Origin of the sequence: Lactobacillus ultunensis DSM 16047 (genome assembly GCF_001436305.1) — a bacterium.
In the GTDB taxonomy this organism is placed as follows: domain Bacteria; phylum Bacillota; class Bacilli; order Lactobacillales; family Lactobacillaceae; genus Lactobacillus; species Lactobacillus ultunensis.
Genome location: NZ_AZFO01000017.1, coordinates 1 through 43,691, shown reverse-complemented (window position 1 = coordinate 43,691; position 43,691 = coordinate 1). Strand labels below are relative to the sequence as shown.

Sequence of the window (43,691 nt, the reverse complement as noted above, 5' to 3'; positions counted from 1 at the left end):
CCACTTTAGTGGGATTGTATCATTTGAGACGGCTTTTATGTATTAAGATAACAAAAAAGCAACGCTTTTAAGCGTTGCTATTCTAGTGATCCGGGTGAGATTCGAACCCACGACCCACAGTTTAGAAGACTGTTGCTCTATCCAGCTGAGCTACCAGACCATCTGTATGTTTGTATGTCCTCAACAGAACATAAATTATTATAGGGAATTTAGATTTAAAATGCAAGGGTATTTTTGAAAAAAATTGTTTTTTAGTTGAAAATTGCTTTTTCAATTATAATTAATATTGAAAAGTATGGTTAGAAAAGAGAAAAATTATGGAACTTACCGATAAGATTAGAAAGTACGTAACTGAATTTCGCGAAGGTGCTAAGCAAAATGATGATGCGCGTGATAGCGGACTTCCACATGATATTCCAGAAGTTGAACGTATTAATGATTTACAATATGGTCCAAATGAAAAGTGGAATACTTTAGATGTTTACTTACCTAAAAAAGAAGATAAACCATTTCCTGTAATTATTAATATTCATGGCGGTGGCTGGGTATATGGCACTAAAGAAGTTTATCAATATTATGGTATGGGTCTGGCTAAACGCGGTTTTGCTTTTATCAATCCTAATTATCGTTTAGCTCCAGAGAATGCGGAATTTCCTGATGAATTAGATGATGTTGATCGGTATATGCACTGGGTTGATGACCATGCCGAAGAATACCGACTGGATCGTAATAATGTATTTATTATTGGTGATAGTGCTGGCGGTCAAATGGCAGAGCAATATGTAACAATCTTGACTAATCCTGATTATGCTAAGCTTTTTTCTTACAAGCCACTTAATTTAAAAGTTAGAGCTGTTGGTTTAAATTGCGCTGCTTCTTTTGTTCTGACACCTGATAGTTTGGCAGGATTAGAAAGTGCATATTTTACACCCAGATCTGTTAATAAATATCATGAACAGTTAGATGTTGAAAAGTACATTAATTCTGATTTCCTACCAACTTTCTTGATTACCGCCAATAAAGACTTTTTACATGATATGCAATTTACGTTATTTGGATTTCTATTAGGCAGGGGCGTACCAGCTATTTGCAAGTCTTATGGTGATGAAAAAAATCCTCGTGGACATGTTTTCTTTGTTAATCAAAAAGATGAATTAGCTGATATTGCCAATGATGAGGAAATTGAATTCTTCAGAGAACATATGAGGAAGGATTAGTATGATTAAATTTTATGGATATAAACGTTGCTCCACTTCAAAAAAAGCTCAAAAATGGCTGGATAATCATGGAATAAAGTATGAATTTCAAGATTTAGTTGAACAGCCACCTAAAAAAGAAGCTCTAATCAATTGGATGACCAAGTATCAAGATCGTGGATTAAGATATTTCTTTAATACAAGTGGTCAACATTATCGTCAACAAAAATTAAAGGATAAGGTTCCTACAATGAAGATTGCTGAAGCTGCTGAGATGATGTCTAAAGATGGTAAATTGATTAAACGTCCGCTGGTAGTTGATAAAAATAATTTGACCTGTGGCTTTAAAGAGGATGTTTTTGCACAAACTTGGCTGGAAAAATAATATTTCATTGTATAATACAAAAATGTAACAAATATCTTACATCGAGCTATTTTTATTGACTAAATTTTAAAACGATACTATTCTAAATTTGATTTCATATTTTGAGAAGAACAACTAGTGTGAATTTTAAATTTTCACATGAGTGGAGGAAGAGAAGATTGACTAAAACTAAACAATTTATTGCTAAATTAGCATGTGCGACTGTAATAGGTACGGCAGGTATTGCATTGACTCAGATTAACCGACCAGTAATTACTGTTAATGCATCTACCACATCAGTAGCTGCTCGTGCACTGGGTGTTGATGTTGCCAGTTATCAAAGTGCTGACTTGTCAAGTCATGCTAGAGCTGGCGCACAATTTGCAATTGTTAAAGTAAGTGAGGGGACTTCTTATCGTAACCCTAAGGCTTCAAGCCAAATTTCAACAGCGTTATCAAATAATATGATGCCAATGGCATATCATTTTGCCACATTTAGTTCGAATGCAAGTGCAGCAGCTGCTGAAGCACAATATGCAATCAAGGCGGCTCAAGCTTTTGGTTTGCCAAAGGGTTCATACATCGCTTGTGACTATGAAACTGGACAGGGCAATAATATTTATGGTGGTAAGACGCCTACTGCTAACGCAATTATTGCTTTTATGGATCAAATTAAAGCAGCTGGTTATCAACCATTGCTTTATGCAAGTTCATCAGTTTTGCAAAATCAAATTGATACTAACAGCGTAGTTGCTAAGTATCCTAATTCATTATGGGTAGCTTCATATGCTATCTCAGGTAGAATTGATAATCCTAACTTTAATTATTTCCCATCAATGAACGGAGTTTCAATTTGGCAATTTACTGATAATTGGCGTGGTTTAAATGTAGATGGTAATGTGACCGTTCTTCCTTTATCGATTAATGGTAATGTTACTTCAAATAATGGTGCTATTTCTCAAGCTCCATCCTCAAATGCTAATAATACATCTACTACAAAGAAAGAGGATAAAACCGACAGTAAGCCTGCTAGTTCAACTCCAAGTGAATCAGCAACTTCAGCATTTGTAATGAAGAAGGCTTATGTTTACAACAAGAAGGGTGAACGTCAAAGCGGTTCATATGCAGCCTACACTCGTATCACTTACTATGGCTCTACCACTAGACTTGATAATGGAAAAACGGCTATTAAAGTAGGCGATGACCGTTACGTAATGGCAAGCAACGTGTTAGGCAATTCTCGTGTAATAAGACATAATGCTTATATTTATAATCATGCAGGTAGACGTGCTAACTGGAGAGTTTTGAGAAAGGGTACGCCAGTTAAGACTTATGGCTCAAGATTCCACATTAATGGCAAGTCATATTACCGTATTGGTAAAGGCTTATACGTTAAAGTAGCCAACTTTTAAAATTAAAGATTAATATATGAAAAGTGTGAGTGATTCTGCTCGCACTTTTTTTGTATAATAAAAGTATCTAAGAAACGCTTAGGTGTTTTATTAAAGGTGAAATTAATTTTGAAAAAAAGAATTATAACAATACTAATAGCAGGTCTATCAATTTTTTTGACAGGCTGTACAATGAACAAAAATGTACAAAAGAAAACAGGCTCAGTTAAAACGACTAAAGTTCATCATCAAAAAAAGAATAATAATTCAAAAAAATATCAAGTAGTTGAACAAGACTGGAATATTCAACAAAATGGCGTAAATATTTATGGTCGCCTATATTTGCCCCAAAATTTAGTTGGTAAAAAGAGAGTCGTTATTCTGTCACATGGTTTAGCAGGAAACTATCGCGATATGGTGAGTTATGCTAAGAATTTGGCTAGTCAAGGTTATCTGGCATATGCTTTTGATTATCCTGGTGGTGCTAAGAATGACCAAAGTAGTGGTATTAATCAACTAAATATGTCAATCTTTACTGAAGAACAAAATTTAGAGACGGTTTTAACTGCTATAAGAAATCGACCTGATGTTGATCATAATCAAGTATCTCTTATGGGTGAGAGTCAAGGAGGAGCAGTTTCTGCAATGCTTGCTTCCAAGTTTCCTAAGAAGATTAGATCATTAATTCTACTGTATCCAGCATTTTCAATCACTGATTATACGCAGCTTGCTTTTAAATCGATTAAAAAAGTACCAAAGACCTTTAACTTATTTGGGTTCACGGTTGGAAAAGCTTATTTTGATAAATTGTTTAAATATAACTTGTTAAAGTCGGCAACCAAATATGACGGACCTGTTTTAATTATTCATGGTTCTGACGATATTATTGTGCCAGAAACATATTCTGAAAAAGCAAATAAAAAGTTCAAACATTCACAGCTTTACATTATTAGGCATGCAGGGCATGATTTTAAAGGTAAATATAGAACACGTGCTAATAATTTAATTGATAGTTTTTTAAGAAAAAACGAGGATAAGAGATGAAAAAGAAATTCTTAAGCTTAATTAGCCTATTAAGTTTGCTTAGTTTTTTAGCCATTTTTACCCAACGAGCAAATGCCGATGTTAATTATGACATTAATGATATGGATGTTACAGCTGAAGTCAATCGAGACGGTTCTTTAATGATGCATCGTGAAATTTACTACGATTTTGATAGTGATGCACATGGCGTATTTTATACGCAGAATCTGGGTAAGAAACAAAGTTTATCGAATATTAAGGTTAAAGTTGATGGTAAAAATATTGTACCTGCTAAAAATGGGGATAATAATACTTATCAATTAACTAAGGACGGTAATTCATATCGCTTCAAAGTATTTCACAGTATTAATGAAGATCAAAAAGTAAGGGTGGAATATTCATATCGGATCTTAAATGCTATTACAAATTATAAAGATACAGCTGAATTGAACTTTAAGATTATTGGTAATGGTTGGGATACAGATATTAATAATGCACGAGTAACTGTGCTTTTCCCGGGAAAAGTTAAAGGGCTCAAAGCATGGGCACATGGACCTCTTAATGGTCAGACTCAGGTTTTACCAAATCAGGGTAAAATTATTATGACGGTTGACCATTTATCAGGTGATACAGGAATTGAAGTGCACTCAATTTTTCCGCCTGCAATAACATCAGCTAATATGAATTTTGTTAATAAAAACAGGAAAAAAGCTGTTGAAAAACAAGAAGCTATTTTGGCTAATGAGGCCAATCAAAGAAGGCAAGAAGGCAACGTTATTAATGTTGATTTGCTTATAATTGTTGCTATAAGTAGTATATGGGTTATTATTTCAGGCTTCTTTGGCAAAAAGATTGGTAGTCGTCCAAGAAAATGGAAAGAATTGGTTCACAATTATGAAATTCCAGATATCAGTCCTGTTGCTGCACAAATTTTGGATGAAGCAAGTGAGCCAGATACAAAAGCTTTTACTGCGTATTTGATGCAGCTAGCTGGTAAACACAAGATTAAGATTGAAGATTATCGTACTAGAATACGCAAGAAGACAGCCTATCGAATTACGGTAGTCGATGATAGTATTCTACAAGATGATTTATTAAACTTTTTGTTTAACAAAGTTGGCGATGGAAAATCATTTACTACTAAAGACTTACGTGATTACACTTCGCGTAAATTAGGCAAAAAGTATGAAAAATGGCGTGATCGACAGTATAAACTAGTTGAAGATGCTAACTTTTTTGATGCCAAATTAGAAACTCGAAAATATCATCGCCGTATGTTTATGATTAGTGGCGTTATTGTTAGTGTAGTTGCCTTGGTGCTCGCTTTATACAGATCCGATGATTTTCCTCCAATATTAGATGTTGCAGTTGTATGTGGAATGATTTTAGTCGTTTTAGAATTTATTGCTTTCTTTGTTGGTAATAAACGAATGAGCATCTATACTCAAAAGGGTGCTTTAGAAACTGATAAAGTACGAGGATTTAAAAAAATGCTGGATGATATCGGTAACTTTAAGATGAAGGACGTGGGTGACTTGATCTTATGGGAAGATATCATGCCATATGCTGTTGCTTTTGGCTTATCGAAAAAGGTTTTGAAAGAGCTGAAAGTGGAATTTAGTGATGAAGAATTAGCGAATACCCCATTTATACTTTATGGGCCATTTTATAGCTCAAGTAGTGATGGTTTCGCTAGAAGTTTTGATAATAGTTTCTCCTCGGGAGTTTCTGTAGGGTCATCATCATCTGTATCTGGTGGATCAGGTGGATTTTCAAGCGGTTCATCAGGCGGATTCGGTGGTGGATCTGGCGGTGGAGCATTTTAAAAATATTTTGTATAATTTATAAAAAAGGAGGCAGAACTATGCCATTTGTACATATTGAATTAATTAAGGGTCGTTCAGACGAACAAATTACTAATTTGATGAAGGATGTTACTGAAGCAGTTCATAAGAATACAGGTGCTCCAAAGGAGCATATTCATGTAATTATCAATGAATTGGGTAAGCACTCATATGGTCAAGGCGGCGAATGGAGAGCTTAAACTAAAAAAGATCTTTGTGAATTTTGAATTTCACAAAGATCTTTTTGTTTCTCTTGAATTAACTTAATTTAACGGTCCAACCATATTTGTCGTCCAGATCGCCAACTTGAATACCAAATAATGTATCATAAAGTTTTTGCGTGATAGGTCCAGCTTCTGTTTCACTGCCAAAGACATATTTCTTGCCTTGATAAGTCAAGGAACCTACCGGAGAAATTACAGCAGCCGTACCCATTGCACCAGCTTCAGCAAAGCGATCAACATCATTAATTGGAATTTGGGTTTCAGTTGGATTAAGACCAAGATCTTTAGCAATTTTCAAAATTGATCGTTTGGTAATTGAAGGTAAAATTGAGTCTGATTTTGGTGTTTGGAATTGTCCCTCTTTAGTAATGCCATAGAAGTTGGCACCACCGAATTCATCGATGTATTTGTGTTCTTTTGGATCAAGGTAAAGTGCATCAGCAAAACCATTCTTCTTGGCAATTAATGATGGCATTAAGCTACTGGCATAGTTACCAGCGGTTTTAGCTTGACCAGTGCCAAATGGAGCAGCACGGTCATAATCGCTGACTTCGTAAGGCATTGGTTTGAGGCCTTTGATATAGGCACCAACTGGAGTAGCGTAAATTCTGAATTCATAGGTTGCTGAAGGAGAAACGCCAACAATTGGTTGAGTTCCCATCATGAATGGACGAAGATAAAGCGTGCCACCTGAACCATATGGAGGCACAAATTCCTGATTTGCTAGAACTACTTCTTTTACAGCTTTAAGAAATTCTTCTTCAGGGTAAGGCTCCATCAAAAGTCGCTTAGCTGAGTTAGCCATTCTTTTAGCATTTTGGTCAGGTCTGAAAAGGTTAATACCACCATCTTTTCTGCGATATGCTTTTAAGCCTTCAAAGATTTCCTGGCCGTAGTGCAATTCTTCAGCAGCTTCGTTAAAGGTAATAGTAGAATCTTGAGTTAAATGACCACCTTGCCACTTACCATCTTTGAATTCATCGACCCAGCGATATGGAAGATCATGATACTTAAAGCCAAGATTATTCCAGTCTAAGTCTTCAGGACGAGTTTTTGTCATAAGTTGTTCCTCCTTTGGAATAAGTAGTATTTTTGATTAAATTATATGAAGGCATGGCTTTAAACGCAAAAGATTTGATATTTTATTTTTAATTATTAAAAGTAAGCAATATAATAAATAGGCATGATCAAAATGAAAAAAGTGGTGAAAAAATGTACGATTATCGAAACAATATCAAAATAATTTTAAATAAAACAGATTCAGATGATAGAAGTTTAGCCAATAGTTTAAATGCCATTAAGGCAATTATTGCAATGGCTGAAGGTGAATCGACAGAGTCTAAATCGAAAAAAATAGTATCTAAGCCTAAGAAAATGGCCAATACGCAATCAATTGCACAAAGAAATGCGGATTTAAAGCAATTTAAACAATTATTGATGGGCTTAACTGAATTAATCGAAACGCCTGGCGATGATAACGCAAAGAAAAAATCACTTTCAGCTTTGCATAAACTTACATTTGTACCTGGCGTAGGTAAACGTTACGGCAACGTTTTAGGAAAATTGGATCAGGCAATTCAAAGATCTAAGACAACTAGAGAAGCTGTAAATAAAAAGATTTTTGAAGATGCAATGAAACCCAAGAAAGAGCCTAAGCGTGATTATCGAAAAGGTAAAAGATACACAGTTATTCGGACGCTTTCTGGTTGTAATTTGATCAACGATAATGGTCAAATTGTTTATCGCATTAAAGAATCTCAAATCCATTCTTTAAATCTTAAAAGTGGTGACATTGTTGAAGCTTTAGAAGATAAAGACAATCCTCATTATGAAGCTGAAATTTTGCGTGTTGTTGGTTATCGTAAGTTGAGAACTCGTGATTATGATCCAATTGAAGAATTTCGTTATGCGGTAGTCCAAGGTAAAACGGGCCAACTAGCAATTACTCGTAACATTAAAGGTGAGAAATTACGTATTCGTGGAAAAGATATTACTATTCCAGTCGATTCTAGTTACTATCAAGGTGAAGATATTCACTTAGAAGATGGCTCGATTGTAGATTTGGCATGGTATACAGGGGATGTCAGAATAAAGAAAAATCCAAGCGAAGCTGTTCAGATTCGTTGGATTTATCAAGTTGATCCACCTAAACAATCTGATTTATCTTATAAGAAGAAAGATAAGAGTAAAAAAGAGCAAGAAGAACTTACTAAGTTAGACATGAATCTTCACTATCAGAGAGTAGGAATTGCTATTGGTGATAATCAAAATGAAGGTATTTTAGAAGGAATTGTTACTCGCTATAACGGCATCCCTATTCCAATTGATGCTTTTGAAGGTAAGAAGAAGATTATGGAAAGACAGATTAAAGATCTAGATATTGTGATCCTAATGACTGCCTATGCTGCTCATGATGCCACTTGGAACATTCAAGAATTTGCATCTAAATATGGCGCTAAATTTGCCGTTTCTTCATCTAAAGGCTATCGTTCCTTTGAAAGAGCATTATACCGAGCTGAAAATGGATTGCCTGCTTATGAAGGTACACAAACAATAGAATATAAGGAAGCGAAGGAATAAAAACTTTAAAATTATTGATATCCGTTGAAAACCGTTGTATTATATAAGAGTTGTATTTGTGGAGACCTCCACATCTGCAACCGCACGGCTAGAGGTTAGAAGTCTTCTTGGGTAAGGAGCACCCCAGTTCGGCGAGTCTAAGTATTTTTTCGGAGGTGTACAAATGTACGCAATTATTAAGACCGGTGGTAAGCAATACAAAGTTGCAGAAGGCGACAGCGTATTTGTAGAAAAGCTTGATGCTGAAGAAGGCAGCGAAGTAACTTTTGAGGAAGTTATCCTTGTTGCTAATGGTGACGACGTTAAGGTTGGTACTCCATTAGTAGATGGTGCTAAGGTAACTGCTAAAGTTGAAAAGCAAGGTAAGGAAAAGAAAGTTGTAACTTTCAAGTACAAGCCTAAGAAGCACTCACACAGCAAGTATGGTCACCGTCAACCTTACACTAAGGTTACAGTTGAAAAGATTGAAGCTTAATTCAGAGGTGAAATGATTATGAATATTTTAGGTATGAAATTATTTGCCCACCACAAGGGTGGCGGTTCTACTGCCAACGGTCGTAACTCAGCTGGTCGTCGTTTAGGCGCTAAGGCTGGTGACGGTCAAACTATCCACGCAGGTACTATTATTTACCGTCAACGTGGTACTAAGATTCACCCAGGCAAGAACGTAGGTCAAGGTGGAGACGATACTTTATTTGCACTTGTAAATGGCGTTGTTAAGTTTGAACGTCTTGGCAAGTACAAGAAGCAAGTTTCTGTATACCCAGCTGAAGAAGCTAAGTAATTCAGATAGACAAAAGAATGAGGCGAGTAGCTTGAGCCACCCGCCTTTTTTCATGGCCTTTTCTAGCTATTAGGGGCCTAAATTTAGTATAATTAATAGAAATTGTATGCAAAGAAGGTCTCTGATATGGAAGAAAAGCAAGAATTATTAACGTTGATCAATCGAAGAATTGATCAAGTTGCAGCTTTGATTAAAAAACATAATGCTGATGCAATGATTATTTTTAATCAAGCCAATTATCGTTATCTAACCAATTTTACCGGTGAAGAAGCTCAATTGATCTTGAGTGCTAATGGTGATCGGACACTTTTATCAGATTCTCGCTTTGCTGGTCAGATTAAAGCACAGGCTCCAGGTGAAATGGATGTTGTAATGAAACATTCAAGTGACTATGAAGAACTAACTAAAGCCCTTAAAAAAATGAATGTTAAAAGAGTCTTAGTTGAAGGTGAATTCGTTTCTGCCAGTGAATACGTTAAGCTAAAGGATTTAAATCCTGATGCTGATTTTGAAATAGTTGAGGAACTTGTTGAACGTGTAAGAAACGTTAAAGATGAATTAGAAATTGCCGCTTTACGTAAAGCAATTGATATTTCAATGGAGAGTTTCAAAGCTATTTTGCCTATGATTAAGCCAGGTGTGAAAGAGCGAGCTATTGGTGCTAAGCTAGATTATTTATTCAAAGTCAATGGCGGAGATGGTCCAGACTTTGATACAATTGTTGCTTCAGGGGTACGTTCTGCTTGGGCTCATGGAGTAGCTAGCGATAAGGAAATTGAAGAAGGCGACATGATAGTTATCGATTTTGGTAGCTTTTATCATGGTTACGCTGCAGATATTACTAGAACAGTGTCCTTAGGTACAGTTGATGCTGAGATGCATAAAATTTATGATATTGTGCATGAAGCACAACGTCGTGGAATTGCAGCTGCGGTGGTAGGAAATACTGGTCATGACGTTGATAAAGCAGCTCGGGATTACATCACCGAACAAGGCTATGGTCAATTTTTTGGGCATGGTATTGGTCACGGCATAGGTTTAGAAATTCATGAACTGTGTCAACCAGCTTTACCATTTAGAACAACTAAACTTGTTAATAATATGGTACACACTGTTGAACCAGGAATTTATCTACCAGATAAAGGTGGCGTTAGAATTGAAGATGATATTTTAGTTCATAATCAAACGCCTGAAACTTTATCGACTTTACCTAAAGATGAGTTGATTTCTCTTTAGTTTAGATTTTAATGGGTCGAAGTTATAGCCAAAACGGTTTAAGATTGGTAAGATATTAATGTAGAAATGAGGGACTTAATATGACAATGATTTCAGTTAACGAATTCAAGAATGGCTTAACTATTCAATACAATAACGATTTATGGCGCATTGTTGAATTCCAACACGTAAAACCAGGTAAAGGTAGTGCTTTTGTACGTTCAAAGTTAAAGAGCTTGAGAACTGGTGCTGTACAGGAATATACTTTCCGTTCAACTGCTAAGGTTGAAACTGCAGATATTCAAACTAAGTCAATGCAATATTTATACAACGATGGTTCAAGTTACGTATTTATGGATACTTCTACTTATGACCAATTAGCTATTCCTAATGAACAAATTGGTGACGAATCCAAGTACTTACTTGAAAACATGGTTGTTAATGTAATTATGCACGATGGTGAAACTTTAGGTATTCAACTGCCTAACACAGTTGATTTGAAGGTTGCTAAGACCGAACCTAATATTAAAGGTGATACTTCATCAGGTGGTGGTAAGCCAGCAACTATGGAAACTGGTTTGGTAGTTAACGTACCATTCTTTATTAATGAAGGTGACGTTTTAACTATTAACACTACTGATGGTACATACGTATCTCGTGCAAATAAGTAGTTCTTTGAGGTAACAAAATGGCAGATAGTTCAAAAATTCTCTTAAGTGGCGAAGAAAACAGCGAACAAATTAAGATTGATCCAAGTGTGCTTGAAGTTATTTTGGGTATTGCCGCCGAAAAAGTAGATGGCGTCGCTGGAATGCGTGGTAGTCTTAAATCTGGACTTAATTGGGTTCTTGGTCGTGAGGATCATGGTAAAGGTGTTAATGTAAAAGTCGATGAAGATAATAAATTAATTGCTGACGTTTACGTATACCTTGAAAGTGGTGTGAACGTTCCTAAGGTCGGTATGGAATTGCAAAAAAAGCTAAAAGCACAATTGTTGCAAATGACTGACCTTGAACTTAAAGCAATTAATGTTCATGTTGTAGGTCTAGCTTTCCCAGAAGATGAAAAAGACACTGAGGAGACTACCTCAGAGCTGTTTCCGGAGGATGAAGTAGAGAAATAATGAACCAACACGAAAGTCGCAAAGTTGCTATGCAAGCAGTATATTTGGCTAATCAAGAGCCAGATTTAAATGCTGAAGAGGTTGAAGCAAAAGTCGTCGCAACGCTTAATTTAAAACAGCTTTCTGCCTATTCGAAGAAACTAATCGAAGGCGTACTTAAAAATCGTGAAGATTTACAGTCTGAATTAACTAATCATTTAAAAAAGGGCTGGCGTCTTGAACGTGTAAGTCAAATTGTGGTTGCTATCATGGAAGTTGCTCTTTTTGAAATTAAAGAGAGTGATGAAATTGATCCTAAAGCCGCAGTTAATGAAGCTTTAAATTTATGTGACGAATTTGCTGAGCCAAAAGAAAAACCATTTATTAATGGCATGTTAGCAAACTTTGTTTAATAACGATAATAGCCGGCATTTTTTTGCCGGCTATTTTTTTAACAGTAAGGAGAAATTAATTGGGAAAGATTCTTGATGGAAAAGCAGTTGCAAATCTGTTAGCGCAAAATCTTAAAGAAAAGGTTAAGAAACTAAAAAGTGAAGGAATAGTACCCCATTTTTGCGTAATTAATATTGGAGACGATCCTGCTAGTAAAATTTATGTACGTATGAAGAAACGGCGTGCAGAAAAAATAGGAATTGTGCAAGATGTTTATCAATTAAGTGCGGATACTAGTCAAGAAGAAGCACTGAAACTAATTGATAAGTTAAATTCTGATCCTAAAATTAATGGTGTAATGGTTCAATTACCGGCACCAGATCAAATTGATGCAGATGAATTGCTTGCAAGAATCAATCCTGATAAAGATGTTGATGGTTTGACTCCAGCTAATACAGGCCGTTTGTGGATGGATAATCATTTTGTTGAACCAGCAACAGCTGAGGGAATAATTGAATTATTGAAGCACTATCACATCTCTTTAGCCGGTAAAAATGTAGTAATTATTGGACGTAGCAATATTGTTGGCAAGCCCCTTGCCGCTTTGATGTTAGAACAAGATGCTACTGTAACGATTGCTCATTCTAAAACTCAAAATTTGGAAGACCTAACAAAACATGCTGATATAGTCGTTTCAGCTACGGGACAAGCTTTCTTGGTCACTGCTGATATGATTAAGGATGGAGCAATTGTAGTTGACGTAGGTATAAATCATGTGAATGGTAAGTTAGTAGGAGACGTTGACTTTGAAAATGTTAAAGAAAAAGCTAGCTACATTACACCTGTACCTGGCGGCGTTGGCCCTCTTACTGTACAATTCTTGATGGAAGCAGTAGTTAAATTGACTAGGAGACAAAATGACCGAAGATAAATACTTAACGGTTACAGATTTAAACTATTATATTACTCAAAAATTTAAAAATGACCCGTATCTACACAAGGTTTTTTTGCAGGGTGAATTATCTAACTTTCGTTATCGGCGAAACTCTCATCAATATTTTTCACTGAAGGATGAGAAATCTAAAATAAATGTGGTTATGTTTCGTTCATATTTTGATAAAGTAAAGTTCAAGCCTGAAGAAGGAATGAAAGTCTATGTTGTTGGTTATGTAAGTGTTTATGGCCCACAAGGTTCATACCAATTCTATGCAGAAAGTATGGAACCAGCAGGGTTAGGCGCTTTATATGAGCAACTTAAGCAGTTGCAGGCTAAATTAGCTAAAGAAGGTTTATTCACCAATCCTGAACATAAGAAAAAACTACCACGTTTTCCTGATCGAATTGCAGTGGTTACTAGTGCCTCAGGTGCGGTTATTCACGATATTATGGTAACCGCTAATCGACGTTTCCCTCATGCTGAAATTGATTTATTTCCTGCTCAGGTTCAAGGAGATACAGCTGCTGATTCATTAGTTAGTGCTATGCAACAAATTGCGGCTCAAGGTGACAAATATGATGTTATGATTATCGGTCGAGGCGGTGGCTCACTTGAAGACTTGTGGCCCTTTAATGAAGAAAAAGTGGTTCGACAAGTTTATGCAATGACAATGCCGGTTATTTCCTCAGTTGGACATGAAACTGATACCACTTTATGTGATTTAGTTGCTGATGCACGAGCTGCAACACCTACTGCAGCTGCTGAATATGCAACTCCAAATCTAGTAGATGAATTAGCGGGGATTCAGCAATTACGTAGTCGGTTATTTTCTAGTATGCAAGCTATAATTCGTGAAAGGCGTGATCGCTTGAATCGAATTAAAAACTCGGTTATTATGCGTGAACCCACAAGGTTGTATGATCAACAAATTGAAACAGTTGATCGTTTAAAACAACGCTTAGATAATAGCATGAAAAATCAACTAAATCGCTCAAATCAAAGCTATCAGTTATTGAAACAAAGACTACTTAGTGTGAATCCAGATAAGCAAGTTCACCAAGTGAAGCAACAAGAACAGTTTTTGATTAAACGTTTAGTGGATAATATGCAACACTATCTAAAAGATAAACGCAGCGGCTTTGCTAAAGTCGTCCAGCAGTTAGATGATTATAGTCCACTAAAGACGCTTGAACGTGGCTTTGTTTATACTACCGATGAGCAAGGGCGTACAATTAGTTCTATTAAACAAGTTAAGACAAAGGATCAGTTAAATTTGCATTTTAAGGATGGTCAAGCAGTAGCAATAGTTACAAAGACGAAGGAAGATAAATAATGCCAACTAAAAAGAATAATTTTGAAGAACAATTAAATAATTTAGAACAAATTGTTACCAATTTAGAAAATGGTAACGTTCCATTGGAAGATGCTTTGAAGCAATTCCAAGAAGGAGTAAAAATTAGTCGTGATTTAGATAAAAAGTTAACTAGTGCAGAGGAAACTGTGGCTAAGTTGATCGATAGTGATGGTACGGAACATAAATTAGACCCTAATAATGCATCAGCTCCAGAGGAATAAAATGACAGAATTTACTTATTTTAAAAATGATTGGACACCAGTAATTGATGATTATTTAGCAAAGCATTTGGCAGATGAGGTTGAAGATCCGAAAATTAGTCAAATTATGGCTTATTCTGTCATGGCAGGTGGTAAACGATTGCGTCCTTTGCTTTTCTTAGCAACATTGAATGTTTTAGGTAAAAAAATTGAAGAGCCTGAAATTCGAATTGCCTGTGGAATTGAATTGATTCATACTTATTCGTTAATCCATGATGATTTACCAGCAATGGACAATGATGATTATCGTCGTGGTAAATTAACTAGTCATAAAAAATGGGGCGAAGCTGAAGCGATTCTAGCTGGGGATGCACTTTTGCCAATGGGTATTCAATGGATTGCTGAAGGTAGCAATTCTGCTAAATTAGCAGCAATGATTACCAAAGCTGTCGGCCCTAATGGCATGGTTGGGGGTCAATATTTAGATATTGATTCTACTAATAATGCTAGTGTGGCTGGAGATGCAAAATTTATTAATAAGATGGAATGGTTGAAAACTGGCTGTTTAATTCAGGCTAGTGTAGAAATGGCAGCAGTGTATGCTAGAGCTACTGATATTGAACAAGTAAAATTAGTAGATTTTGCTAAGGCTTTTGGGCGTTCTTATCAAATTTATGATGATTTAGTTGATGTAGTTGAAACAAGTGAAGAAGCTGGTAAAGCAACTCATAAGGATGAAGAAGAAGGCAAGAACAATACATTAACTTTGTTAGGAATTGATAAGAGTCGGAAAGAACTTAAAAATTTAATCAAGCAAGCTAAAGATGACTTGCATGGTTTAAATGGGAAAATTTTATCTGGCTTTTTTGATCTATATCAAAAGGTGTTATAAATGGCAAAAAAGAGAGCAGATATTTTGTTGGCAGAGGAGGGAGTTTTTCATTCTCGTTCTGCTGCACAAAGAGCAATTATGGCAGGATTAGTTTCTGATCATAATCACCAAAGAATTGATAAAAGCGGAACTAAATTTCCTGAGGGAGAGAAGTTCTATGTCAAGGATGATGGTAAAAAATACGTTTCTCGTGGTGGCTTCAAGTTGGAAAAAGCTTTAAAGGTTTTTCAAATTGACTTGAATAACAAGATTTGCTTGGATATTGGTGCTTCTACAGGTGGTTTTACCGACGTAGCTTTACAAAATGGAGCTAAAATGGTTTATGCATTAGATGTAGGATATAACCAACTTGCTTGGCAGTTACGTGATGATCCACGTGTAGTAGTAATGGAAAAGCAAAATTTCCGTTATTCTAAGCCTGAAGATTTTAATCAAGGCTTGCCTGATTTTGCCATGACTGATGTATCCTTTATTTCTTTGGATTTAATCATGCCACCAATGTATGACATCTTAAAGGATAAATGCGATGCTGTTTGTTTAATTAAGCCGCAGTTTGAGGCAGGTCCAGAAAATGTTGGTAAACATGGTATCGTACATGATCATGAAGTTCATAAACAAGTTATCCAACACACAATGCAAAAAGCACTGGATATTGGATTTAATGTTTTAGGCGTAGACTATTCACCAATTAAGGGTGGTAAAGGAAATATTGAATTTTTAATTCATTTGCAAAAAGATGAGACCAATGGTGGTCAAAATCTTTGGCATGGAACACCTGAAGAAGTAGTTGAACGTGCCGTAAACGGTCTTTAGGAGTGAAAGTATGTTAGTCGAACTGGATATTAAAAACTTTGCAATTATTAAAAGCTTAAAGGTTCGCTTTCAAGAAAAAATGACGGTCATTATCGGTGAAACTGGTGCTGGTAAGTCAATTATTATTGATGCAGTTTCTTTATTGATGGGTGGTCGTGGTCAAAAAGAGATGATCCGTTCAGGTGAAAAGAAAGCTGTAATTACAGGATTATTTGAATTAGATGACCAAAAAGATAAGATTGCTGAATTATGTGATAAATACGGTTTACCACATGATGATGATCAATTAGTAATTAGTCGTGAATTAGCTGTAAAAGGCAGAAATGTAGTTCGAATCAATGGGCAATTAACAACAATTAATGTTTTAAGAGAAATTGGCCATTATTTAGTAGATATTCATGGACAGCACGATCAACAAATTTTAATGGATCAAGATCGCCAAATAGATCTAGTCGATAATTATGCACCAGCAAGTTTTAAAGATGATTTGAAAGATTATCAGGCAGATTTCGTCAAGTGGCAGAATTTAACTAAAAAATTGCGTCATCTTCGTCAGGATGCTCAGGAGTTAGCACAAAAACAGGATATTCTTCAATTTCAGAACAATGAATTAGAGTCTGCGGATTTAGAAGATCCTCAAGAAGATGATAAGTTAGAAGAAGAATATAATGAGTTGAATAATTATCAAAAGATTGCTGATACTGCCAATTATTTCGTGCAATTGTACGACGATGACGAGCATGGAATTGCAACTTTATTGGGGGATGCTCAGAATGCGGCAACTGATCTGACTGAATTTGGCTCAAAGTTTAAAGATTTTGCTAAAACGGTAGACGATGGTGTCTATGCTTTAAATGATGCACGAAGCGAATTATCAAATTTAATGGATCAAATGGATTTTGATGAAGAACGTTTTCAGTACGTTACTAATCGCCTAGATACGCTTAATTCTTTGAAGAAAAAGTATGGTCCGACCTTAAAAGATGTTTTTAACTTCTACGCCAAGGTACAAAAAGAACTTGGTCAGTTTGAAACTGGTGGTTTAGATGAAGAGAAAATACAAGCGGAAGTAGCTGAAGTTGAAGAGAGATTAACTAAAAAAGCGCGTAAACTCCACTTAATTCGTGAAAAAGTAGCTCATACTTTGGAAGAACAAATTAAACAAGAGTTAGCTGATCTTTACATGGAAAAAGCTCGATTTTCAATCAACTTTGAGGAAACTAAGACTTTTACTGATAAGGGTACCGATTCAATTGTGTTCTTGATTGCACCTAACCCTGGTGAGGACCTGATGCCATTGGTAAAAATAGTTTCTGGCGGTGAACAATCTAGACTTATTTTGGCTTTAAAATCAATATTTAGCCGAGTTGAACCAGTAGGTACCATGATCTTTGACGAAATTGATACTGGTGTCTCTGGACGTGTTTCTGCTGCTATTGGTAAGAAAATGCATTCTATTGGTCATAATAAGCAAGTTATTGCTATTACTCACTCCCCACAGGTTGCTGCAGCAGGTGATCAACGTTATCTAGTAGCTAAACAAGTTAAAGATGGGTCAACCTTTACTCAAATTGGACCTTTAAGTAAAGAAGAAACCATTACTGCTATTGCTCAAATGATGGCCGGACAAGATGTAACAGATGCAGCTAAACAGAATGCTGCGGATTTAATTAAAAGTATAAAAGATGAATAGTATTAATAAATTTTGGAATGATTTTTGTCAGAAACATCAACTTAGCCCCGCTGCATTAGAAAGTGCGGATGCTTATGGAGCTAATAGTCATGATGCAGATGTTCTGAGTGATCTGATCAATCGTGGAATTAAAACGGCCACGACTAGTATTTATACTTCTCAAGAAGATCTTCCGACAGTAGGAGCTTATTCGATTGTTTTAAATGGCAAAAATGAACCAGTTTGTGTAATTAGAACTAAAACAGTAGAAATCATGCCTTTTAAAAAAGTCTCACCGGAACATGCCTATTTAGAAGGAGAAGGCGATCGTTCTTATGAAACTTGGCGTGATATACATGAAAAGTTTTTTACTTGGGAATGTCGTGAGGAACTTGGAAAAGAATTTACGGAAAATACAGAAGTAGTGTGCGAAACTTTTATTAAAGTTGAATAAGAAAAAAGAAGGCAATTGCCTTCTTTTTTTATAGGTCAATTCTAAAAATGTCGTCTATATCGACAATTCGTAATATTTTTTGATCAATATCTGATAGAACAAAACGTCCTGCAGACAAACGTTTAGAAATTTTGCCGATTTCACTTGTACCGTCGCGATAGGTAATCATTATGTAGTTCTTATGTAGAATTGCGTAGGTTAAGTAAGCTAAAATCTTACCGGAGAATTGACTATAGATACTAAGCTTGTCAGTATTATATTCGAATAGATAGCGGTATGCCTTTTTGAATTGTTTTTCTAAAAAATTAGTCATATTAATCATCCTTTTGTGAACCATTGTTCCATAAAACAAGCGTTTGGTATATACAAAATAAATAAAAATTGAAAACTTGAAAAACTAAGCAATTTAGTGCAAACTAGATATATTAATAGTTACTAAGAGGAGTTCAGCATGGCAGATAAAGGTTTATTACTTGTACTTTCCGGTCCCTCAGGAGTTGGAAAAGGGACTGTTAAAAGTGCTATAGTTGAAAACAAAGTCTTTCCATTTGAATATTCGGTCTCAATGACAACCCGTAAACCTCGTCCAGGTGAGGTTGATGGCAAAGACTATTTCTTCGTTAGTGAAGAACGTTTTCAAGAAGCTATTAAAAACGGTGAGTTGTTAGAATATAATGAATATGTCGGACATCATTACGGAACACCCCTTGGTCCGGTAAAGAAGATGCTTCATGAAGGCAAAGATGTTCTGCTCGAAATTGATGTCAATGGTGCACAAAAAGTGCGAGAGAAAATGCCTGATGGCGTATTTATCTTTTTGACCCCACCAGATTTACATACCTTACATTTACGACTTGAACACCGCGGTACTGAATCAGAAGATGTTATTCGTGGTAGAATTAAACAAGCTCGAAATGAAATCTTGGAAATGGAAGACTATGATTATGCAGTAGTAAATGATACAGTAGCTAATGCAGTCGACCATATTAAGGCAATTGTTGATGCAGAACATGTCAGCGTTAAACGTGTAATTGATGACTATCGCAAGATGGTCAAGGAGGACTAATTATGAGAATCACTTATCCATCAATTGATAAATTGTTATCACGTGTTGATTCACGTTATTCATTATCTGTTCTTGCTGCTAAGAGAGCACATGAACTTGAAGCAGGTGATCCACCAACTTTGGAAAAGTTCAAATGTGATAAGGCTGTTGGCAAGGCACTTGAAGAAATTGCTGCTGGTAAAGTAACAGTTGACCCAGCTCATGCCGAGGTTAACCTCGAAGATTAATTGATTGACCTTCATCCTATGGGGTGGAGGTCTTTTTTACAGGTGATTAGATGATTGCTCAGGTTATTGTAGATGTAGCCGCGCGGCAGACTGACCGTGCTTTTGAATATCATATTCCGTCCGATTTAGAAAAAGATATTAAAATTGGCTCTAGAGTGGTTGTTCCGTTTGGCCCGAGAAAGGTTCAAGGCTTTGTTGTAGGGTTATCAGAAACCAGTGAATTTAAGGGTAAGTTAAAAGATCTATTAGTGGTAGTAGATGAAATGCCGCCTCTTACACCTGAGCTGGTAAAATTATCTGCTGATCTAGCTAAAAATATTTATTCATACCGTATTAAAATCCTGCAGGCAATGTTGCCGTGGGTGATGCGTGCAGGGTATCGAAAATTATTGCTTCCCAATAGTAGTCAAGCTCAAAAGATGCAATTCTTTAAGGGTGATCCGATAGATTTGAATAAAGTTACTGATCCAGATCAAATTAAGCAGATTCGTAAACTACTGAGAAATGACGATGCCAAGATTGAATATGTTGTCGAAAACAAAGCAAAAAAGAAAAAAGAAAATCAATATGACTTAGTCTTGGCTCCGTCAGAATATGAAAAGATTTATAACACTTTAAGACAAAATGCTGTTAAGCAAAAACAACTTTTAATGGATATTGTTGAAAATTATAAAGCTTATCCTAAGAGTCAATCTAATCTTGAAAATAAATTGGATTTAACATCTAGTGTGCTTAATTCGGCTGTAAAAAAAGGTTGGTTAAAACGTAAAGCAGTCGAAGTTTATCGAGATCCATTGGCTGGGTTTGATGATCATAAACCTGCTAAAATTACCTTAAATGATGAACAACAAAATGCACTTGATCAGATAGCTCAAAAAATTGATCAGCAAAAGTCTAAAACTTTTTTATTAGAGGGAATTACAGGTAGCGGCAAAACCGAAGTTTATTTACATGCGATTAGTGAAGCGTTAGCTCAAGGCAGAAATGCCTTAATGTTAGTGCCGGAGATATCTTTAACTCCACAAATGGTGCGACAGGTAAGGGCTAGATTTGGTCAAGAAGTTGCAGTTCTGCATAGTGCTTTGTCCGAAGGTGAAAAATATGATGAATGGCGACGTATTCGTCGTGGTGAAACTAAGGTAGTAGTGGGCGCTAGAAGCGCTGTGTTTGCTCCACTTGATAATATTGGATTAATCGTAATTGATGAAGAGCATGAATCTTCATACAAGCAAGAGACAGATCCACGCTATAATGCACGTAATGTGGCAATTTGGCGTAGCAAGTATCATCACTGTCCACTTGTTTTAGGAAGTGCTACACCCTCATTAGGTAGTCGTGCAAGGGCACAAAAACATGTTTATCAACTATTACGCTTAACTAAGAGAGCTAATCATAAGGAACTGCCACAGGTTAATTTAATTGATTTAAAACATGTTCAGTTTGCAGGAGGTCAATTTGATCTTTCAGTTAATTTAGTAAATGCGATTAAGGATCGGCTTGAGAAAAAAGAGCAGGTCATTTTAATGCTTAATCGGCGAGGATTTGCTAACTTCATGCTATGTCGAGAATGTGGGTTTGTTTTAAAATGCCCTAACTGCGATGTTTCGCTGAATTTACATAAAGATACTAATAGTATGCAATGTCATTATTGTGGTCATACTGAACCGATTCCGCAACGTTGTCCCAACTGTCAAAGTTCACAAATTAGATTTTTAGGTACTGGAACTCAGAAAGTTCAAGAAGAATTAGAAGAACTTTTGCCAGGTGCAAGAATTTTACGAATGGATGTGGATACTACCCGTAGAAAAGGTAGTTATAAACGAATTTTAGATGCTTTTGGAAATCATGAAGCAGACATTTTGTTGGGTACTCAGATGATTGCCAAGGGATTAGATTTCCCTAATGTTACTTTGGTTGGGGTTATTAATGCTGACACTGGTTTATGGATTTCAGACTATAATGCATCTGAGAAGACTTTTGAGTTATTAACTCAAGTTGCAGGTCGAGCAGGCCGAGCTGAAAAAGAAGGCGAGGTTATGATCCAAACTTATAATCCAGATCACTATGCAATTCAATTAGCTAAAACGCAAGACTATGAGCGTTTTTATGCTTATGAAATGAACGTTCGTCATGCTGGTAATTATCCGCCATACTTTTTTACTGTTTTAATTTCAATTGCGTCAAAAAAAGAACAAAATGCTGCTCGTGAAGCTTTCAGAATTAAACGCTTCTTAATGCAGAGATTGCATCAGGAGACAATTATTTTAGGTCCCTCGCCAAGTGCAATTTCTCGTGTAAAAAATCAATATTATTATCAAATACTGGTAAAATATAAAAAAGAACCAAATTTAAATGAATTATTGCACCATGTTCAAGATTCCGCACAGGAAGCTAAGAAATATGGTTTAAGTATTTATATTGATAATGAGCCAGAAAGAATAATGTAAGGAGATGCTGTGATGACATCAATAATTTTTATGGGAACACCAGAATTTTCAGTTCCAGTACTTGAAGGTTTAATTGACAATAACTATGAAATTAAGGCAGTAGTAACACAACCAGATAAAAAAGTGGGACGTAAGCAAAAGATTGCCAAGTCTCCTGCAAAAATAGCGGCAGAAAAACATAATTTACCAGTTTTCCAACCGGCAAAGTTGTCTGGTTCAGAAGAAATGCAAAAATTAATTGATATGCATGCTGACTTAATTGTAACTGCAGCTTATGGTCAGTTTTTGTCAACTAAATTTTTGAATTCTGTAAAGATTGCAGCTGTTAATGTACATGGTTCGCTTTTACCAAAATATCGCGGTGGTGCGCCTATTCAATATTCATTAATTAATGGTGATCAAGAAACTGGTATTACAATTATGGAAATGGTGAAGAAAATGGATGCCGGTGATATTTATGCTCAAGAAGCAATTAAGATTGAGCCAGATGACAATGCTGGTAGTTTGTTTAACAAATTATCAATTGTTGGACGTGATTTACTTCTTAAGACTTTGCCAGCAATTATTGACGGCACTGTTAAGAAAATTCCGCAAGATCCTGATAAAGTTATTTTTTCGCCTAATATTACCAAGGCACAAGAAAAAATCACTTCTGAAATGACTGCTACACAAGCAAATAATATGATTCGTGCTCTTAATCCAGATCCTGGTGCTTATATGATGATTCAAGGCAAACGTTTTAAGATCTGGAAGGCAGAGGTTGCTGATGATCATACGGATTTAGTTGCAGGATCAGTTGTGGCAAAGAAGGGAAGATTTGCCCTTAGTTTTGCTGAAGGTACAGTTTTGAACTTACTTGAAGTACAACCTAGTGGTAAGAAGAGAATGGATATAAAGAACTTTTTGAATGGACAGGGTAACAAGTTTACCTCAGGAGAAGAAATTGTCGACAAGTAAGAGTGCTCGTGCAATCAGCTTAGCAACATTAATTAAAGTTTTAGAGGATGGTTCATACTCTAATATTAGTTTGAATAACAGCTTTAAAAATTCAAATCTTTCAGTTGCTGATCAGAATTTAGCAACAAGAATCGTTTACGGTACGATTCAGTATCGTCTTTTCTTGGAATATCAGTTGAAAGGATTAATTAGAACCAAGTTAACGGAAAGATATATTAATCCTTTATTATTGATGTCGCTTTATCAAATCATTTTCTTAAATAAAGTACCTAATCGGGCAGTTTTGGATGAAGCTAATAAGCTAGCTAAACAGTTTGGTAGACATCATTCTTCTGGTTATCGCATCGTTAATGGAATTCTGCGTTCTTTTATTCGACGAGGCGTAATTTTGCCTAAAGAAAACAATAAGTTAGAATATCTTAGCGTGAAAGAAAGCGTGCCGGAGTGGTTGGTTAAATACTTTGTGAAAAATTTGGGCATCGAACGTACGCAATCAATTTTAACCAGTATTAATAAACCAGCTAAAAATTGCGTACGCATTTCTTCATTAGTCAATGCAACTGAGGTCTTTCAGCGATTAAAAGATGAGGGTTACCAGCCTAAGTGGTCAAATTTATCAGATCATGATGTAACTTTGAAACATGGTGGCATTGGTCAAAGCGATTTATTTAAAAAAGGTCAGTTGACAATTCAAGATGAAGCCGCTAGCTTAGTGGTAGAGGCTTTCGATTTTGATAAAACGCAAGTGGAACATGTTCTTGATGCTTGTAGTGCACCAGGTGGTAAGACTGTTCAAATAGCAGAAAATCTTGCAGATGGTGACGTAATAGCGCTAGATATTCATGAGAAAAAGTTACGTCTGGTTGCAGAAAATGCTAAGAGAATGCATGTAGCAGACAAGATTAAAACTCAAGCTTGTGATGCACGCAAAGCTGGAAAGATTTTTAATAAAGGTGAATTTACCAAGATCCTAGTTGATGCACCATGTTCTGGTTTAGGACTACTAAGACGCAAGCCAGAAATACGTTATACAAAGAGTCTTCAGGATTTGCATAGTTTACAAAAAATTCAATTAGCGATTCTGGATTCTGTTAGCGTACCTCTACAAAAAAATGGCGAATTAGTTTATTCGACTTGCTCTATTTCAATGGAAGAGAATGAAGAGGTAGTTAAAAAGTTTTTACAGAGGCATTCACAGTTTGTATTGAAACCATTTAAGTTGAGTAAATTAGAATCTAAGACCGGGATGTTAAAGATTATGCCTGATCAAAATGGCAATGATGGATTTTTCATTGCAAAATTTAAAATGCGAGGTTAGACTTTTGATTGAAACAGCATATGCTTCAAGTATCGGTAAGGTACGAAAAAGCAATCAAGATTTTGTACAAGTTTTTAAAAATCGCAAAGGGATCACTTTAGCTATCGTTTGTGATGGTATGGGTGGTCATCAAGGTGGGGACGTAGCCTCTACTATGGCAGTCACTCATCTGGGACACAATTTTGGTACGACTGATTTTACAGATGCCAATATTGCTCATAAGTGGTTAGATGTACAATTGAATTCTGAAAATGAAACTATTTTGAAGACCGCTGATAAGTTCCCTGATCTTAATGGGATGGGAACAACCATTGTTTTGGCTTTTGCCTTTGAGAACAAAGCATTAATTGCTCATTTGGGTGATTCTCGCGCTTACAGCTATTCTGAAGGTAAATTTGTGCAATTAACTGAAGATCATTCTTTAGTTAATGAGCTAGTAAAAATGGGTCAGATTACTAAAGAACAAGCTAAGCATCATCCTCAAAAGAATATCATTACTCAGGCATTAGGAGTTTCTAGTACGATAGATCCAGAATTTGATGAAATTAAATTGGCCGATAATGATATTGTTCTGCTTTGTACTGACGGTTTGACCAATTCACTCAGTGATCCTCAAATCCAGCAAATTTTAGCAACCAAGGAATTAAGTTTAAAAGAGCGTTGCAATAAATTAATTAGCGAAGCTAATCGATTAGGTGGTGGTGATAATATTACCGTCTGCCTACTTTGGAACAAGGAGGACGAAGGCAGTGATCGATAAAGGTTATCTGCTTGGTGAGCGCTATCGCATAATTGACACCTTGGGTGAAGGTGGCATGGCTAATGTTTATCTTGCTGAAGATATTATTCTACAGCGAAAAGTAGCTGTAAAAATACTGCGATTAGATTTACAAAATGAACCACAAACGCAAGCACGTTTTCAAAGAGAAGCTTTAGCTACAAGCGAATTAAGTCATCCTAACATTGTATCAGTATTGGATGTTGGGACAGATCATGGTTTGCCATATATGGTAATGGAATATGTTGATGGTCCAGATCTGAAGGAATATATTCGTAAGAATTCCCCTCTTGATTTGCGTGAAGTGATTCGCATTATGGATCAAATCCTAAGTGCAGTTGCTCTTGCTCACAAGCACAATGTAATTCATCGTGATTTAAAACCACAGAACATCTTGATGGATAAGCGAGGCAATATTAAGATTGCTGACTTTGGTATTGCTGTCGCTCTTAATCAAAGTTCGATTACGCAAACTAATTCTGTAATGGGATCAGTGCATTACATGTCGCCTGAGCAGACAAGAGGTGGTCTGGTTACTAAGCAATCAGATATTTATTCTCTGGGAATTATCCTTTATGAGTTAATTACTGGAAAAGTACCTTTTAATGGAGATACACCGGTTTCTATTGCTTTAAAACATGCACAAGAACCAATCCCATCTATTAGAAAGAAGGATAAAAGCGTTCCTCAAGCTTTAGAGAACGTGGTTTTAAAAGCTACAGCCAAAGATCCTCGTGATCGTTATGCATCTGCACAAGCTATGAAAGCTGACCTTGATAGCAGTCTTGATCCAGAACGTAGTGATGAGCCTGTCTTTGTTCCGAATCATGGTAATAGCAATGATAAAACTATTGTTTTGCCAGGATTTAAGCCACAAAAAGCTGAATCTGCTGAAGAACCTAAAAAAGAAGAAAAAGCTGAAGCGGAACCAATTAAGGAGAAAAAGAGTTTTTGGCAAAATGTTAAAGACCACAAATGGTGGTGGATCTTTTCAGTTATTGCAGCTGGATTGATTATCTTTATTATGATTTTTGCTTTAAGCGGCAATAATAAGAAACCACAAGACGTAAATATACCTGATGTAACAAACATAACTGAAAAAGCTGCAGAAAATAAATTAGAAGCAGCTGGTTTGCAGGTCGGTAAGATTATTAGACGTCAATCTGATGATGTTAAGAAAGGTTATGTTATTGCTTCAAAGCCGACAGCAGGAAATAGTGTAAATCGTGGGAAGTCTGTGAACTTAATTGTTTCCAGCGGTTCAAGCATGGTCAAAGTACCTAATGTGGTTGGTCATGATTATGATAAGGCAGCTGAAAAACTCGAAAATCAAGGCTTTGATGTAATTAGGGAAGATCAATATTCTAATAAAATTCCACCTAATGACATTATTTCTCAGAGTATTGCAGCTGGAGTTGAAGTTAAACCAACTCAGACTACGATTACTTTGGTTGTTTCGAAGGGAAAATCTCCGCGTCAAAGAAATAATAGTGTAACGTTAAAAGATTTACGCAACTATTCGTTAAAGGGTGCACAAGATTATGCCAAAGAACACGGCTTAACATTACAGATAAATCAGGAATATTCTGATGATGTGGAAAAGGGCTTGGTAATTTCAATGGATCCAGGTCCAGGGACCAAAGTAGATCGCGGTTCAACGATTACTATTAAGGTTTCACGAGGCCCAAAGAAGGAAAAAGAAACCACTATCACTAAGACTTTCACAGTTAACTATGTTGGTGACAATGTCAATAAGAATGAAAAGCCAGATAACGATAAAGATAATAGTAGCTCATCTAGTGAGTCTAGTGAGAGCAAGGGAGATCATGTTCAGATTTATATCAAAGACGATGATCACTCTTTAAGCAATATTTATCGTGATTATACATAAAGCGAGATATGAGCTTCTCAATTCCATTCTCTATTAAAAATGGTAATGGACAGTTGAGAGTCGTTCGTAATGGTGAAACAATTTTAAATGAAAAGGTAACAAAATAAATGAAACTAGCAGAAGGAACCGTTATTGGTCTAATTGCTGGTTATTATGACGTGGAAACCGCTGCGGGTATCGTGAGAACGCGTGCTCGCGGCGTTTTTCGTCAAAAGAAGCAAAAACCAGCGGTAGGAGATCATGTAGAAATTCAAATTGATGATAAAGGAATGAGTTATCTAGTAAAGATTTTGCCAAGAGTTAATCGAATTGGTCGTCCGGCTGTAGCTAATGTAAGTCATGTTTTACTAGTGATTTCGGCTATAGAGCCTGATTTTTCTTTGGAGTTGTTAGATCGATTTTTAACCTTCTTTTCTTGGCAAAAAGTGCGTGTGACAATTTATTTGTCGAAGGCTGACTTAATCGATGATAAAAAGTTTGAACAAATTTCAGATTTGTTGTCTTATTATCAAAAAATTGGATATCCAGTTTTTACCAATTACCATGACGTACAAAAGCAAATTCCGGGTATGATTGATAAGGATCAGATTTGGACTCTAGCTGGACAATCTGGGGCAGGTAAGTCAACTTTACTTAATCATTTGAAAAAAGACGCAAATCAAGCAACAGGCGCTATTTCAACTAGTTTAAATCGGGGAAAGCATACCACAAGAAAAGTTGAGTTATTTAAATTAGGAAAAGGCTTTTTGGCAGATACGCCTGGGTTTTCATCTATTGATCTGACACCAATTAAAATCAATGAGCTATGCAATTATTTTATTGAGTTTAAACGTGCCAGCAAAAATTGTAAGTTTCGAGGATGTCAGCATTTAAAAGAACCAAAATGTGAAGTTAAAAAATTGCTGGAAGAAGGCAAGATTATGCCAAGCCGCTACGATGATTATTTGGCTATGCGTATGGAGATTACAGAAGGTCGTATGCCTGAGTATTTGAAATGAGATAGGAGTGAAATTATGATCATTGCGCCATCTATTTTGAACGCAGATAATCTAAATTTAGAAGCGAATATTAAAGAAGCAGTTGAAGCAGGAATTAGTAGATTTCATATTGATATCATGGATGGACATTTTGTGCCTAATCTTTCTTTTGGCCCACAGCTGATTAAAGACTTTAAACGAGAATTTCCAATGACTGAAGCTGAAATTCATTTAATGAGCAATAATCCAGATGATTTGGTTCCAGCGTTTGTTGATGCGGGAGCAGACTCTATTGAATTGCATTATGAATCAATGAATGAATCTCAACTTAATTACTGGCTTGATTACTTAGCTTCCAATGGAGTAAGTGCTAATTTAGCTATTAATCCAGATACACAAGTTGAAGTAATTGAAAAATTTTTGACTAAAATTAAACAAGTATTAATTATGTCAGTTCATCCTGGTTTTGGCGGTCAATCTTTTATTACAAAAACTACTGAAAGAATTCAAAAGACAAGAGACATTGTCGATGATATGCCAATTGAGGTTGATGGGGGTATCAACGATCGAACTATTAAGATGGCAAGGGATGCAGGTGCTGATGTATTTGTTGTAGGTTCATATCTTTATGAAGATGGTTCAATTGCCAAACAAGTACACAAATTGGAGAAGGCTATTAATTAATGAAAGCATATGCGTTGTTAGGTGGTCCAACAAATTTATGGCCAAAGAATATAAAACAAACTCTAAAGAATGTACAGGATGATTTAATCGTTGGAGTTGATCGCGGTGCATTGTTTTTAGAAGAAATGGGAATTTTGCCCGACCTCGCAATGGGTGATTTTGATTCCTTACAGAAAAATGATTTAGCTTGGATAGAGAATTCTGTACCGGATGTGCGTTACTCTAATCCGGTGAAGGATTGGACTGATTCTGAATTAATGTTACGGACAGTTTTTCAAGATTATCATATCGATCATTTGACTATTTTCGGAGCAACTGGAGGCCGTCTAGATCATTTTTTAATTAACTTGTTCATGTTGCTTAATCCAGTCGTTCGTCCTTATGCCGAAAAAGTATCACTTATTGATATGCAAAATGTCGTATGCTTTTTTAATGCAGGTAAACATGTTATTTCTAAAAGAGAAGACTATCCTTATATTGGCCTTGCAAGTTTGAGTACAATACAGGATTTTAGTATTCAAGGCGCGCGCTATGAATTAAAGAATTATTCAAGTAATTATCCACGTGTTTTTTCTTCAAATGAATTTCTGCCGGGTAGTAAAGCTTTTGAAATTTCTTTTAAAGATGGTCTGGTTGCGGCAATTTACTCAAAAGATATAGATCGCTTTCATAATCTGTAAAAAAGCGTGTAGAATATGAGTAAAGATATAGAAACGAGGAAGCAAAATGAAATATACTGATTTTGAAAAAGACGTTGCTGACTTTGAAAACGGTCGTTATGAAGCAAGACTTGATCGTGCTAAGAGAAATGTTGAAGATTATATGCATAAGAATCATGTTCATGTTTTTGACAAGAAAAAGAATAAAGAAGTTGCCACTATTAATGGCTTAGCTCGAAATGTTACTTACCAAGATTTAGGCTTGCCAACCAAGCTTGGTGAAATGATTACAGAGTATGCTTATACGCCAATTGATGAAAGAATGGCCGATGAAATTCCTGATGATGACAAGCATCATAATATTATGAAATAACGAAAAAAGAGGACAACTTTTAAAGTTGTCCTCTTTAATTTTTGAAGCAAATTTTTTGCAAAATAAAAACCTCACAGAAGATTCTGTAAGGTTGGTCTATTAGGCACGAGTAACTTTACCAGACTTCAAAGCCTTGGTTGAAACCCATACGCGCTTTGGCTTACCGTCAACAAGAATGCGAACTTTTTGAAGGTTTGGCTTCCAAGCACGACGAGCTGAGTTCATTGAGTGTGAACGTTTGTTACCGAATGTAGTCTTCTTACCTGTTACGTAATCTTTTGCCATTTGCTAAACCTCCTTTGTTTATGGTGTCATTCTTAATTAGAATATCATATGTTTTGGAGCAATTCAACTCTAAAAGAAATTTTTTGAGACGTATTTTGTTTATTGATTATGTTAGTACTATGATAAAATAATAAGCGTATATATAGATAATGAGACGGAGGACAAACATGGCTGTTAAGATCAAGACAAAAGATGGTTTGATTGATATTTCAAACGGTGTAATCGCAACTGTTGTTGGTGGCGCAGCTACGTCTAATTATGGCGTTGTGGGAATGGCTTCTAAGAATGCCATTCGAGATGGCTTTGACGGAATTCTTAATCGCGCAAACTACAAGCGCGGTGTTGTTGTTAAGTCAGAAGATAATGAAATTACTGTTGACGTGTACATTATTGTTGGATACGGACTTAAAATTTCTGAAGTAAGTAAGAATGTTCAAGACAGTGTTAAATTTAATCTTTCTAATCAATTAGGTATTAACACTAAAGCCGTTAATGTAATCGTTCAAAGTGTAAAGGTACTTGACGAATAACGTAAGCGGAGGTTATAAATAGTGGTTTTAAATGAGATAGATAGTAAGCAGTTTAGAGATATGGTACGTGTTGCCACTCATAGAATTGGTAAAAATGCAGAGTTTGTTAACTCATTGAATGTTTTCCCAGTTCCTGATGGCGATACTGGTACTAATATGAATTTGACTATTGAAAGTGGTGCTAAGGCTGTTTCTGAAAATCCAAGCACTAATGTTGGTGATTTAACAGAGAGCTTGGCTAAAGGAATGTTAATGGGTGCCCGTGGTAATAGTGGGGTTATTACTTCACAGTTATTCCGTGGTGTTTACAAAGCAACTCAAGGTATGAAGACCTTAACTGCTCAGGAATTAGCCAATGCCTTTTCAAATGGTGTTGCTACTGCTTATAAAGCTGTTATGAAACCTGTTGAAGGTACTATCTTGACGGTAGCACGTGTTGCTGCACAAGAAGGTGCATCTAAGGCAAATGACACTGATGACGTTACTGAAGTAATGAAGGCCGTGGTTGAGGGTGCTAAAAAGGCCCTTAAGTCCACCCCAGATTTACTTCCAGTATTGAAGCAAGTTGGAGTAGTTGACTCTGGTGGTCAAGGACTTCTCTTCATATACGAAGGATTCTTAGAAGGCTTGCTTGGTGAGAACTTTGCCGATCAATATCAACCTGATGAAGCTGAAATGGATGAAATGATCAATGCAATGCATCATCAATCATCTGTTCAAAGTCAATTAGCTACTCAAGATATTAAGAATGGCTACTGTACTGAGATTATGGTAGATCTTAATGCAGATGTACCTAACAAGAAGAAATTTGATTTGGAAGAGTTCAGAAAGCATTTATCTGGCTTAGGTGATTCTCTTCTTGCAGTATCAGATGGAGAAATTGCTAAGGTTCACGTTCATACTGAACATCCAGGTGATGTTTTCCAATATGGCAGTCAATTTGGTCAATTAGGTAAGATCAAGATTGACAACATGAGAATTCAACATGAGAGTATTGTTGATCAAGATGAGGAACAACAAGAAGCCGTTGATTTTGCTGTAATTGCTGTTGCTTCTGGGAATGGTATCCGCAAACTTTTTGAAAGTGAAGGCGTTAACCGAATTATTTCTGGTGGTCAAACTATGAACCCATCAACTCAAGACTTTATTGATGCTATCAAGAAGTCCGGTGCTAAAAAGGCAATTGTTTTGCCAAATAACGGTAATATTGTGATGGCCGCTAAACAAGCTGCTGAAGTTAGTGACATTCCGGTGGGTATCGTACCAAGCAAGACAATTTCTCAAGGTTTAACTGCTATGCTTTCATTTAACCCAGATGCTTCTGTTGATGAAAACGTAGAGGCGATGTCTGAAGATCTTGATACAGTAGTTTCAGGCGAAGTTACACAAGCTACTCGTGATACTGAAATCGATGATGTAGAAATTCATAAGAACGACTACTTAGGTATTATTGATGGAAACATTAAAGTTGATAATGCTGATTTGATTAAGACGACTACTGAAATGATTGAAAAGATGTTGGATGAAGACTCAGAAATTATTACGATTATGTTTGGTCGTGATTCCAACAAAGAAGAAGCTCAAGAAGTAGTTGACAAGTTGGAAGAAAATCATGATGATCTAGAATTTGAAATTCATGATGGTGGTCAACCTGTATATCATTTCTTAGTATCAGTTGAATAAAATGATAAATAATGCATTATTTGCTCCTGTTACAGATTTAAAAGGTGTAGGGACAAAGACTGCGGCTGATCTAGGAAGCTTAGGTATTTATAGTATCTATGATTTGCTCTTCTACTTTCCATTTCGCTATGATGAATTACAAACTTTACCATTAGATCAAATCATGGATGGTCAAAAAGTAATGTTAAAAGGAATTGTAGCTACTGAACCTTTTGTCAGTCGTTTTGGATATAAGAAGACTCGCTTAAGCTTCAAAATGAGAATTGACCATGATGTAATCATGGTCAATTTTTTTAATCAACCTTGGCTAAAAAATAAGATTGAGATCGGGCAAGAAGTAGCCATTTATGGCAAATATAATGTTGCTCGAGAGAGTCTGTCAGCCTTTAAATTTGTGGCAGCAAAAGAAAATGACAGTGGCATGGCGCCCATTTATCCTGTAAACCGTCATGTTAAACAGAAAAAACTGGTTAATCTGATCAACCTAGCAATCGATAATTTCTTAGATCAAGTACAGGATATTGTTCCGTTACAGATTAGAGAAAAATATCGTTTATTAAAAGATCAGGAAATTATTCAAAAGATGCATCGACCTAAAAATGGTCAGGAAGCAGAAATTGCTAAGAGAAGTGCAATTTTCCGAGAATTTTTCATTTTTGAATTGCAATTGACCTTATTAGCTAGTCATGATGGTAAGCAGGAGGGATATCCTAAGAAATATGATTTAAAAGAAATTGCAAATTTGACGAATTCATTACCGTTTGAGTTATCTAATGATCAAAAGCGTGTAGTCAATGAGATTTTTGCAGATATGCATTCCCCAGGTCAAATGCGGCGTTTGCTTCAAGGAGATGTAGGGTCAGGTAAAACTGTAGTTGCTGTTTATGCAATTTTTGCAGCTATCACGGCTGGATATCAAGCGGCTTTGATGGTACCTACCGAAATCTTGGCAACTCAGCATTTTAAAAAAATAGATGAATTACTTCGGCCACTTGGAGTTCGTGTAGCTCTTTTAACGGGAAATACAAAAACGTTGGAAAGACGGGAAATCTACCGTGAGTTAACTGATGGTACGATTAATGTGGTTATTGGTACTCATGCTTTGATTCAAAAAAATGTGATTTTCAAAAAATTAGGATTAGTTATTATCGATGAACAGCATCGTTTTGGTGTTGGACAAAGGCAAGCTTTGATTAATAAGGGTGATAGACCTGATATTTTAGCTATGACTGCAACGCCTATCCCACGTACATTGGCACTAACCGTGTATGGTGACATGACAGTTTCTGAGATCCATCATTTGCCTGCGGGGAGAAAGCCGATTATTTCTGCTTGGAAAACTAGTAGTCAGATGAAGGAAGTCTATCACTTGATGCATGAACAGCTAGATCAAGGCTTTCAAATTTATGCAGTTACGCCATTGATTACTGAGTCAGAAACCTTAGACTTAAAAAATGCAGAGGAGCTTCATAAAAAGCTAAGTCATGATTTTCCTGATCAAAAAGTTGTGCTTCTGCATGGACAGATGCCGGGACCTAAAAAAGACGAAATTATGACGGCATTTGCCAACGGAGAGATTAACATTTTGGTCACTACTAGTGTCATTGAAGTCGGAGTAGATGTGGCTAATGCTAATATGATGGTTATTTATAACGCTGATCGTTTTGGACTAAGTCAATTACACCAACTTCGTGGTCGGATTGGTCGAGGAATCACTCAGAGTTATTGTGTTTTTGTTGCTGATCCCAAAACTGATTCTGGTAAAGCTAGGATGAAAATTATTGCTGCTACCAATGATGGGTTTAAATTAGCTGAAGAAGATCTAAAAATGCGTGGTGAAGGCGATCTTTTTGGTAAGGCTCAATCAGGTTTGCCTGAATTTCGAGTTGGTGATGTAGTTAATAATTATAATACCCTTGTTGTAGCGCAAAAAGTTGCTCGTTCTTTAGTTAAAAAGGATCCTGAATTATCTGATCCAGAGCACAAGGCTCTTAAGCAAGTGCTAGAATATAAGCAACTGGAACAAAATAGAATTTAGAAAAGATTGTGGTGAGTTTATGAGAACAATTGCGATTGATGCAATGGGTGGAGAAAATGCCCCAGGAGCAATCGTTAAAGCAGTATTAAAAGCAAAAGGCGAGATGCCTGATACTAAGTTTCTACTTTTTGGTGATAAGGAACAGCTGCGCAATTTAATCCCAGCTGATCAAATTAATGATCAATTGGGGGTAGTACCAACGACTGAAGTAATTGCTGATGAAGATGAACCTGTTAAGGCAATTAGAACCAAAAAAGATTCTTCAATGGTAGTTGCGGCTCATTACGTAAAAGAGGGTAAAGCGGATGCGCTTTTATCACTTGGAAATACAGGAGCTCTACTATCTTGTGGCATTTTTATTATTGGTCGTATTAAAGGAATCGTACGTCCAGGTTTAATGCCTACTTTGCCTGTAAAGAATAGTGATGACGGTTTTAATATGGTCGACGTTGGTGCTAATGCTAAAAGTAAGCCAGAATACTTATTACAATGGGCTGAAATGGCCTCGTATTATGTAGAAAAAATTCGCGGTATTGAAAATCCACGCGTTATGCTTTTGAACAATGGAGCTGAAAGCGATAAAGGCGATGATGTTCACCAAAAAGCATATGAACTTTTGAAGAATAGTAAATTAAACTTTCTTGGCAATATTGAAGGTAACGAGTTGATGATCGGCAAAGCCGATGTTGTAGTCACAGATGGCTTCACTGGAAATGCAGCATTGAAGACTATTGAAGGCACATCAAGCGTATTGCTTCATCTCTTGAAAGATAGTCTTTTAGATGGTGGGGTAATGACTAAGCTGGGAGCTTTAATGATTAAGGGATCACTTGCTAGTCTAAAAAGTAAGTTTGATACTGCTAAGTATGGTGGTGCTGTCCTTTTAGGCGTAAATGCTCCAGTTGTTAAAACTCATGGTCGTTCAGATGAGCGTCCAATTTATTACACTTTAAAACAAGTCGACAAGATGATTAAAGAAAATCTTGTAGAAGATTTTAAAGACGAATTTGCTACAAAATAGTAAAATTATTTATTAAAAAGGAGGAAGTCAAATGTCAGAAGAAGAAATTTTTAATAAAATTCAAGGCCTTATTGCTGATAATTTTGATGTTGATAAAGATAAAATTACTGAAAATACCAATTTTATGAATGATTTGGATGCAGATTCAATTGATTTAGTTGAATTTATCTTGCAGCTTGAAGATGAATTTGGTGCGGAAATTCCAGATGATGAAGCTGAAAAGATTAAAACTGTTGGTGATGCAGTTTCATATATTAAATCTCACCAAGGTTAATTTCCTAAAAAAAGCCGGATCGTTATTTGCATACGACCGGCTTTGTGTTTATAATTAGAAAATAAATAGAAAAGATTAAACGGCTTTTAATGAATAAAGTCTTAAATGGAGGAATGACCTTTGGAAAAGCAGAGTGATCTATTGTTAGATATCCAGCACCTGCATACGGCTTACCGTTTGCAAGGGAAATTCTATGATGCTGCGGACGATATCAATTTAACTTTAAAACGCGATGAGATTCTGGCCATTGTTGGTGAATCTGGTTGTGGGAAGAGTACTATCGCTGCAAGTATTATTGGATTATATGACCATAAGAATACGAAAGTTACAGGGGACATTCTTTACAATGAATTAAACCTGGTTGGCTTGAATGAATCATTGTTTAATAAGATTCGTGGGGATAAGATCGGTATGATCTTCCAGGATCCGCTAGCTAGCTTGAATCCATTAATGCGTGTTGGTGATCAAGTTGCAGAAACTCTTTACTATCACACTGATATGGATGAAAAAGCACGTCATGCACGTGTAATTGAATTGTTTAATCAAGTAGGGATGCCTAAGCCAGAAGAAATGTATGAGATGTACCCACACGAATTATCTGGTGGTCTTCGTCAGCGTGTGGTAATTGCGATGGCTATTGCATGTAAACCAGAAGTTATTATTGCTGATGAACCAACTACTGCTTTGGACGTAACTATTCAAGCTCAAATTTTGGATCTACTTGAAGACATTCAAAGACAATCTCATTCAGGTATTATTTTAATTACGCACGACTTGGGTGTTGTAGCTGAAACTGCTGATCAAGTTGCAGTTATGTATGCTGGTCAAATTGTTGAAAAATCTGACGTTAAGACAATTTTTGAAAATCCACTTCATCCATACACCAGATCACTTTTGAACTCAATGCCTCAATCAGATGATAATGATGAGGATTTGCATGTTATTCACGGTACTGTACCATCTCTTAAGAATATGCCTCGTAAGGGTGACCGTTTTGCAGCAAGAATTCCATGGATTCCTGCCAGTGCCCATGAAGAAGATCCACAGGTACATGAAGTTGCACCTGGACATTGGGTGAGATGTACTTGCTGGAAGACATTCCACTTTGAGGACCAGGATAGTACACAAACAGTAACAGCAAGTGGGGAGTAGTTTATGGCAAAAGAAATAATTCAAATCAAAGATTTAAAAGTCTATTACCCAATTCGCTCCGGTTTTTGGAACAGAATTACTGATTATGTTCGAGCTGTTGATGGTGTTAACTTTTCAATTGGCGAAGGTGAAACCTATGGTTTGATTGGTGAATCAGGTTCTGGTAAATCAACTACTGGTAAAGCGATTGTTGGGGTTGAAAAAGTTACGAGTGGTCAAATTATGTACAAAGGCTTGGACGTAACTAAGGCAAGCAATCGTAAGAAACTTGACTACAACAAGGATGTCCAGATGATTTTCCAGGATTCAATGTCCAGTTTGAACCCAAGAAAGAGAATTGAAGATATTATTGCTGAGCCAATTAGAAACTTTGAAAATTTGACTACAGATCAAGAACGTGATCGTGTTCAGGAACTTCTTGATATTGTAGGGATGCCTAGTGATGCTATCTACAAGTATCCTCATGAATTCTCAGGTGGTCAGCGTCAAAGAATTGGTGTTGCTCGTGCCGTAGCTACTAATCCTAAGCTGATTGTAGCTGATGAACCAACAAGTGCTTTGGACTTATCAGTTCAAGCACAGGTTTTGAACTTCATGAAGCACATTCAACAACAATACAATATCGCTTATCTATTTATTTCTCATGACCTGGGTGTTGTTAAGCACATGTCAGAGAACTTAGCAATTATGCACCGTGGTCGTCTGGTTGAATTGGGCAGTCGTGATGAAATTTATAAGCACCCAATTCATATCTACACTAAGCGTCTTCTTTCTGCTATTCCAAAGGTTGATGTAGAGCATCGTGAAGAACACAAGAAGCACCGTGAACAGGTTGAAAAGGAATTCGAAGATAATCAAAGCAAGTGGTATGACAAGGATGGCCGTGTATATCCACTTCAAAAAGTTGCTCCAAACCACTGGGTAGCTTTACCAAAAGATATGGCTCAAGAAGCTAAGCTTGAAGAACGAGAAGAAAAGGAGAGTGATTAAGCATGTGGAAAACAATCTTACGTCGTTTGTTAATCATGATCCCTCAATTGATCATTTTGAGTTTGCTCGTCTTCCTGCTCGCTAAGATGATGCCTGGTGACCCATTTAGTGGATCAATTAACCCTAACACTGACCCTAAGCAAATTGATGCTTTGAGAAGAGCTGCAGGTTTGTATGATCCGTGGTATGTCCAATACTTTAGATGGGTGGGTAACCTGTTCCATGGTGACCTTGGTACAAGTTATATCCAACACGTTCCAGTAGTTTCATTAATTGCTGATCGTGCCAGCAACACCTTCTGGTTGTCACTTTTGACCACCATTTTGACTTATAGTATTGCGATTCCTCTTGGTATTACTGCTGGTCGTCACCAAGATGAATGGCAAGATACTTCTGTACAAATCTTTAACTATATTACTTTAGCTACACCTGGTTTTGTATTCTACATCTTAGGTTTGTGGTTATTCGGTTTTACTTTGGGTTGGTTCCCAATTTCAGGTTCTGTTTCAGCTAATGCATCCGGATTCTGGGGCGTATTTGGCAGTAGACTTTACCACATGATTTTGCCAGCTATCTTGTATGCTTTGATTACTACCACTTTTACAGTTCAATACTTGAGAACTGGTATCGTTGACAACAAGGTTGAAGACTACGTAAGAACTGCTCGTAGTAAAGGTGTTCCTGAAAATGTTGTATTCCATAAGCATATTTTGAGAAACTCACTATTACCAATCGCTGCATTCTTAGGTAACACTATTACCGGTCTTCTTAGTGGTTCAATGATTATTGAAAGTGTCTTCAGTTATCCTGGTATGGGTAAGTTGTTCCTTGACTCAATCAGTCAACGTGACTACACTACTTTAACTGCTTTGATTCTGATCTTTGGTATTTTGACTCTGATTGGTAACTTGTTATCAGATATCATCATGAGTATTATTGATCCACGTATTAGAATTCAATAGGGAGGAGAGAAGAAATGGCTGATAAGAAAGAAAACAAAAAAGATGTTAAAGAAAAGGCTACTCTCCCACCTTCTGGTTTTAAGGTAGCTGTACGTGAAATTTTACGTTCAAAGTCAGCTTGTGCTGCTTTGATTATCATTGTATTGATTTTATTACTCACTTTCGGTGGTTCACTCTTCTTGAATAGAGCACAAATTACTGAAATGAACATTGCCGATGCCTACTATGGCTGGGGTGAAGGCGGACACCTGTTAGGTACTGATGATGGTGGTCGTGATATTTTGAAACTGCTCATTATGGGTGGACGTAACTCTATCATGATTGGTATCTCAGTTACTGTAATTACTGAAATTGTTGGTTTAATTGTTGGTCTAGTTTCAGGTTACTACGGTGGCGTAATTGATGTTATTATCATGAGAATAGTTGATTTCATTCAGATTTTGCCACAAATGCCAATTATCATTGTTTTAACTACAGTTATTCCTCACTACAATGCCGTAACTTTGGTATTCTTAATTGCGATGTTCGGGTGGACGACGACGGCGCGTTACTACCGTTCATTCATTTTGTCACAGCGTGATCGTGATTATGTTTTGGCTTCGAAAACTTCTGGTTCATCCAACTTCCAAATTATGTTCCGTGAAGTTTTGCCAAACATTACATCAATGATTATCATCGACGTTGTTTTGACTATTGCTGGTAACATTGGTATTGAAACTAGTTTATCCTTCTTGGGTTATGGTTTACCAACTACAACACCATCACTTGGTACTTTAATTGGATTCGCTGATGACCCAGTTAACGTTATTAACCGTCCATGGCTTTGGCTCCCAGCCACAATTTTACTTTTGGTAATTTCATTGAGTATTAACTATGTTGGTCGTGCTCTTCAGCGTGCTGGTGATGCAAGACAACGTGAAAATTAATATATTAATAAATACATTAAAACAGCTCTATCGTAAGGTAGAGCTGTTTTTGCGTGATCATAATAATAAAGTTATGTTAGTAAAATAAAATAAAAATTAAAATTAATTTCATAAAACTATTGAAAAACTAATATAACGTGGTATTATTTAATCATCAACTTGATTCAAAAATTATAGAAAAGAAATAAGTTCATAGAAATATGTCCTAGATGGAGGAATAATATATGAAATTATCAAAAGTTTTAGGTTCCGTAGGAGTTGTATCTGCTGCTGCCTTAGCATTGGTAGCTTGTGGTAAAAGTGGACAAAATAATAATTCCAACGCTAAAGAAGCAAAGAAGTTCCCAACAGCAACACCAAAGAAAGCTACCAAGCAAGGTGGTACTGTTACAGTAGCCTTGGAAACAGATACTCCATTTACTGGAATCTTTTCTGATGAATTATCTACTTCAGCTTATGATTCAAGCGTAGCTGCCCCAGGTGAAGAATCATTGTTTGACACTGATGATCAATATAAGATTAATGATAAAGGTGCTGCTACTATGAAGCTTGATCGTAAGGCCAAGACAGTAACTATTACTGTTAAGAAGGGTGTTAAGTGGTCAGACGGTAAGCAAGTAAATGCTAAGGACCTTGAATACCCATACGAAATCTTGGCTAACAAGAAGACTCAAGCTCAACGTTATGATTCAACTCTTGAAGACATTGAAGGTATGAAGGAATACCACGAAGGAAAAGCTAAGACTATTTCTGGTATTGAAATGCCTGATGGCGAGAATGGTCGTACCATTGTAATTCACTTTAAGCAAATGAAACCAAGTATGTACTTCAGTGGTAATGGTTGCTTCTGGGAATCAGCTGCACCATACCATTACTTAAAGGATGTTCCATTTAACAAGCTTCAATCATGTGATCAAATTAGAAAGAAGCCTTTATACTTTGGTCCGTTTAAGCTTGATAAGCTTGTTCGTGGTCAATCAGTAACTTGGGTTCCAAACAAGTACTACTGGAGAGGTAAACCAAAGCTTAACAAGGTTGTTATTCAAGTAGTTAGTCCTAACTCAGCTTCACAAGCTATTAAGAGTCACAAGTTCGATATTGCTAGCGTAATTAACTCACAATGGCAACAAGTTAAGAATACTAAGAACGTTAACTGGGTTGCTCAAGTTCCATTAGCATATTCATACCTTGGCTTCAAGGTAGGTAAGTTCGATGCCAAGGCTGGCAAGAACGTAATGAATAAAGACTCCAAGGTTGCTAATAAGTCATTACGTCAAGCTATTGCTTATGCAATGAACGTCGATGCAGTTAACAAACGTTATACTCAAGGATTGAGTTTCCATATCAAGACTTTGATTCCTGAAGGCTTTGGTGCTTACCACGATAGCTCAGTTAAGGGCTATGACTACAACCTTAAGAAAGCTAACCAATTATTGGACAAGGCTGGTTACAAGAAGAAGGGTAAGTGGCGTGTACAACCTAATGGCAAGCCATTAGTACTTCACTTTGCAACCATGTCAGGTTCACCAAACGCTGAAGCTATTGCTCAAAACTACTTGCAACAATGGCACAAGATCGGTCTTAACGTTAAGTTAACCGGTGGTCGTTTGATGGAATTTAACTCATTCTACGACAAAGTTCAAAATGATTCTAAGGACATTGACTTCTTCCAAGCTGGTTGGCAATTAGCTTCTGAACCATCACAAGGTAGTATGTACGGTGAAACTTCACCAATGAACTACGAACGTTTTGCAACTCCAGAAAACAACAAGTTGCTTGAAGAAATGAACTCACAAAAGTCATTTGATACTAAATACCGTGTAAAGGTATTCCATGAATGGCAACAATACATGAATGATCAAGCATTCGTAGTTCCATTGAGCAACTCATACAGCATTAATGCTGTAAACAGTAAGTTGACTGGCTACTCAACTAAACCATCACAAAACAACAACGGTCACCAATTATGGTACCAAGTTGGTTACGCTAAGTAATTTATCCAAATTAGTAAAAAATTCTCCAAATTCTAAACAATAAATAATCCTTTACATAAACTTTCATATTAAAATCTAATAACTAACATAAAAAGCGACAGATATCTTAAAAAAGATACCTGTCGTTTTCATGCTATTGTAACTTTTTTGTAATAGTGATAATATGAACTAGTCAACTTGTTCCATGTATTGGAGGAATTTTACTAATGAAAAAGGCAAAACTTTTTGCTGGTATTACACTTTTATCAGGTGTCGCACTTACATTAGCTGCTTGTGGTAAGTCAGGTTCTAATGCAAACGAAGCTTCAACTGCTGCTAAATTTAGTTCAGCAGTTCCAACTAAGGCTGCCAAGAATGGTGGTACTGTTAAAGTTGCTGTTGAAACTGATACCCCATTTACTGGTATCTTCAACGATGAACTCTCAACTTCTGCAACTGATACTGAAGTAATGCAATATGGTGCTGAATCACTCTTCTCTACTGACGACCACTATGTTTTCACTGACAAGGGTGCAGCTACTATTAAGATCGACCAAAAGGCTAAGACGGCAACTATTAACATCAAGAAGGGTGTTAAGTGGTCAGATGGTAAGCAAGTAACTGCTAAGGATTATGAATATGCTTACGAGATCATTGCTAACAAAGAATCTAAGTCGCAACGTTACACTGCTGCTTTAGCTGACTTAGTTGGTTTGGAAGAATACCATGAAGGTAAGTCTAATAAGATTTCTGGTATTGAAATGCCAGATGGTGAAAATGGCCGCAAGGTTGTTCTTCACTTTAAGACTATGAAGCCTGGTATGAACACCAGCGGTAATGGTTATATCTGGGAAGTTGCTGCTCCATACCACTACTTGAAGGATGTTAAATTCAAGGACTTGATGTCAAGCGATAAGATCCGTAAGAGACCTTTGTTCTTTGGTCCATACAAGCTTGAAAAAGTTATTCGTGGTCAATCTGTTACTTGGGTACCTAACAAATATTACTACAAGGGTAAGCCAAAGCTATCAAAGATCACTGCTTCTGTAATTAACCCTAATTCAGTTGCTCAAAGTATTAAGTCCAATAAGTTCGATGTTATTCAAGTTGTCAACTCACAATGGCAAAATGTTAAGAATACTAAGGGCGTTAACTTTATCGCTACTGTTCCACTTTCATACTCATACCTTGGCTTTAAAGTAGGTAAGTGGGATGCTAAGAAGGGCGAAAATGTTATGAATCCTAATTCCAAGATGAATAACAAGGCTCTTCGCCAAGCTATTGGTTACGGTATGAACGTTGATCAAGTAGCTAAACGTTATACTTATGGCTTAAGCTTTAGAGTTCCGACTTTAATTCCAAAGCAATTTGGTGACTACTTCGATAAAGATGTCAAGGGCTACTCTTACAATATTAAGAAGGGTAACGAAATTTTGGACAAAGCTGGCTTCAAGAAGAAGGGCACTTATCGTGTACAACCTAATGGTAAGCCTTTAACTATTCGTCTTGCTGCTATGACTGGTAGTTCTAACCAAGAACCAATCGTTCAAAACTATATCCAACAATGGAAGAAGGAAGGTTTGAACGTTAAGTTGACTGGTGGTCGTTTGATCGAATTCAACTCATTCTATGACAAGGTTCAAAACGATGATCCATCAGTTGATATGTTTATGGGTGCTTGGTCACTTTCAAGTGAACCATCACCAAATGACCTTTACAGTCAAAAGGCTCCAATGAACTATTCACGTTTCGTAACCAAGAAGAATAATCAACTTCTTGAAGAAATGGACTCACAAAAGGCCTTCAACCATCAATACAGAGTGGACAAATTCCATGAATGGCAAAAATACATGGATGACGAAGCTTACGTTATTCCAGTTTCAAATAGCTACACTATTACTGCAGTTAACAAGAAACTTACTGGCTATTCACTTAAGCCATCACATTCAATGGGTAATGGTTTCCCTAACTGGTACAATGTAGCTTACGCCAAGTAAGATAAAATATAAATTTTCTAAAAGTGTCTGGGAAAAAACTAACCC

At 36.4% G+C, this 43,691-nt stretch carries 44 protein-coding genes, 1 tRNA gene, 1 pseudogene and 1 other annotated feature; of the genes and pseudogenes, 42 read left to right on the top strand and 4 right to left on the bottom strand.

Going from position 1 to position 43,691, the window contains the following annotated elements:
• Window positions 1–86 precede the first annotated feature (86 nt).
• A tRNA-Arg gene (locus FC57_RS06215) sits at window positions 87–160 on the bottom strand.
• A 157-nt stretch (window positions 161–317) separates the two neighbouring features.
• On the opposite strand from FC57_RS06215, the gene FC57_RS06210 reads away from it, so the two are divergent.
• The 6 genes from FC57_RS06210 to FC57_RS06185 all read left to right on the top strand — a co-directional run bounded on the left by FC57_RS06210 (window position 318) and on the right by FC57_RS06185 (window position 6,018).
• Window positions 318–1,217: an alpha/beta hydrolase gene (locus FC57_RS06210; protein WP_007125336.1), complete on the top strand. Its 900-nt coding sequence runs from the start codon at window positions 318–320 to the stop codon at window positions 1,215–1,217.
• A gap of 1 nt (window position 1,218) precedes the next feature.
• Entirely contained in the window at window positions 1,219–1,581 is a 363-nt protein-coding gene (locus FC57_RS06205; RefSeq protein WP_007125337.1) for an arsenate reductase family protein, read from the top strand.
• A 158-nt stretch (window positions 1,582–1,739) separates the two neighbouring features.
• Window positions 1,740–2,972, top strand: coding sequence for a GH25 family lysozyme (locus tag FC57_RS06200; protein WP_040529364.1), 1,233 nt, complete (start codon window positions 1,740–1,742; stop codon window positions 2,970–2,972).
• Between the two features lie 108 nt (window positions 2,973–3,080).
• Window positions 3,081–3,995 (top strand): alpha/beta hydrolase, encoded by a 915-nt coding sequence (locus FC57_RS06195; protein WP_236253616.1) that lies wholly within the window; start codon window positions 3,081–3,083, stop codon window positions 3,993–3,995.
• Window positions 3,992–5,800, top strand: coding sequence for a DUF2207 domain-containing protein (locus FC57_RS06190; RefSeq protein WP_007125340.1), 1,809 nt, complete (start codon window positions 3,992–3,994; stop codon window positions 5,798–5,800). Before FC57_RS06195 ends, FC57_RS06190 begins: the two co-directional genes overlap by 4 nt.
• A 38-nt stretch (window positions 5,801–5,838) precedes the next feature.
• Window positions 5,839–6,018, top strand: coding sequence for a 2-hydroxymuconate tautomerase (locus tag FC57_RS06185; RefSeq protein WP_003547962.1), 180 nt, complete (start codon window positions 5,839–5,841; stop codon window positions 6,016–6,018).
• A gap of 58 nt (window positions 6,019–6,076) precedes the next feature.
• Here the strand turns inward: FC57_RS06185 and FC57_RS06180 are convergent, their stop codons facing one another.
• The gene (locus FC57_RS06180) at window positions 6,077–7,102 is read right to left on the bottom strand and encodes a branched-chain amino acid aminotransferase (RefSeq protein ID WP_007125341.1); all 1,026 of its coding nucleotides are present in this window, start codon (window positions 7,100–7,102) and stop codon (window positions 6,077–6,079) included.
• 152 nt (window positions 7,103–7,254) lie between these two features.
• On the opposite strand from FC57_RS06180, the gene FC57_RS06175 reads away from it, so the two are divergent.
• The 14 genes from FC57_RS06175 to FC57_RS06110 all read left to right on the top strand — a co-directional run bounded on the left by FC57_RS06175 (window position 7,255) and on the right by FC57_RS06110 (window position 18,438).
• Complete coding sequence (locus tag FC57_RS06175; RefSeq protein ID WP_007125342.1) at window positions 7,255–8,622, top strand: DUF2325 domain-containing protein; 1,368 nt, start codon at window positions 7,255–7,257, stop codon at window positions 8,620–8,622.
• A gap of 68 nt (window positions 8,623–8,690) precedes the next feature.
• Window positions 8,691–8,771 (top strand) — a sequence feature (ribosomal protein L21 leader region).
• A gap of 14 nt (window positions 8,772–8,785) precedes the next feature.
• Window positions 8,786–9,097, top strand: a complete 312-nt coding sequence (gene rplU, locus FC57_RS06170) for a 50S ribosomal protein L21 (protein WP_007125343.1) — start codon at window positions 8,786–8,788, stop codon at window positions 9,095–9,097.
• 18 nt (window positions 9,098–9,115) lie between these two features.
• The gene (gene rpmA / locus FC57_RS06165; RefSeq protein ID WP_007125344.1) at window positions 9,116–9,406 is read left to right on the top strand and encodes a 50S ribosomal protein L27; all 291 of its coding nucleotides are present in this window, start codon (window positions 9,116–9,118) and stop codon (window positions 9,404–9,406) included.
• A gap of 126 nt (window positions 9,407–9,532) precedes the next feature.
• Complete coding sequence (locus tag FC57_RS06160; protein WP_007125345.1) at window positions 9,533–10,642, top strand: M24 family metallopeptidase; 1,110 nt, start codon at window positions 9,533–9,535, stop codon at window positions 10,640–10,642.
• A gap of 80 nt (window positions 10,643–10,722) precedes the next feature.
• Window positions 10,723–11,292 carry an elongation factor P gene (gene efp / locus FC57_RS06155; RefSeq protein ID WP_007125346.1) on the top strand — a complete coding sequence of 190 codons (570 nt, stop codon included), beginning with the start codon at window positions 10,723–10,725 and terminating at the stop codon, window positions 11,290–11,292.
• A gap of 17 nt (window positions 11,293–11,309) precedes the next feature.
• Entirely contained in the window at window positions 11,310–11,744 is a 435-nt protein-coding gene (locus FC57_RS06150; protein WP_007125347.1) for an Asp23/Gls24 family envelope stress response protein, read from the top strand.
• Window positions 11,744–12,136, top strand: coding sequence for a transcription antitermination factor NusB (nusB, locus tag FC57_RS06145; RefSeq protein WP_007125348.1), 393 nt, complete (start codon window positions 11,744–11,746; stop codon window positions 12,134–12,136). Before FC57_RS06150 ends, nusB begins: the two co-directional genes overlap by 1 nt.
• A 59-nt stretch (window positions 12,137–12,195) precedes the next feature.
• Window positions 12,196–13,047, top strand: a complete 852-nt coding sequence (locus FC57_RS06140; RefSeq protein ID WP_007125349.1) for a bifunctional methylenetetrahydrofolate dehydrogenase/methenyltetrahydrofolate cyclohydrolase — start codon at window positions 12,196–12,198, stop codon at window positions 13,045–13,047.
• Window positions 13,034–14,386: an exodeoxyribonuclease VII large subunit gene (gene xseA / locus FC57_RS06135; RefSeq protein ID WP_007125350.1), complete on the top strand. Its 1,353-nt coding sequence runs from the start codon at window positions 13,034–13,036 to the stop codon at window positions 14,384–14,386. The genes FC57_RS06140 and xseA overlap by 14 nt, the downstream gene beginning before the upstream one ends.
• A complete protein-coding gene (locus FC57_RS06130; RefSeq protein ID WP_007125351.1) occupies window positions 14,386–14,628 on the top strand; it encodes an exodeoxyribonuclease VII small subunit in 243 nt (80 codons plus the stop codon). The genes xseA and FC57_RS06130 overlap by 1 nt, the downstream gene beginning before the upstream one ends.
• Before the next feature lies 1 nt (window position 14,629).
• Window positions 14,630–15,499 carry a polyprenyl synthetase family protein gene (locus FC57_RS06125; protein WP_007125352.1) on the top strand — a complete coding sequence of 290 codons (870 nt, stop codon included), beginning with the start codon at window positions 14,630–14,632 and terminating at the stop codon, window positions 15,497–15,499.
• Window positions 15,500–16,312, top strand: a complete 813-nt coding sequence (locus FC57_RS06120) for a TlyA family RNA methyltransferase (RefSeq protein WP_007125353.1) — start codon at window positions 15,500–15,502, stop codon at window positions 16,310–16,312.
• A gap of 10 nt (window positions 16,313–16,322) precedes the next feature.
• A complete protein-coding gene (recN, locus tag FC57_RS06115) occupies window positions 16,323–18,005 on the top strand; it encodes a DNA repair protein RecN (RefSeq protein WP_007125354.1) in 1,683 nt (560 codons plus the stop codon).
• A complete protein-coding gene (locus FC57_RS06110; protein ID WP_007125355.1) occupies window positions 17,998–18,438 on the top strand; it encodes an ASCH domain-containing protein in 441 nt (146 codons plus the stop codon). Before recN ends, FC57_RS06110 begins: the two co-directional genes overlap by 8 nt.
• Window positions 18,439–18,466: 28 nt before the next feature.
• Here FC57_RS06110 and FC57_RS06105 read toward each other — a convergent pair whose 3' ends face one another.
• Window positions 18,467–18,751, bottom strand: a complete 285-nt coding sequence (locus FC57_RS06105; protein WP_040529366.1) for a hypothetical protein — start codon at window positions 18,749–18,751, stop codon at window positions 18,467–18,469.
• Window positions 18,752–18,889: 138 nt separating this feature from the next.
• On the opposite strand from FC57_RS06105, the gene gmk reads away from it, so the two are divergent.
• The 11 genes and pseudogenes from gmk to FC57_RS06050 all read left to right on the top strand — a co-directional run bounded on the left by gmk (window position 18,890) and on the right by FC57_RS06050 (window position 29,815).
• Window positions 18,890–19,504 carry a guanylate kinase gene (gene gmk, locus FC57_RS06100; RefSeq protein ID WP_007125357.1) on the top strand — a complete coding sequence of 205 codons (615 nt, stop codon included), beginning with the start codon at window positions 18,890–18,892 and terminating at the stop codon, window positions 19,502–19,504.
• A gap of 2 nt (window positions 19,505–19,506) precedes the next feature.
• Window positions 19,507–19,731: a DNA-directed RNA polymerase subunit omega gene (rpoZ, locus tag FC57_RS06095; RefSeq protein WP_007125358.1), complete on the top strand. Its 225-nt coding sequence runs from the start codon at window positions 19,507–19,509 to the stop codon at window positions 19,729–19,731.
• Window positions 19,732–19,781: 50 nt separating this feature from the next.
• Complete coding sequence (gene priA, locus FC57_RS06090) at window positions 19,782–22,178, top strand: primosomal protein N' (RefSeq protein WP_007125359.1); 2,397 nt, start codon at window positions 19,782–19,784, stop codon at window positions 22,176–22,178.
• A 12-nt stretch (window positions 22,179–22,190) separates the two neighbouring features.
• Window positions 22,191–23,135, top strand: coding sequence for a methionyl-tRNA formyltransferase (gene fmt, locus FC57_RS06085; protein WP_040529367.1), 945 nt, complete (start codon window positions 22,191–22,193; stop codon window positions 23,133–23,135).
• Entirely contained in the window at window positions 23,086–24,453 is a 1,368-nt protein-coding gene (rsmB, locus tag FC57_RS06080; protein WP_007125361.1) for a 16S rRNA (cytosine(967)-C(5))-methyltransferase RsmB, read from the top strand. Before fmt ends, rsmB begins: the two co-directional genes overlap by 50 nt.
• A 4-nt stretch (window positions 24,454–24,457) precedes the next feature.
• Complete coding sequence (locus FC57_RS06075; RefSeq protein ID WP_040529424.1) at window positions 24,458–25,213, top strand: Stp1/IreP family PP2C-type Ser/Thr phosphatase; 756 nt, start codon at window positions 24,458–24,460, stop codon at window positions 25,211–25,213.
• Window positions 25,203–27,229, top strand: a pseudogene (pknB, locus tag FC57_RS06070) (Stk1 family PASTA domain-containing Ser/Thr kinase). Before FC57_RS06075 ends, pknB begins: the two are co-directional and overlap by 11 nt.
• On the top strand, window positions 27,230–28,120 hold the full coding sequence (rsgA, locus tag FC57_RS06065; RefSeq protein ID WP_007125364.1) for a ribosome small subunit-dependent GTPase A: 891 nt from the start codon (window positions 27,230–27,232) through the stop codon (window positions 28,118–28,120).
• Between the two features lie 15 nt (window positions 28,121–28,135).
• A complete protein-coding gene (gene rpe, locus FC57_RS06060) occupies window positions 28,136–28,783 on the top strand; it encodes a ribulose-phosphate 3-epimerase (protein WP_007125365.1) in 648 nt (215 codons plus the stop codon).
• Window positions 28,783–29,463: a thiamine diphosphokinase gene (locus FC57_RS06055; protein ID WP_007125366.1), complete on the top strand. Its 681-nt coding sequence runs from the start codon at window positions 28,783–28,785 to the stop codon at window positions 29,461–29,463. Before rpe ends, FC57_RS06055 begins: the two co-directional genes overlap by 1 nt.
• Before the next feature lie 46 nt (window positions 29,464–29,509).
• Window positions 29,510–29,815, top strand: a complete 306-nt coding sequence (locus FC57_RS06050; RefSeq protein WP_007125367.1) for a hypothetical protein — start codon at window positions 29,510–29,512, stop codon at window positions 29,813–29,815.
• 99 nt (window positions 29,816–29,914) lie between these two features.
• Here the strand turns inward: FC57_RS06050 and rpmB are convergent, their stop codons facing one another.
• Window positions 29,915–30,100, bottom strand: a complete 186-nt coding sequence (gene rpmB / locus FC57_RS06045; protein WP_007125368.1) for a 50S ribosomal protein L28 — start codon at window positions 30,098–30,100, stop codon at window positions 29,915–29,917.
• 167 nt (window positions 30,101–30,267) lie between these two features.
• Here rpmB and FC57_RS06040 point away from each other — a divergent pair, with 167 nt between their 5' ends.
• The 11 genes from FC57_RS06040 (at window position 30,268) to FC57_RS05990 (ending at window position 43,646) form a co-directional block, all read left to right on the top strand.
• On the top strand, window positions 30,268–30,630 hold the full coding sequence (locus tag FC57_RS06040; protein WP_003547910.1) for an Asp23/Gls24 family envelope stress response protein: 363 nt from the start codon (window positions 30,268–30,270) through the stop codon (window positions 30,628–30,630).
• 21 nt (window positions 30,631–30,651) lie between these two features.
• Window positions 30,652–32,313 carry a DAK2 domain-containing protein gene (locus FC57_RS06035; RefSeq protein WP_007125369.1) on the top strand — a complete coding sequence of 554 codons (1,662 nt, stop codon included), beginning with the start codon at window positions 30,652–30,654 and terminating at the stop codon, window positions 32,311–32,313.
• A gap of 1 nt (window position 32,314) precedes the next feature.
• Window positions 32,315–34,351 (top strand): ATP-dependent DNA helicase RecG, encoded by a 2,037-nt coding sequence (gene recG / locus FC57_RS06030; protein WP_040529425.1) that lies wholly within the window; start codon window positions 32,315–32,317, stop codon window positions 34,349–34,351.
• A gap of 19 nt (window positions 34,352–34,370) precedes the next feature.
• Entirely contained in the window at window positions 34,371–35,372 is a 1,002-nt protein-coding gene (gene plsX / locus FC57_RS06025) for a phosphate acyltransferase PlsX (RefSeq protein WP_007125371.1), read from the top strand.
• A gap of 31 nt (window positions 35,373–35,403) precedes the next feature.
• The gene (acpP, locus tag FC57_RS06020; protein ID WP_007125372.1) at window positions 35,404–35,646 is read left to right on the top strand and encodes an acyl carrier protein; all 243 of its coding nucleotides are present in this window, start codon (window positions 35,404–35,406) and stop codon (window positions 35,644–35,646) included.
• A gap of 120 nt (window positions 35,647–35,766) precedes the next feature.
• The gene (locus FC57_RS06015) at window positions 35,767–36,798 is read left to right on the top strand and encodes an ABC transporter ATP-binding protein (RefSeq protein ID WP_007125373.1); all 1,032 of its coding nucleotides are present in this window, start codon (window positions 35,767–35,769) and stop codon (window positions 36,796–36,798) included.
• Window positions 36,799–36,801: 3 nt separating this feature from the next.
• Entirely contained in the window at window positions 36,802–37,788 is a 987-nt protein-coding gene (locus FC57_RS06010) for an ATP-binding cassette domain-containing protein (protein ID WP_007125374.1), read from the top strand.
• A 2-nt stretch (window positions 37,789–37,790) separates the two neighbouring features.
• A complete protein-coding gene (opp4B, locus tag FC57_RS06005; RefSeq protein ID WP_040529369.1) occupies window positions 37,791–38,750 on the top strand; it encodes an oligopeptide ABC transporter permease in 960 nt (319 codons plus the stop codon).
• Window positions 38,751–38,764: 14 nt separating this feature from the next.
• A complete protein-coding gene (locus FC57_RS06000) occupies window positions 38,765–39,676 on the top strand; it encodes an ABC transporter permease (protein ID WP_007125376.1) in 912 nt (303 codons plus the stop codon).
• A gap of 224 nt (window positions 39,677–39,900) precedes the next feature.
• Window positions 39,901–41,670, top strand: coding sequence for an oligopeptide ABC transporter substrate-binding protein (locus tag FC57_RS05995; protein ID WP_007125377.1), 1,770 nt, complete (start codon window positions 39,901–39,903; stop codon window positions 41,668–41,670).
• Window positions 41,671–41,876: 206 nt separating this feature from the next.
• Window positions 41,877–43,646, top strand: coding sequence for an oligopeptide ABC transporter substrate-binding protein (locus FC57_RS05990; protein ID WP_007125378.1), 1,770 nt, complete (start codon window positions 41,877–41,879; stop codon window positions 43,644–43,646).
• Window positions 43,647–43,691: the final 45 nt, after the last annotated feature.

Excerpts from the sequence above, each read along its gene's own strand:
- FC57_RS06210 (WP_007125336.1), top strand. The coding sequence starts at position 318 with ATGGAACTTACCGATAAGATTAGAAAGTACGTAACTGAATTTCGCGAA.
- FC57_RS06205 (WP_007125337.1), top strand. The coding sequence starts at position 1,219 with ATGATTAAATTTTATGGATATAAACGTTGCTCCACTTCAAAAAAAGCT.
- FC57_RS06190 (WP_007125340.1), top strand. The coding sequence starts at position 3,992 with ATGAAAAAGAAATTCTTAAGCTTAATTAGCCTATTAAGTTTGCTTAGT.
- FC57_RS06185 (WP_003547962.1), top strand. The coding sequence starts at position 5,839 with ATGCCATTTGTACATATTGAATTAATTAAGGGTCGTTCAGACGAACAA.
- FC57_RS06180 (WP_007125341.1), bottom strand. The coding sequence starts at position 7,102 with ATGACAAAAACTCGTCCTGAAGACTTAGACTGGAATAATCTTGGCTTT.
- FC57_RS06175 (WP_007125342.1), top strand. The coding sequence starts at position 7,255 with ATGTACGATTATCGAAACAATATCAAAATAATTTTAAATAAAACAGAT.
- rplU (WP_007125343.1), top strand. The coding sequence starts at position 8,786 with ATGTACGCAATTATTAAGACCGGTGGTAAGCAATACAAAGTTGCAGAA.
- rpmA (WP_007125344.1), top strand. The coding sequence starts at position 9,116 with ATGAATATTTTAGGTATGAAATTATTTGCCCACCACAAGGGTGGCGGT.
- FC57_RS06160 (WP_007125345.1), top strand. The coding sequence starts at position 9,533 with ATGGAAGAAAAGCAAGAATTATTAACGTTGATCAATCGAAGAATTGAT.
- efp (WP_007125346.1), top strand. The coding sequence starts at position 10,723 with ATGACAATGATTTCAGTTAACGAATTCAAGAATGGCTTAACTATTCAA.
- FC57_RS06150 (WP_007125347.1), top strand. The coding sequence starts at position 11,310 with ATGGCAGATAGTTCAAAAATTCTCTTAAGTGGCGAAGAAAACAGCGAA.
- nusB (WP_007125348.1), top strand. The coding sequence starts at position 11,744 with ATGAACCAACACGAAAGTCGCAAAGTTGCTATGCAAGCAGTATATTTG.
- xseA (WP_007125350.1), top strand. The coding sequence starts at position 13,034 with ATGACCGAAGATAAATACTTAACGGTTACAGATTTAAACTATTATATT.
- FC57_RS06130 (WP_007125351.1), top strand. The coding sequence starts at position 14,386 with ATGCCAACTAAAAAGAATAATTTTGAAGAACAATTAAATAATTTAGAA.
- FC57_RS06125 (WP_007125352.1), top strand. The coding sequence starts at position 14,630 with ATGACAGAATTTACTTATTTTAAAAATGATTGGACACCAGTAATTGAT.
- FC57_RS06120 (WP_007125353.1), top strand. The coding sequence starts at position 15,500 with ATGGCAAAAAAGAGAGCAGATATTTTGTTGGCAGAGGAGGGAGTTTTT.
- recN (WP_007125354.1), top strand. The coding sequence starts at position 16,323 with ATGTTAGTCGAACTGGATATTAAAAACTTTGCAATTATTAAAAGCTTA.
- FC57_RS06110 (WP_007125355.1), top strand. The coding sequence starts at position 17,998 with ATGAATAGTATTAATAAATTTTGGAATGATTTTTGTCAGAAACATCAA.
- FC57_RS06105 (WP_040529366.1), bottom strand. The coding sequence starts at position 18,751 with ATGACTAATTTTTTAGAAAAACAATTCAAAAAGGCATACCGCTATCTA.
- gmk (WP_007125357.1), top strand. The coding sequence starts at position 18,890 with ATGGCAGATAAAGGTTTATTACTTGTACTTTCCGGTCCCTCAGGAGTT.
- rpoZ (WP_007125358.1), top strand. The coding sequence starts at position 19,507 with ATGAGAATCACTTATCCATCAATTGATAAATTGTTATCACGTGTTGAT.
- priA (WP_007125359.1), top strand. The coding sequence starts at position 19,782 with ATGATTGCTCAGGTTATTGTAGATGTAGCCGCGCGGCAGACTGACCGT.
- fmt (WP_040529367.1), top strand. The coding sequence starts at position 22,191 with ATGACATCAATAATTTTTATGGGAACACCAGAATTTTCAGTTCCAGTA.
- rsmB (WP_007125361.1), top strand. The coding sequence starts at position 23,086 with ATGGACAGGGTAACAAGTTTACCTCAGGAGAAGAAATTGTCGACAAGT.
- rsgA (WP_007125364.1), top strand. The coding sequence starts at position 27,230 with ATGAAACTAGCAGAAGGAACCGTTATTGGTCTAATTGCTGGTTATTAT.
- rpe (WP_007125365.1), top strand. The coding sequence starts at position 28,136 with ATGATCATTGCGCCATCTATTTTGAACGCAGATAATCTAAATTTAGAA.
- FC57_RS06055 (WP_007125366.1), top strand. The coding sequence starts at position 28,783 with ATGAAAGCATATGCGTTGTTAGGTGGTCCAACAAATTTATGGCCAAAG.
- FC57_RS06050 (WP_007125367.1), top strand. The coding sequence starts at position 29,510 with ATGAAATATACTGATTTTGAAAAAGACGTTGCTGACTTTGAAAACGGT.
- rpmB (WP_007125368.1), bottom strand. The coding sequence starts at position 30,100 with ATGGCAAAAGATTACGTAACAGGTAAGAAGACTACATTCGGTAACAAA.
- FC57_RS06040 (WP_003547910.1), top strand. The coding sequence starts at position 30,268 with ATGGCTGTTAAGATCAAGACAAAAGATGGTTTGATTGATATTTCAAAC.
- recG (WP_040529425.1), top strand. The coding sequence starts at position 32,315 with ATGATAAATAATGCATTATTTGCTCCTGTTACAGATTTAAAAGGTGTA.
- plsX (WP_007125371.1), top strand. The coding sequence starts at position 34,371 with ATGAGAACAATTGCGATTGATGCAATGGGTGGAGAAAATGCCCCAGGA.
- acpP (WP_007125372.1), top strand. The coding sequence starts at position 35,404 with ATGTCAGAAGAAGAAATTTTTAATAAAATTCAAGGCCTTATTGCTGAT.
- FC57_RS06010 (WP_007125374.1), top strand. The coding sequence starts at position 36,802 with ATGGCAAAAGAAATAATTCAAATCAAAGATTTAAAAGTCTATTACCCA.
- opp4B (WP_040529369.1), top strand. The coding sequence starts at position 37,791 with ATGTGGAAAACAATCTTACGTCGTTTGTTAATCATGATCCCTCAATTG.
- FC57_RS06000 (WP_007125376.1), top strand. The coding sequence starts at position 38,765 with ATGGCTGATAAGAAAGAAAACAAAAAAGATGTTAAAGAAAAGGCTACT.
- FC57_RS05995 (WP_007125377.1), top strand. The coding sequence starts at position 39,901 with ATGAAATTATCAAAAGTTTTAGGTTCCGTAGGAGTTGTATCTGCTGCT.
- FC57_RS05990 (WP_007125378.1), top strand. The coding sequence starts at position 41,877 with ATGAAAAAGGCAAAACTTTTTGCTGGTATTACACTTTTATCAGGTGTC.